This window comes from Dietzia cinnamea NBRC 102147 (genome assembly GCF_001571065.1).
GTDB classification, from domain to species: Bacteria; Actinomycetota; Actinomycetes; order Mycobacteriales; family Mycobacteriaceae; genus Dietzia; species Dietzia cinnamea.
This window is the reverse complement of sequence record NZ_BCSW01000016.1, coordinates 1-56786: the sequence shown is the minus strand read 5'-3', so window position 1 is coordinate 56786 and position 56786 is coordinate 1. Positions and strand designations below refer to the sequence as shown.

50 protein-coding genes and 1 tRNA gene (1 of these 51 running past the window's edge) are annotated in these 56786 nt (G+C 71.7%); 17 read left to right on the top strand and 34 right to left on the bottom strand.

What is annotated here, in order from left to right; genetic code table 11:
* Positions 1 to 1730, bottom strand: the 5' portion of a protein-coding gene (locus tag DCI01S_RS08050) for an alpha/beta hydrolase (protein ID WP_244881683.1). 1 nt of this gene lie to the left of the window's left edge; only the first 1730 of its 1731 coding nucleotides appear in the window; the start codon lies at positions 1728 to 1730; its stop codon straddles the left edge of the window (only 2 of its three bases are visible, at positions 1 to 2).
* Positions 1727 to 2143, bottom strand: coding sequence for a hypothetical protein (locus DCI01S_RS08045; protein ID WP_311200563.1), 417 nt, complete (start codon positions 2141 to 2143; stop codon positions 1727 to 1729). The genes DCI01S_RS08050 and DCI01S_RS08045 overlap by 4 nt, the downstream gene beginning before the upstream one ends.
* Before the next feature lie 128 nt (positions 2144 to 2271).
* Here DCI01S_RS08045 and DCI01S_RS08040 point away from each other — a divergent pair, with 128 nt between their 5' ends.
* The gene (locus tag DCI01S_RS08040; protein WP_061228740.1) at positions 2272 to 2616 is read left to right on the top strand and encodes an RNA polymerase-binding protein RbpA; all 345 of its coding nucleotides are present in this window, start codon (positions 2272 to 2274) and stop codon (positions 2614 to 2616) included.
* Positions 2617 to 2706: 90 nt separating this feature from the next.
* On the opposite strand, the gene DCI01S_RS08035 is transcribed toward DCI01S_RS08040, so the two are convergent.
* From DCI01S_RS08035 to DCI01S_RS08025, 3 genes are read right to left on the bottom strand one after another with little or no spacing between them, the layout of a single operon-like run.
* Positions 2707 to 3486, bottom strand: coding sequence for a polyprenol monophosphomannose synthase (locus DCI01S_RS08035; protein WP_061228739.1), 780 nt, complete (start codon positions 3484 to 3486; stop codon positions 2707 to 2709).
* Entirely contained in the window at positions 3487 to 5142 is a 1656-nt protein-coding gene (lnt, locus tag DCI01S_RS08030; RefSeq protein WP_244881682.1) for an apolipoprotein N-acyltransferase, read from the bottom strand. It abuts the gene before it with no gap.
* Between the two features lie 8 nt (positions 5143 to 5150).
* The gene (locus DCI01S_RS08025; RefSeq protein WP_061228737.1) at positions 5151 to 6080 is read right to left on the bottom strand and encodes a hypothetical protein; all 930 of its coding nucleotides are present in this window, start codon (positions 6078 to 6080) and stop codon (positions 5151 to 5153) included.
* Between the two features lie 137 nt (positions 6081 to 6217).
* On the opposite strand from DCI01S_RS08025, the gene DCI01S_RS08020 reads away from it, so the two are divergent.
* Positions 6218 to 7240 carry a ferredoxin-like domain-containing protein gene (locus tag DCI01S_RS08020; RefSeq protein ID WP_061228736.1) on the top strand — a complete coding sequence of 341 codons (1023 nt, stop codon included), beginning with the start codon at positions 6218 to 6220 and terminating at the stop codon, positions 7238 to 7240.
* Here the strand turns inward: DCI01S_RS08020 and DCI01S_RS16780 are convergent.
* Both DCI01S_RS16780 and DCI01S_RS08010 read right to left on the bottom strand, forming a co-directional pair.
* Positions 7232 to 8443 carry a cobalt-precorrin-6A reductase gene (locus DCI01S_RS16780; protein WP_244881681.1) on the bottom strand — a complete coding sequence of 404 codons (1212 nt, stop codon included), beginning with the start codon at positions 8441 to 8443 and terminating at the stop codon, positions 7232 to 7234. The two genes, DCI01S_RS08020 and DCI01S_RS16780, sit on opposite strands and share 9 nt — an antisense overlap.
* Positions 8440 to 9219, bottom strand: coding sequence for an SDR family NAD(P)-dependent oxidoreductase (locus tag DCI01S_RS08010; RefSeq protein WP_061228735.1), 780 nt, complete (start codon positions 9217 to 9219; stop codon positions 8440 to 8442). Before DCI01S_RS08010 ends, DCI01S_RS16780 begins: the two co-directional genes overlap by 4 nt.
* Before the next feature lie 63 nt (positions 9220 to 9282).
* Between DCI01S_RS08010 and DCI01S_RS08005 the strand changes: the two genes are divergently transcribed.
* Entirely contained in the window at positions 9283 to 9690 is a 408-nt protein-coding gene (locus DCI01S_RS08005; RefSeq protein ID WP_061228734.1) for a pyridoxamine 5'-phosphate oxidase family protein, read from the top strand.
* A 248-nt stretch (positions 9691 to 9938) separates the two neighbouring features.
* Here the strand turns inward: DCI01S_RS08005 and DCI01S_RS08000 are convergent, their stop codons facing one another.
* On the bottom strand, positions 9939 to 11045 hold the full coding sequence (locus DCI01S_RS08000) for a M24 family metallopeptidase (protein ID WP_061228733.1): 1107 nt from the start codon (positions 11043 to 11045) through the stop codon (positions 9939 to 9941).
* Between the two features lie 211 nt (positions 11046 to 11256).
* On the opposite strand from DCI01S_RS08000, the gene DCI01S_RS07995 reads away from it, so the two are divergent.
* Positions 11257 to 12186: a 5'-3' exonuclease gene (locus tag DCI01S_RS07995; protein WP_061228732.1), complete on the top strand. Its 930-nt coding sequence runs from the start codon at positions 11257 to 11259 to the stop codon at positions 12184 to 12186.
* 216 nt (positions 12187 to 12402) lie between these two features.
* Here the strand turns inward: DCI01S_RS07995 and DCI01S_RS07990 are convergent, their stop codons facing one another.
* The 10 genes from DCI01S_RS07990 to DCI01S_RS07945 form a co-directional block, all read right to left on the bottom strand.
* Positions 12403 to 15063: a DEAD/DEAH box helicase gene (locus DCI01S_RS07990; RefSeq protein ID WP_061228731.1), complete on the bottom strand. Its 2661-nt coding sequence runs from the start codon at positions 15061 to 15063 to the stop codon at positions 12403 to 12405.
* Positions 15047 to 16129, bottom strand: coding sequence for a twin-arginine translocase subunit TatC (gene tatC, locus DCI01S_RS07985; RefSeq protein ID WP_061228730.1), 1083 nt, complete (start codon positions 16127 to 16129; stop codon positions 15047 to 15049). The genes DCI01S_RS07990 and tatC overlap by 17 nt, the downstream gene beginning before the upstream one ends.
* Positions 16130 to 16141: 12 nt before the next feature.
* Positions 16142 to 16582, bottom strand: a complete 441-nt coding sequence (tatA, locus tag DCI01S_RS07980; RefSeq protein ID WP_061228729.1) for a Sec-independent protein translocase subunit TatA — start codon at positions 16580 to 16582, stop codon at positions 16142 to 16144.
* A 97-nt stretch (positions 16583 to 16679) separates the two neighbouring features.
* Positions 16680 to 17654 (bottom strand): helix-turn-helix transcriptional regulator, encoded by a 975-nt coding sequence (locus DCI01S_RS07975; protein WP_061228728.1) that lies wholly within the window; start codon positions 17652 to 17654, stop codon positions 16680 to 16682.
* Positions 17651 to 18619, bottom strand: a complete 969-nt coding sequence (locus DCI01S_RS07970) for a helix-turn-helix transcriptional regulator (protein WP_061228727.1) — start codon at positions 18617 to 18619, stop codon at positions 17651 to 17653. Before DCI01S_RS07970 ends, DCI01S_RS07975 begins: the two co-directional genes overlap by 4 nt.
* Before the next feature lie 10 nt (positions 18620 to 18629).
* On the bottom strand, positions 18630 to 20036 hold the full coding sequence (gene pafA / locus DCI01S_RS07965; RefSeq protein ID WP_061228726.1) for a Pup--protein ligase: 1407 nt from the start codon (positions 20034 to 20036) through the stop codon (positions 18630 to 18632).
* A gap of 6 nt (positions 20037 to 20042) precedes the next feature.
* Positions 20043 to 20219, bottom strand: a complete 177-nt coding sequence (locus DCI01S_RS07960) for a ubiquitin-like protein Pup (RefSeq protein ID WP_061228725.1) — start codon at positions 20217 to 20219, stop codon at positions 20043 to 20045.
* 44 nt (positions 20220 to 20263) lie between these two features.
* Entirely contained in the window at positions 20264 to 21757 is a 1494-nt protein-coding gene (gene dop / locus DCI01S_RS07955) for a depupylase/deamidase Dop (protein WP_061228724.1), read from the bottom strand.
* Positions 21754 to 23454, bottom strand: coding sequence for a proteasome ATPase (gene arc / locus DCI01S_RS07950; RefSeq protein ID WP_061228723.1), 1701 nt, complete (start codon positions 23452 to 23454; stop codon positions 21754 to 21756). The genes dop and arc overlap by 4 nt, the downstream gene beginning before the upstream one ends.
* 94 nt (positions 23455 to 23548) lie before the next feature.
* Positions 23549 to 24388 carry a tRNA (adenine-N1)-methyltransferase gene (locus DCI01S_RS07945; RefSeq protein WP_061228722.1) on the bottom strand — a complete coding sequence of 280 codons (840 nt, stop codon included), beginning with the start codon at positions 24386 to 24388 and terminating at the stop codon, positions 23549 to 23551.
* Positions 24389 to 24444: 56 nt separating this feature from the next.
* Here DCI01S_RS07945 and DCI01S_RS07940 point away from each other — a divergent pair, with 56 nt between their 5' ends.
* Both DCI01S_RS07940 and DCI01S_RS07935 read left to right on the top strand, forming a co-directional pair.
* Complete coding sequence (locus tag DCI01S_RS07940) at positions 24445 to 25356, top strand: RecB family exonuclease (RefSeq protein ID WP_061228721.1); 912 nt, start codon at positions 24445 to 24447, stop codon at positions 25354 to 25356.
* Positions 25356 to 26123, top strand: coding sequence for a thioesterase family protein (locus DCI01S_RS07935; RefSeq protein WP_061228720.1), 768 nt, complete (start codon positions 25356 to 25358; stop codon positions 26121 to 26123). The genes DCI01S_RS07940 and DCI01S_RS07935 overlap by 1 nt, the downstream gene beginning before the upstream one ends.
* A 62-nt stretch (positions 26124 to 26185) precedes the next feature.
* Here the strand turns inward: DCI01S_RS07935 and DCI01S_RS07930 are convergent, their stop codons facing one another.
* The 5 genes from DCI01S_RS07930 to metH all read right to left on the bottom strand — a co-directional run bounded on the left by DCI01S_RS07930 (position 26186) and on the right by metH (position 34125).
* Positions 26186 to 28348, bottom strand: a complete 2163-nt coding sequence (locus DCI01S_RS07930; protein WP_061228719.1) for a DUF262 domain-containing protein — start codon at positions 28346 to 28348, stop codon at positions 26186 to 26188.
* Positions 28349 to 28449: 101 nt separating this feature from the next.
* Positions 28450 to 29301, bottom strand: a complete 852-nt coding sequence (hisG, locus tag DCI01S_RS07925) for an ATP phosphoribosyltransferase (protein ID WP_061228718.1) — start codon at positions 29299 to 29301, stop codon at positions 28450 to 28452.
* Positions 29302 to 29364: 63 nt separating this feature from the next.
* Complete coding sequence (locus DCI01S_RS07920; RefSeq protein WP_061228717.1) at positions 29365 to 29628, bottom strand: phosphoribosyl-ATP diphosphatase; 264 nt, start codon at positions 29626 to 29628, stop codon at positions 29365 to 29367.
* A 5-nt stretch (positions 29629 to 29633) separates the two neighbouring features.
* Entirely contained in the window at positions 29634 to 30341 is a 708-nt protein-coding gene (locus DCI01S_RS07915) for an HAD family hydrolase (protein ID WP_061228716.1), read from the bottom strand.
* Positions 30342 to 30564: 223 nt separating this feature from the next.
* A complete protein-coding gene (gene metH / locus DCI01S_RS07910; RefSeq protein ID WP_061228715.1) occupies positions 30565 to 34125 on the bottom strand; it encodes a methionine synthase in 3561 nt (1186 codons plus the stop codon).
* Positions 34126 to 34175: 50 nt separating this feature from the next.
* Between metH and DCI01S_RS07905 the strand changes: the two genes are divergently transcribed.
* Complete coding sequence (locus tag DCI01S_RS07905; RefSeq protein WP_061228714.1) at positions 34176 to 35102, top strand: PAC2 family protein; 927 nt, start codon at positions 34176 to 34178, stop codon at positions 35100 to 35102.
* Positions 35103 to 35108: 6 nt separating this feature from the next.
* Here the strand turns inward: DCI01S_RS07905 and mshC are convergent, their stop codons facing one another.
* From mshC to DCI01S_RS07880, 5 genes are read right to left on the bottom strand one after another with little or no spacing between them, the layout of a single operon-like run.
* Positions 35109 to 36362 carry a cysteine--1-D-myo-inosityl 2-amino-2-deoxy-alpha-D-glucopyranoside ligase gene (mshC, locus tag DCI01S_RS07900; protein WP_061228713.1) on the bottom strand — a complete coding sequence of 418 codons (1254 nt, stop codon included), beginning with the start codon at positions 36360 to 36362 and terminating at the stop codon, positions 35109 to 35111.
* Between the two features lie 25 nt (positions 36363 to 36387).
* Positions 36388 to 37170, bottom strand: a complete 783-nt coding sequence (locus DCI01S_RS07895) for an Rv2133c family protein (protein WP_061228712.1) — start codon at positions 37168 to 37170, stop codon at positions 36388 to 36390.
* Complete coding sequence (locus DCI01S_RS07890; protein ID WP_061228711.1) at positions 37167 to 37754, bottom strand: Rv2134c family protein; 588 nt, start codon at positions 37752 to 37754, stop codon at positions 37167 to 37169. Before DCI01S_RS07890 ends, DCI01S_RS07895 begins: the two co-directional genes overlap by 4 nt.
* Before the next feature lie 40 nt (positions 37755 to 37794).
* On the bottom strand, positions 37795 to 38499 hold the full coding sequence (locus DCI01S_RS07885) for a histidine phosphatase family protein (RefSeq protein WP_061228710.1): 705 nt from the start codon (positions 38497 to 38499) through the stop codon (positions 37795 to 37797).
* Positions 38500 to 38532: 33 nt separating this feature from the next.
* Positions 38533 to 39378, bottom strand: coding sequence for an undecaprenyl-diphosphate phosphatase (locus DCI01S_RS07880; protein ID WP_061228752.1), 846 nt, complete (start codon positions 39376 to 39378; stop codon positions 38533 to 38535).
* A gap of 171 nt (positions 39379 to 39549) precedes the next feature.
* Here DCI01S_RS07880 and DCI01S_RS07875 point away from each other — a divergent pair, with 171 nt between their 5' ends.
* Both DCI01S_RS07875 and DCI01S_RS07870 read left to right on the top strand, forming a co-directional pair.
* Positions 39550 to 40581 (top strand): YncE family protein, encoded by a 1032-nt coding sequence (locus DCI01S_RS07875; RefSeq protein WP_061228709.1) that lies wholly within the window; start codon positions 39550 to 39552, stop codon positions 40579 to 40581.
* Between the two features lie 35 nt (positions 40582 to 40616).
* Positions 40617 to 41684 carry a quinone-dependent dihydroorotate dehydrogenase gene (locus DCI01S_RS07870; RefSeq protein WP_061228708.1) on the top strand — a complete coding sequence of 356 codons (1068 nt, stop codon included), beginning with the start codon at positions 40617 to 40619 and terminating at the stop codon, positions 41682 to 41684.
* A gap of 46 nt (positions 41685 to 41730) precedes the next feature.
* Here DCI01S_RS07870 and DCI01S_RS07865 read toward each other — a convergent pair whose 3' ends face one another.
* Positions 41731 to 42273, bottom strand: coding sequence for a YbhB/YbcL family Raf kinase inhibitor-like protein (locus tag DCI01S_RS07865; RefSeq protein ID WP_061228707.1), 543 nt, complete (start codon positions 42271 to 42273; stop codon positions 41731 to 41733).
* A 187-nt stretch (positions 42274 to 42460) separates the two neighbouring features.
* On the opposite strand from DCI01S_RS07865, the gene DCI01S_RS07860 reads away from it, so the two are divergent.
* The 5 genes from DCI01S_RS07860 to DCI01S_RS07840 all read left to right on the top strand — a co-directional run bounded on the left by DCI01S_RS07860 (position 42461) and on the right by DCI01S_RS07840 (position 46393).
* Positions 42461 to 42546: transfer RNA gene (locus DCI01S_RS07860), tRNA-Leu, on the top strand.
* 80 nt (positions 42547 to 42626) lie between these two features.
* Positions 42627 to 43349 carry a hypothetical protein gene (locus DCI01S_RS07855; RefSeq protein ID WP_061228706.1) on the top strand — a complete coding sequence of 241 codons (723 nt, stop codon included), beginning with the start codon at positions 42627 to 42629 and terminating at the stop codon, positions 43347 to 43349.
* Between the two features lie 34 nt (positions 43350 to 43383).
* Positions 43384 to 44862, top strand: coding sequence for an SDR family NAD(P)-dependent oxidoreductase (locus DCI01S_RS07850; protein ID WP_061228705.1), 1479 nt, complete (start codon positions 43384 to 43386; stop codon positions 44860 to 44862).
* Positions 44856 to 45365 carry a mycothiol transferase gene (locus DCI01S_RS07845; RefSeq protein ID WP_061228704.1) on the top strand — a complete coding sequence of 170 codons (510 nt, stop codon included), beginning with the start codon at positions 44856 to 44858 and terminating at the stop codon, positions 45363 to 45365. The genes DCI01S_RS07850 and DCI01S_RS07845 overlap by 7 nt, the downstream gene beginning before the upstream one ends.
* Positions 45362 to 46393, top strand: coding sequence for a nucleoside hydrolase (locus DCI01S_RS07840; RefSeq protein WP_061228703.1), 1032 nt, complete (start codon positions 45362 to 45364; stop codon positions 46391 to 46393). Before DCI01S_RS07845 ends, DCI01S_RS07840 begins: the two co-directional genes overlap by 4 nt.
* Here the strand turns inward: DCI01S_RS07840 and DCI01S_RS07835 are convergent.
* Positions 46390 to 47436, bottom strand: coding sequence for an NAD(P)/FAD-dependent oxidoreductase (locus DCI01S_RS07835; RefSeq protein ID WP_061228702.1), 1047 nt, complete (start codon positions 47434 to 47436; stop codon positions 46390 to 46392). The two genes, DCI01S_RS07840 and DCI01S_RS07835, sit on opposite strands and share 4 nt — an antisense overlap.
* Before the next feature lie 170 nt (positions 47437 to 47606).
* Here DCI01S_RS07835 and DCI01S_RS07830 point away from each other — a divergent pair, with 170 nt between their 5' ends.
* Positions 47607 to 48974 carry an acyltransferase family protein gene (locus DCI01S_RS07830; protein ID WP_061228701.1) on the top strand — a complete coding sequence of 456 codons (1368 nt, stop codon included), beginning with the start codon at positions 47607 to 47609 and terminating at the stop codon, positions 48972 to 48974.
* 12 nt (positions 48975 to 48986) lie between these two features.
* Here DCI01S_RS07830 and meaB read toward each other — a convergent pair whose 3' ends face one another.
* The 3 genes from meaB to DCI01S_RS07815 all read right to left on the bottom strand — a co-directional run bounded on the left by meaB (position 48987) and on the right by DCI01S_RS07815 (position 54117).
* Positions 48987 to 50033 (bottom strand): methylmalonyl Co-A mutase-associated GTPase MeaB, encoded by a 1047-nt coding sequence (meaB, locus tag DCI01S_RS07825; RefSeq protein ID WP_239550205.1) that lies wholly within the window; start codon positions 50031 to 50033, stop codon positions 48987 to 48989.
* Between the two features lie 63 nt (positions 50034 to 50096).
* Complete coding sequence (gene scpA, locus DCI01S_RS07820; RefSeq protein ID WP_061228700.1) at positions 50097 to 52370, bottom strand: methylmalonyl-CoA mutase; 2274 nt, start codon at positions 52368 to 52370, stop codon at positions 50097 to 50099.
* Between the two features lies 1 nt (position 52371).
* Entirely contained in the window at positions 52372 to 54117 is a 1746-nt protein-coding gene (locus DCI01S_RS07815) for a methylmalonyl-CoA mutase family protein (RefSeq protein WP_244881684.1), read from the bottom strand.
* A 256-nt stretch (positions 54118 to 54373) separates the two neighbouring features.
* Here DCI01S_RS07815 and DCI01S_RS07810 point away from each other — a divergent pair, with 256 nt between their 5' ends.
* Positions 54374 to 55009, top strand: coding sequence for a TVP38/TMEM64 family protein (locus DCI01S_RS07810; RefSeq protein WP_244881680.1), 636 nt, complete (start codon positions 54374 to 54376; stop codon positions 55007 to 55009).
* On the opposite strand, the gene DCI01S_RS07805 is transcribed toward DCI01S_RS07810, so the two are convergent.
* Complete coding sequence (locus DCI01S_RS07805) at positions 54993 to 55805, bottom strand: DUF3097 domain-containing protein (protein ID WP_061228697.1); 813 nt, start codon at positions 55803 to 55805, stop codon at positions 54993 to 54995. The genes DCI01S_RS07810 and DCI01S_RS07805 overlap by 17 nt on opposite strands.
* Positions 55806 to 55881: 76 nt before the next feature.
* On the opposite strand from DCI01S_RS07805, the gene DCI01S_RS07800 reads away from it, so the two are divergent.
* Positions 55882 to 56694 carry an Rv1486c family protein gene (locus tag DCI01S_RS07800; protein ID WP_061228696.1) on the top strand — a complete coding sequence of 271 codons (813 nt, stop codon included), beginning with the start codon at positions 55882 to 55884 and terminating at the stop codon, positions 56692 to 56694.
* The last annotated feature ends 92 nt before the right edge of the window (positions 56695 to 56786 follow it).

Below are 56786 nucleotides of genomic sequence, written 5' to 3'. Positions count from 1 at the left end.
CAGCCGCGGTCCTGATTGAGCATGGCGACGGCGTGCAGCTCCGCGAACCGCTGGAACTCGTCGTCGTCCCACCCCTCGCGGCCCGTCGCGGCCGCCCACCCGTCGAGGATCTGATGATCGTAGAGGTGGCCGTAGCCCTGGGACCCGCCGACCGCGTTGCCGAGATCGGCCGTCACCTGGAAAAACGTGAGCACGGGCATGTAGAACATGCCGGGGTGGCGGCCCTTACCCGGGGGTTCGGCCAGCCACGCCGGACGGTCGAACAGCAGATCCGGCGTCCACCACACGACCGGGTCGGTCGCGTGCTGGACGTAGAGCACGTGCGGCGGGATCCACGGGCTGTCGTCGTCGCGGAGCTCGGCCGGGTCCTCGGAGAAGCGCACCAGCAGGCCGTCGGCGTACACCGGCTCGGTGACCGGCGTGCCCGGGTCGCGGCGCTCGACCAGCGAGTGCCAGATGTGGTTGGAGTTGGGCGGGCCCATCCACAGCACGCCGTCCACGGTGGCGCGGATGTCCCGGATCCCCGAGAACGCCGCCTCCCCGGCCTGGGTGCCGAGACTCTCGCCATAGACGTAGAGTGCCGGCCGCGGCAGGTCAGGGGGCAGCGAGTCGCGCCACTCCACCACCGACTCGACGAGCGAGCGCCCGGCGGCCTCCGCCTTCTCGCGGTCGGCGAGGAATGAGATCCAGCTGGGCAGGAACGAGTACTGGGTGCCCACCGTCGCGGCGTCACCGCCGGAGAGCAGTTCGATCGCCTGGGCGGCGTGCGGGTTGATCCACCCGGTGCCGGTGGTCGGCACGATCACGACGGACTCCCGCTCCCAGGCCCGCGTCCGGTCGAGCTCGGCCACCACGAGGTCGGAGCGCTCGTCGTCCGTGGGCGCGGACTCCAGGCCCGCGTAGGCCCGGATCGGCTCCTTCGCCTCCTCGCCGAGCAGGTCGCTCAGCGTCTCCCGGTCGACGCCGCCGCTGACGAACCGCCGACCCTGCAGGCCCAGGTCCTCGAAGTCCACGAGCGAACCCGGGCCGCCTGACTTCTCGGGTTCGCGCGGCGGGCGCGCGTCGGGCAGGTCCTCGTTGTTCTGGGCGCTGAAGATCTGGTTGGCGGCCTCGAAGAACAGGCGCGGCACCACGCCCTGGACCATGCCCAGCAGCAGCGCGGCGGCCACCACGACCCCCGCGAGCCGCGCGGTGTACTCCCCGATCCCGAACCGGCGGCGCACCGCGCGGACGAACGCCCGGTACGCCGCCCGCAGACCCCGGGCGGCGATCAGCAGCGCGACGAAGAGCCCCAGCGCGACCCACGGGATGCGCATGTAGTCCGCCCACGGCGGGCGCGGCGACTCGACGAGGTCGGAGACCTGGTCCTGCCAGCGGATCGCCGTGGCGGTGGCCGTGATGAGGTAGACGACCAGCACGTACGGAGCGGACAACCGCGCGAACGCCAGCAGGCGGTCCCCCAACGCGGTGAGGTCGGGGTGCAGGCTGATGCGGGGGGCGACGACGCGCCGCCACAGGGTCCGGAGCGCCACGCCGACGCCGTAGCCGACCAGCATCGACACCCCCGTGACGATGCCCTGGTAGTGCCACGCCCGCGGCAGCAGCGACGGCATGAGTGAGACCCACGCCGCGAGCGCGGCGACGATGAGACCCGTGACGGAGGGCCGCCACCGATCCCACCACGTCCGCAGGACCTCGCCGACACTGCGCACCGCAGCTGTTCGGTTCACCGCAGCCGCTCGGCCCGGCGCGCTGCGGCCACGAGGTCCTCCGACATGCGCGCCAGTTCCGCCGGGTCCTCGCCCTCGGCGATCGCGGTCCGCAGGTCCTCGCACGCGCAGCGCAGCTGGAACATCCGGTCCATGAGGTCGGTGGACTCGGCCTCGGACAGCACGACCGTCCCCTCGGGCAGATCCTGCATCCGCAGCGACCGGCGCTGTTCGTAGGCGCGCTGGCGACACGAGCGACGGCAGTACCGCCGCCGCCGCCCGGTGCCGCCCTCGTCGACGGGGCGACCGCACCACGCGCAGGACGCCTCGCCCCGCCGGGGGGCGGGGGACTCTGCCCGGACGTCGGAATCCACGGAGGAAAGGGTACCCAGGTCGCCCCCGGGGTGGCCCGCGGCGTCGGGCCGTGGGAACATTTGGGGGTTCCTCTGGCGTTGATACGAGCAGGAACCACGCAGCGTCGTGTCGATCCGCAGAATTGACCGCAGCGCGGTGACGTGACCGCAGTGCTTTGACGCAGACGAACACGGCAGAAGGAGTTCGCATGGCAGATCGAGTCCTCAGGGGCAGCCGCCTCGGAGCGGTGAGCTACGAGACCGACCGGGACCACGACCTCGCGCCCCGCCGCATGGCCCGGTACCAGACGCCGAACGGCGAGGTCTACGAGGTGCCGTTCGCCGATGACGCCGAGATCCCCGGCACCTGGTTGTGTAAGAACGGCCAGGAGGGCCAGCTCATCGACGGCCCCGCGGTCGAGGTGAAGAAGGGCAAGCCGCCGCGCACCCACTGGGACATGCTGCTCGAGCGGCGTTCTCTGGAGGAGCTCGAGGAGCTCCTCAAGGAGCGGATGGACCTGCTCAAGAAGCGGCGCCGCGCCGGCGCGCGCTGAGCCACCGGACGGCATGACGCCCCGGTCCCCTTTTCGAGGGGGCCGGGGCGTTCCGCGTCGGCGGGGCGCACCGCCCGGCCGACGGGGGACTCAGCGCCCGACGAGCGCTCGCAGCTGCGCGCGGCGCTTCTCCCAGCCCCAGCGGGCGACGTTGACCGCGGCCTCGCGGAAGATCGACTCGCTCATCTTGGAGTGCCCCACGGTGCGCTCGGTGAAGGTGATGGGCACCTCCACCACACGCCGCCCGTTGTTCAGCAGCCGCCAGGTCATGTCGATCTGGAAGCAGTAGCCCTTGGACTCGATGGCGTCGAGGTCGAGTTCGGCCAGCGCGTCGGCGCGGTAGGCGCGGTAGCCGGCGGTGATGTCCTTGATGCCGACACCCAGCACGACGCGGGAGTAGATGTTGCCGCCGCGGGAGATGACGTGGCGCTGCCACGGCCAGTTGACCACCGAGCCGCCGGGGACGTAGCGGGACCCGATCGCCAGGTCGGCGCCGCCGTCCACGGCCTCGAGCATGGCGGGCAGGCGCTCGGGCGGATGGCTGCCGTCGGCGTCCATCTCCACCAGCACCGTGTACCCGCGCTCGAGCCCCCAGCGGAACCCGGCGATGTAGGCCGCGCCGAGACCCTGCTTCCCGGCGCGGTGCAGGACCGAGATCCGGCCGCGCGGGTCGTCGGCGGCGAGCCGGTCGGCGACCTCCCCGGTGCCGTCCGGGCTGTTGTCGTCGGCGATGAGGACCGACACGTCGGGGGCCGAGGCGAGCAGGCGCTCCACGACGCCGGGCAGGTTGTCCCGCTCGTCGTAGGTGGGGATGATCACCAGCGTGCGCGCGGAGGGCGCGCTGCCGCCCGGCGTCGTCGGTTCGGTCACTTACGTCTCCTCGTGTCGGGTCACGGGCCGTCGGCGGGTGTGGACCAGCGCCCAGGCCAGTGCGACGAACCCGACGAGGCAGCTCACCGCCTGCGGGACGCCGCCCAGTCGGGTTGCCACTGTACCGGCCCCGCCGACCTCGACCCGAGCCGCCAGCACCGCGGGCTCGAAGATGCCGGTCTCCTGCCGCACGTCCCCGTCGGGGCCGATGACGGCGCTCACGCCGCTGGTCGCGGCGATGAGGACGGGCACGTTGTGCTCGACTGCGCGCACCCGGGACATGGCCAGTTGCTGGTACGTCATGGCCGAGTGGCCGAAGGTGGCGTTGTTGGTGGGCACGGTGAGGATCTGGGCGCCGCGCGAGAGGGGTTCGCGGGCGGCGGCGTCGAACGCGATCTCGAAGCAGATCGCCACGCCCAGCTCGACCCCGTTCGCGGTGACGAGCCCGTCGCCGTCCCCGGGGACGAAGTGGCCGGCGGCCTGTGCGATCGGGAAGAGAGCCTCGAACAGGCCCCGCATCGGCAGCCACTCGCCGAAGGGCTGGATGTACTTCTTGTCGTGCCGGTCGGCGACCGGGTCGGAGCCGGCCGCGTCACCGGTCTCCTCACCGTCACCGGCACCGGCACCGGCACCGTCACCGGCGCCCTCGCCGGCGCGGGCGTCCCAGACGAGGGTGGAGTTGGTGGCCTCGCGCCCCTGCCCCGTGGGCAGGACGGTGCCCACGAGGATCGGCGCGTCGAGGCGCCGGGACAGGGCACTGATCTGCGCCCCGGCGAGGCGGTCGCCGAGCGGCGAGATGTCGGAGGCGTTCTCCGGCCACAGCACGAGGTCGGGGCGCGGGAGGGTGCCGGCCTCGACGTCGTCGGCGTACCCGGCCGTGACGTCGAGGTGGTTGTCGAGGACCGCGCGGCGCTGCGCGTTGAAGTCCAGGCCGAGGCGAGGGACGTTGCCCTGGATCACCGCGACCTCGACGGTGTCGGTGTGCTCGCCGCTCGGGGTGAGGGCGGCGCCGGCGACCAGGCCCACCGCGACGAGCGGGACCGCCAGGAGGCCGGCGGCCGCGCGGGCCCCTCGCCGTCCGCTGTCGGCGTCGCGGCGCAGCAGGAGGACGACGGCCACCCCGAGGGCGGCGCCGACCGCGGAGACGACGAACCCGAGCAGCGGCGTCCCGCCGAGCGAGGCCAGCGGCAGCAGGGGGCCGTCGGCCTGCCCGAACGCCAACCGGCCCCACGGGAAGCCTCCCCACGGCCAGGACGACCGGACCCACTCCCACACCGACCACCAGCCGGCCACGCCGAGCACCGCGCTGAGCGCGCGTGCGGCGGACCGCGGGCCGGGGTCGAGTCCGGCGCGCAGGATGACCACGGCGCCCGCGCCGAACGCGGCGAGGTAGAGGGCCTCGACCAGCGACAGGCCCCAGGAGGCGTAGGCGCCGACGTACATACCGACCCACGGGACCAACAGGAGGAAGAACGCCAGGCCGGAGACGAGGCCGAGGAGCGCGCCGGTGCGTGCCCGGGGCGGGTGGTCGCCGGAGGGGGCCAGGACGACGACGAGGAGCGCGATCGCGAGAACAGCGGTCCACCACAGACCGACCGGGGGGAACGAGGCGGCCAGTAGCGCGCCGGAGGCGGCCGCGAAGGCCAGCCTGGTCATGAGGGGCATCAGACCGCGGGGCCGGCGGGCAGGCCGTCCACGACGAGCGCGCGGAGGACGGGGTCCGGGCCGGTGAGGTCGGGCATGGGCGGCACCCCCGACCGCGGGTCGGTGGACCAGCGCTGGACGGCGTCGTCGGCCGCGACCACGACCAGCTCGCCCGTCTCCCAGCGCGCGAAGGTGGCGGGCGTACCCGGGGTGAGGGTGCCGGCCGCGCCGTCGCGGGCCCCGGAGGCGCGGCGGGCGCCCCGGGTGGTGGCGGTGAAGGCGGCGCGCGGGGACAGCCCCCGGCCGCCCTCGACGGTGGTCAGGGCGCGCAGGGCGTCCCACGGACGGACCTCGTCACCGGCCCGCGTCGACGCCGCCAGCGCGACGCCGGAGGCGGCGATGCGCACGAGATCGGTGCCCGTGAGGTCGTCGACGAGCGGACGCAGGAGGAGGACCGTACCGACGGCGGCGAGGGCGGCGAGGGTGTCGTCATCCGGGGCCGCCGCGCCGCCCGCCACCCCGCCGACGAGGACGGGGGTGCACCGGGCGACCGCGGGCCCGCCGAGTTCGTCGGCCAGGCGGGTGAGTTCCGCGGCGAGGTGCCTCGGGTCGGCGTCGGCCCCGAGGACCACCCGCTCCCCCGCGCGCACCCTCTCCTCGAGCACGGCAGGGTCGTCGAGAGCGTCCGGCCCGGGGCCCTCCGTCAGTACGGCGGGGACCACCCCGCGGGCGGCGGCGGCCGCGAGGTCGAGCCCGTCGGCGAGGCACTCGACGAACGCCGGGGCGACCCAGTCCCCCGCCAGGTCGACCCGCTCCGCGTCAGGGAAGAGGGCCGGACCCGGGGCGTCGGAACCGGCCCACACGATGAGGCCGTTCTCGTGCGCCAGCGCGGTGGCGTCTCGGGAGGCGGGCGTGAGGACGCGGCCCCCGGTGGCCAGGAATGCGGTCATGCGTCCGATTATCCCCGAGCGCGCCGGGGCGCCGGGCCCGCCCACCCCCCGTCACGCCACGGACCGCCGTCGGACCGCCGCCGTGCCCCCGAGCGCCGGTCCCCCTGCGACCGGGCCGGCCGATACTGTGGTCCGCCATGGACGACTCCGCCGCTGACCACCACCCCGGCCCCCGGGGCGTCTCCGCGACCACCGACGGCGACAGGGCCCGCCTGCACTTCCCCGGCGGCCGCCTGCGCCCCGCCGACTGGACCGCTCTGGCGGCCCTCGCGGCCGACCACGGCGGCGCCGTCCACACGGTCGCCGGCGGCGGACTCGAGCTCCGCGGGATCGCACCCGAACCGCCGGGAAGCGACCAGCGGGACGGCGACGGTCCCACCGTGCGCAGGCTCTGGGAGCGCGCCACGGATTCCGGCCTCCTGCCCCCGGGCGGTCCGCGCCGCCTGCCCGTCGTCCTGGCCTCGCCGCTGGCCGGCCTGCTCGACGGCCACCACGGCCTCGCCGACCTGCCCGACCGGCTCTCCGCGGCGCTGGCCGGTCACGCTGGGATCGACGCCCTCGCCGGCCGACTCCTGTTGGGGCTCGACGACGGCTCGGGAGACGTCCTGGCGCACTCCCCCGACCTGGCCGCCGTCGTCGACAGCACAGACGGCACCGCGCGGATCCACGTCGCCGGCCGGGAGGTCGCCGTCCGGGTCCGGCTCGACCACGCGGCGGTCGTCCTCGCGGACGTGGCAGCCCACCTCGCGCGCTCCGCGGGCCCGGCCGACGTGCCCGCGTCCGGGGAGGTGCACGACCTCGTCGTCGTCGCCCTGGACTCCCACCCGCTCACCACCACGGTCACCAGGGACGCCGGCGCGCGGGTCACGTCCCCCTCTACCCAGGTAGAGGGGCGGCTTGCGGCCGCTCCTCCGACGGTCGGGTGGGTCGACACCTCCGACGGGCTCGTCAGCCTCCTCGCCGTGGTCGCCGAGGGCGTCATCCCCGCGCGGCTCGCCGAGTTCCTCGGCGCCGTGGAGCGGCCAGGCACCGTCTCGGCGGACGGGGTGATCGGACTGCACGGGCTCACCGAGGGGATGGCCGAGCAGGTCGTGCGGGTGCTGGCGCCCATGGGGATGATCTTCGACGCGACCTCGCCCTGGGTGCCCGGCTCAGCGTGAACCGAACCGCCCCACCAGCCAGCGGGCGGCCTCGTCGACCGAGTGCACCGTCTCGGGGGCGGGCGGCGCCTCCGGCCGGTCGACCATCACCACCGGGATACGGAGGTCCCGGGCGGCCGCCAGCTTCGCCGCCGAACTGTCGCCGCCACTGTTGCGCGTGACGAGGACGTCGATCCGGTGCCGCGACATCAACGTCCGCTCGGAGTCCTCCCCGAACGGCCCGCGGTCGAGTACCAGCAGGTAGCGGTGCGGCAACGGTCCGGGCGGTGGCTCCGAGCAGCGGATGAGGTAGGAGCCGCGGGTGTCGCCGGCGAACTCGGACGCGCCCTGCTTGCCGACGGTGAGCATCGGGCGGCGGAACCGCTCGGCCACCACCTGCGCGGCGGCCCGCGTGTCGGGGACGCGGATCCACTCGTCGCCGGGGCGTTCGGCCCACGGCGGGCGGTGCAGCCGCAGCAGCGGAGTCCCCGTCTCCGTGGCGGCGTGGACCGCGTCGGTCGAGATCTCGTCGGCGAACGGGTCGGTCGCGTCGATCACCGCGCTCACCGCGTTCTCCCGCAGCCAGTGCGCCAGGCCCTCGGCGCCGCCGAACCCGCCGATACGGACCTCACCGCGGGGCAGCCGCGGGCGCGTGACCTTTCCGGCCAGCGCGGTCACCACGTCCAGACCGGCGGTCACCAGGAGATCGGCCAGCCGCCGCGCCTCGCCGGTGCCGCCGAGGACGAGGATGAGGCCCGGCTCGCCGGACGGCCCGCCGCTCGGCTCGCCGGACGGGGGCGTCGTCTGCGCCGTGACCGGGCTGTCGACGGTCGTGGGCGCGGTCGGCGCTGCGTGGCCGGCCACCGGGATCCCGGGCACGAGCTCCCACTCGATCTCCGCGGCGTCGAGAGCGCGCGTGTGCGCGGCCAGTGCGGAGTGCTGCGCCGGGTCCCCGGCGTAGAGCCGCACGACCCGGTCTCCGCGTTCCACCGCCTCGCGGATCCGCGCCGCAGCGTCTTCCGGCGGGAGATCGGTGGCGTCGACGACCCGGGCCGTCGGCGGGCACAACGACAACGCCGCGCCCACGTCGGAGTCGCACAGGCAGGTGCCGCTCATGGCGATCAGCCGGGACGCGCGGACAGTGAGCAGATCGACCGGTCCGGGGCCCGTGCCGACGAGGTGGACGGCCGCCGGGTCGGGACCCGGCCGTGGCGGAGCGCTCACCGCGGCATCCGCCTCCACACGGGCTGCGGTACGAGCCGCGCCACGGCGAACATGACCCGCAGCTGCCACGGGATCCACACGACCCCGGCCCGCCGCTCGAGCACCCGCTCGACCACCGCGTCCGCCACCTGGTCCGGTGTCGAGGAGAACGGCGCAGGGTCCATGCCCTCGGTCATCCGGCCGATGACGAACCCGGGGCGGGGGATCACCAGGGTGACGCCCGTGCCGTGCAGCGCATCGGCCATCCCGGAGGCGAAACCGTCCAGCCCCGCCTTCGCGGAACCGTAGACGTAATTGGCGCGCCTGACCCGCTGCCCCGCCACCGACGAGAACGCCACCAGCACACCGGCCCTGCGCGGCTTCATCCGCTCGGCCAGCACCGTGAGCAACGCGGCCTGCGCCACGAAGTCGGTGTGCAGGATCCGGGCGGCGGCGCGGGAGTCGCGCTCGGCCACCTCCTGGTCGCCGAGGATCCCGAACGCCAGGACGGCGATGCCGATCGGCCCGACGCGGGACTCGATCCCGTCCACGACGGCCGCGTGCGCGTCGAGGTCGTCGGCGTCGAAGTCAACGAACTCCACGGCCGCCGCGCCGGCCTCGACGAGCGGGGCCTCGAGCGCGGACACGTCGCCCCCGGGGCGGCTCGCCAAGACGACCGTCCGGCCGGGTGCGAGGCGGTGGGCGACGGCGAGGCCGATCTCGCTGCGGCCACCGAAGACCACCACGACCTCTCCGCCGGACGCGGGCCGGGGCGACGGGGTTGCAGGTGTGGGCATGCGCCCAGTCTCCCACGCACGCCTGCGCGCCCTGCGCCGAGTCGCTGTGGCAGGCTCGGCTGCATGGCGCACACCCTGGCAGAGCTCTCCGACGAGGCGCACCGGTTCCTGTCCGAGTACCACCTGGGATCGCTCACGACGCTACGGCGCGACGGGTCCCCTCACGTCGTGGCGGTGGGCTTCACCGTGGACGTCGAGGGCGGGCTGGCGCGCGTGATCACCCGGCGCGGCTCCCAGAAGGCCCGCAACGCCGCCCGGGGCGGACGCGCCGCCGTCTCACACGTCGACCGCGGTCGGTGGCTCACCTTCGAGGGCACCGCCCGGCTGCTCGACGACCCCGACGCCGTCCGTGAGGGAGAGCGCCGGTACGCACTGCGCTACCGCGAGCCGACGCCGAACCCCGAGCGGGTGGTCGTGGCCATCGAAGTGGACCGCGTCCTGGGCTCGGCCCAGATGTTCACCGGCGCCTGACCTCGGTCGCTCGGAGGCTCGGTCGCTCTGGCTCGATCTCCGGGGGATCGTGTACGGGGCGGGCGGCGATGCTGGGCGGCTGCAGGGCGGCCTCCGGGCGCAGCCGCACGCGAACATGGCGTCTCGCGCGCACCGCGGGGTGGGCGAGGCGCCAAGTTGAGGAGCGGCTGCGGTTCTCGCGTGCATCGACGGGAGCGAGACGCCAGGCCGGGGAGCGGATCCGGGAGCGGCTGGGCGGGCGTCAGCGGTCAGAGCACCCGCAGGCCGCGTTCCCCGGTGTTGAGGTCGCGCCGGCCGTCGGCGGTCACCGCGACGATGTCCTCAAGCCGTGCGCCCCACTGCCCGGGCCGGTAGATGCCCGGCTCCACCGAGAACGTCATCCCCTCCTCGAGCACGGTGTCGGCCCCGGGCATGACGAACGGCGGCTCGTGCAGCCCCAGCCCGATTCCGTGGCCGGTGCGGTGGATGAACAGCTCGCCCAGGCCGGCGGCGGCGAGGTGCTCGCGGGCTGCTGCGTCGACCTCGCCGATCGCGACGCCCGGCCGCACGGCCTCGCGCGCCAACCGCTGCGCCTCCTGCAGTACCTCGTAGTTCTCGGCGACCTCGGCGGAGGGCTCCCCCATCGAGTACGTTCGCGTGCAGTCCGAGTGATACCCGCTGGGCAGCGGGCCGCCGATGTCCACCACCACGATGTCGCCGGACTCGATCACCCGGTCCGACACGCCGTGGTGCGGGTCGGCGCCGTGCGGGCCCGATCCCACTATCACGAACTCCGCGTGCGTGAGCCCCTCGGCCTCGATGGCCGCCGTGATGAGTTCGCCCGCCTGATCCTCCGTCCGGCCCACCCGGAGGAACTCCCCCATGCGCGCGTGCACGGCGTCGATACGGCGGGCCGCTTCGGCGAGCTGCTCCACCTCGTCCGGGGTCTTCACGGCCCGCACGTGGTCGATCACCTCCGAGGCGAGCACCACCTCGCCGTCGACGCCGTCACGGAGCGGCACCAGGTGCAGTGCCGGTAGCGCGCTGGAGACCGCCACCCGCCCGGCGACCTTCCCCGCCACGAGCGGCACCGGGTCGGTCCCGTCGGACCACGGGTGGATCTCCGCTCCCACGCGCTCGGCGGCGCGACGGGTGACGTCGGTGAGCTCGAGCGCGGGCAGCACGAGCAGCGGCTCGCCGCCGGCGACTGGCACGACCAGCGCGGTGAGTCGCTCGTGGGAGTCCATGCGCTCGCCCGTGAGGTAGGACATGTCCTCGCCGGAGTACACCACCACGTGGTCGATCCCGAGTGCGCCGGCGCGGTCGCGGACGGCGGTCAGGCGGGTGGAGTGGAGCTGCGGGTCGGGAGTCGGCATGCCTCCACACTATGCGCGGCGGAGCGGGCGACGCGGGCGGACGCGCGCGGCGGGGGTCGGCGCTGGTGGCCGAGGGCGACTAGCCTGACGGGCGGTGGTCGTCCGCGACCCCCGACCTGCATGACCGGCGATCTGCATGACTCCCGGCCGGCATGACCCCTGACCGGCATGATCCCCGACCGGCATGAACCCCGACCCATAAGGAGGCGCGGTGTCCCAGGGCCCGCTCATGGTTCTCGACAGCGCCGGCCTGTGGTTCCGCGCGTTCCACTCCGTGCCCGAGAAGATCACCGGGCCCGACGGCGCCCCGGCCAACGCGGTGCGCGGGTTCTGCGACATGGTCGCCGTGCTGGTCGAGGAGTACTCGCCGACGGGCCTGGTGGCCGCCCTGGACCGTCAGTGGCGTCCGGACTGGCGGGTGGAGTTGTTGCCGTCGTACAAGGCGCACCGGGTGGGTGACGACGGCGAGGAGGACGCCCCCGCATCCCTGGGCCCGCAGGTCGGCGCGATCCGCGAGGTCCTCGGCGGCGCGGGCCTCACCCAGGCCTGGGCGGAGGACGCGGAGGCCGATGACGTGCTGGCAGCGTTGTCCGCTCGTGATCGCGAGGTGCTGGTCGTCACGGGCGACCGCGACCTGTTCCAGCTCGCCTCGGCGACGACCACCGTCGTGTACGTGGGGGCGGGGATGAAGAAGCGGCTCGCGTACACCCCGCAGGTCGTGGCCGAACGCTTCGACCTGCCGGCGGGCGACGACGCGCGGGTGTACGCGGACTATGCCGTGCTGGTCGGGGACGCCTCGGACGGCCTGCCGGGCGTCGCGGGGATCGGCGCGAAGTCCGCCGCCACGCTGCTGCGCGAGTACGGCGACCTGGACGGGATCATCGCCGCCGCGGGCGACCCCGGTTCGGCGATGAGCGCCCGCCAGCAGAAGGCGATCACCGAGGGCGCCGACTACCTGACCGCGGCGCGCGGGGTGGTCCGGCTGGGCGGGCGTGCGTTCGACGTGCGGTTCGACGGCGACGTGGACGGCCGTCGCGGGCCGGTGGACTCCGGGCGGATCGAGTCGCTGGGCGAGTCGACGGGCCAGGCGCGCGCGATAGGCCGGCTGGTGGAGGCGACGGCGGTCCTCGACGAGGTCTGATCCGCGCCCGCCGGGGAAGCTCGTACGCGGGGATTGGTCGTAACGGTCGTGGTGAATTGCGCGATCCAGTCCGACCATTACGACCAGGACCACGCTGATCACGACCACTTTTGGTTCCGGGCGCGGCGCGGCGATGAGGGGGTGCGGCGCCGCGATGAGGGGGTGCGGCGCCGCGATGAGGGGCGCGGGATGCGAGGCGCGCCGGGGCGGGTGGGCTCAGGCCATGTGGTCGAGCACGACACCGCGGCGCAGCGACCCCACCGCCGAGCGGGCGGTGCGGGAGAGGTCCGGCTCGGCGACCTGGCCGACCTGCGCGAGCACGTCCACCACGAGTCGCGCGGACCGGACGAAGTCGCCGGCGGTGAGCTCGACGCCCTCCTGCCACGACGCGGCGAGGATCGAGGCCAGTGCGCCCCCCGAGACCCAGTGGTGCAGGACCGGCGCGAGCCCGGCGTCCAGGTCCGGGGTCGTGGGCAGCCGGTGGGCACGCTCCACCTCGGCGACGTCGGCCGCGACCCGCTCGGTCTCGGCGAGGGCCGACCGTAGGACCTCGTCCGAGGGCTCTCGGATCGCCGAGTCGGTGCGCGGGTGCGCGACGATGGTCGCGATCACGGCGGCGAGCCCGGCCGCGTCGAGCCCCCGCCACACGCCGCGGCGCAGGCACTCGGCCACGAAGAGGTCCTGCTCCGTGTGCACCCCGGCGAGCAGGCGGCCCGCGTCCGTGGCACGCAGGACACCGTCGATCTTCTCGAGGTAACCGAGATGGCGGAGCAGGTCGACGATCCGGCGGAAGCGTCGGGCCAACGAGTCCGCGTCGGCGTCGACCTCGGCGGTGAGGGCGGCCACGTCGGCGTCGGCGCGGGCCCACCGCTCGTGCAGGCGGGCGAGCTTGTCGATCCGGGGGTCGTCGTGCAGCGGATGCTGCCGCAGAGCCCGGCGGGCCGCCGCGATCCGCGGATCCTTGCGGACCGGCTTGCCGCCGGCGTTCTTCATGCGCCCCTTGGCCTTGCCCCGCAGGTGCTCCATACGCTGGACCAGCGCGCGCTTGGCCCGCCCGTCCAGCTTGCGGCGGCCCTTGGGCAGATCCACGCGCCCGACCGGCACGGGCGGTGCCGCGAAGTCGTGTTGGCGCAGCCAGCCGGTCCACCCGGTGTCGGTGAGGCAGAGTAACGCGGGGTCCGAGGGGATGTCGGTCCGCACCTGCAGCACGGTCGCGACCATGCCGAACCGCTTGCGACCCACCGTGATGACGGAGCCTGCGGTCTGCTTGAGCATGGCCGACCGCACGGAGTCGAGCCGGTCGTCGCGCGTGGCCTTCTCGGCCCTGCGCTCGAGCCTGCTCAGCTCGGCGCGCAGGCCCATGTACTCGTCGAGGTCCGCGTCGCCCCCGGCCTCCTCCAGCGAGGCGCGCATCCGGTCGCGCTCGTCGGCGCGGCGCTCGATGGCGCGAGACCGCGACACCAGCGTGCGGTCGGTCTGGAACTGGGCGAACGACCGTCCGATGAGGGTCGTGGCCTCCTCCACCCCGAGCTGCTCGACGAGGTTCACGGCCATCGAGTAGTCCGGCGTGAAGGCGCTGTACAGCGGGAACCGCGGAGTGTCGACGAGCGCGGCCAGCGCGTCCAGGTCCAGGTCGGGCTGGTCCAACACGACCGCCGTGCCCTTGGTGTCGATGCCGCGTCGGCCGGCGCGCCCCGTGATCTGCGAGTACTCGGCGGACGTGAGCATCATGTGCGTGTCGCCGTTGAACTTGGTCGTCTTCTCGAGCACCACGGCGCGGGCCGGCATGTGGATCCCCAGCGCCAGTGTCTCGGTGGCGAAGACCACCTTGATCAACCCGGCCGAGAACAACTCCTCGACGATCGTGCGGAACAGCGGCAGCATCCCCGCGTGGTGGGCGGCGAGCCCGTTGACCAGCCCGGCGCGGAACGCGGCGAAGTCGAGCGCGTCGAGGTCGGGCTGCGGGACCTGCGCGACCGCGGAGTCGACGTGCGAGGCGATGCGCCGGGCTTCCTCACCGGTCGTGAGACGCAGCCGGGCCCGGCGCATCTGCGCGACCGCGCCGTCGCAGCCCGCGCGGGAGAACACGAAGTAGATAGCGGGCAGGAGGTGCTCGTCGTCGAGCCGCTCGATGACGTCCTGACGGCGGGCCCACTGCGCGCGCGGGCGGGAGGCCATCCGTTCGTCGTGGTACCCGGACCGGGCCCGCCGGCGCTGGTCGGCGGCGGCGCGGACGGGTACGAGATCGCCGTCCGTGTAGAGCATGTGGGCCAGCGGCACGGGACGGTGCTCGGAGAGTACGACGGCGGTGTCGCCGCGGATCTCGGTGATCCAGTCCCCCAGCTCGTCGGTGTTGCTCAGCGTCGCGGACAACCCGACGAGCAGGACGGCCGGGTCGAGGGTGAGGATGATCTCCTCCCACACCACGCCCCGCGAGCGGTCGCCGAGGTAGTGGATCTCGTCCATGACCACGCAGTCGAGGTCGTGCAGTGCCGACGAGGCGCTGTAGATCATGTTGCGCAGCACCTCGGTGGTCATCACCACGATGGGGGCGTCCGCGTCGATCGAGTGGTCACCGGTGAGCAGGCCGACGTTCTCGGGGCCGAAGCGCTCGCGGAACTGTCGGAACTTCTGGTTGCTCAGCGCCTTGACCGGCGTGGTGTAGAAGCACCGACCGCCGCCGGCGAGGGCGCGGTAGGCCGCGTACTCGCCGACGAGGGTCTTGCCGGAGCCCGTCGGTGCGGACACGAGCAGGTTCCGGCCGGCGTCCAGGGCCGCGAAGGCCTCGAGCTGGAACGGATCGGGCGCGAAGCCCTCGCCGGAGAGGAACCCCTCCAGCAGGTCGTCGGGGTAGGTCTCGTCAGGTGATGTCGTCATAGATCGAACCGCCGCCGGCCGGGGCCTGGAGCGGTCGGGTGTCGCCGGGCGCGCGGGTACCGGGTACACCGGTGCCGGCACCGGCGGAGGGGGTGGGTCGGGTCAGTGGTTCGGGTCGTTCGAGCGGGCCGGCACCGCCGAGGCCGTCGGCGGGGGCGAGCGGGGACGCGGACTCGTCGTCCACCTCGAGCCAGTCCTCGCGGGACTTCTTCTTGCGCTTGTCGTGCAGTCGGGCGAACTGGATGGCCGCCTCGACCAGGATGCACACGGCCACCGCGAGGGCGAGCATGGAGAACGGGTCCTGGCCGGGCGAGGCGACGGCGGCGAACACGAAGATGCCCATGATGATGCCGCGTCGCGACCGAGCGAGCGCCTCGTAGCTCACGACGCCCGCCACGTTGAGCATGGCGATGAGCAGAGGGATCTCGAAGCTCACACCGAAGATGAGGATGAGCTGGATGAGGAACGTGAAGTACTGCGTGCCGGACAGTGCCGTGGTCTGGACGTTGTCGCCGATCGAGAGCAGGAACTCCAACGCGTGGACGATCACGACGTACGCCAGGACCGCGCCGCCGATGAACAGGACGGCGGCCAGGATCGTGAAGACGATGCCGTAGCGCTTCTCGTTCTTGTGCAGGCCGGGCGTGATGAACGCCCACAGCTGGTACAGCCAGACCGGGCTGGCCAGGACGATGCCGGCGGTGGCGGCGACCTTGAGGCGGAGCATGAACTGCTCGAACGGCCCCGTCGCGAGCAGGCGGCACTCGTCGCCGGCGTCGCCCAGCTGGAGGCGGGCGCCGGGCGGGATGTCGCAATAGGGGCCGGTGAGGATGCCGCCGAGCGACGGCACGCCCAGGAACCCGGTGCCGTACCACCAGAAGCCGAAGCCGAGCGTCACCACGATCGCGGCCACCGAGATGAGCAGGCGGGTCCGCAGCTCGTAGATGTGATCGATGAGCGGCATGGTGCCGTCGGGGTTACGTGGCCTGCGGCGTCGCTTGGACAGCAGGCGACCGGCGCCGCCCTGACGGGTGGCGCCGGTGTCCGTGGTCCCGGTCTGTGTCATGGACGAGGCGGCCTACTGCCCCTGCTGGCCCTGGCCGCCGTGGTACGGGGCGGTGGGGTCGGTGAACTGCTGCTGACCCTGCTGGGGGGCCGGCTGCTGGTAGGGCTGCTGCGGAGCCTGCGGGTATCCCTGGGCCGGGGCCTGCCCCTGCTGCTGCCCCTGCGCCTGGTACTGCTGCGGAGGCTGCGCCTGTGACTGCTGCGGAGCCTGGGGCTGGTACTGGTTCGCCTGTGGCTGCGCGTACTGGGCGGGGTTCGGCTGACCCTGGGTGAGCGCCTGCGGCTCCTGGTCCTCGGCCGGCTTGTCGTCGTTCTGCATCTCCTTGATCTCGGACTTGAAGATGCGCATCGACCGTCCGAGGCCGCGGGCGGCGTCCGGGAGCTTCTTCGAACCGAAGAGCAGGAGCACCACCGCGAGGACGATGAGCCAGTGCCAGATGCTCAACGCACCCATGTCAACCTCCGTTTGTCTGACAACGTTTCCATGCTAGCGCACCCGCCGCCGGCGACGACACCTCGCAAACCCAGGAAACCCCCCGTGACCTCGTCGTTCACCGGGAATTCACGCGCTGGTCGCCAGAGTCGTCGCCCGTCTCGTAGACGGCCAGGCCCTCAGCGGCACGGCGGGCGACCTCGGCGGCGAGCCCGGGGTCCGCGGGACGCACGACATCGGCGTGCCCGAGCAGGAAGCGGAGCAGCCACGCACGGTCGTGATAGGCGATCTCGACGTCCAGATCGCCGTCGGGGCGGCGGACCACCGTGTGGAAGCGGAACTCGTCGAGGAACCACGCTGCGGCTGCCGGGACACGGGCGGCCTCCAGGCGGACGTCCCCCTCGCCGTCGTCCTGTGGCTCCGGGCCGAGCGCGCGGCGCGGTCCCACCTCCTCCACCCCGCTCATCCGATCCGTGCGGAAGGTCCGCCACTGACCGGACGAGCGGTCCACGCCGTGGAGGTAGGAGTGACCGTCGGCGACGGACAGGCGGGCCGGGTCCACGACGCGTGTGGTGGAGGTGTCAGAGCTCGCCGAGTGGTAGACGAAGCGCAGCGCCCGGCCGTCGTGCACCGCGGTCCGCACCACGTCCGCGTCGGAGTCCGCCGACTCGCGGCGCGTGTCATCCGCGGTGACGCGGGCGTCTTCGCCGGTGGCTGCGCGCAGCGTCGTGAGCAGGTCGCGTAGCGCGGTCTGGTCGATCACCTCGGGTTGGCCGAGGAACACGGCCAGCCCGGTCTCCAGGGTGACCGCCTCGGCGGCGGTGAGGCGCACGGGGCGGTCGATGCCGGCGGTGAACGTCACCTCGACCATCTCGGCGTCGTCGAGGTCCTCGGAGGAGAAGGCCAGGTCGATGAGATCACCGGGGCCGTAGCCGGGCAGGCCGCAGGACCACAGTTGCCACAGGGCGTCGCGGAGTTGCTTCTCGCTCATGCCGAGGTCGCGTGCGGCGTCGGTCACCCGGACGGGACCGCGGGTGTGGAAGTACGGGACAACGCTGAGCAGCGTCGCGAGCGGGACGGTGCGGGGACTCATCGGACGGCCTCCTCGGCGGCGCTGAGGATCGACACGACGCGCACCCGCAGCTCCGCCGGTCCCAGGGCGACGGCATCGGGACCCTGCGCGGCCACCAGCGCGGACAGTTCGCCCAGCGGCGCGGCGAGACCGAGATCGGCGCCCGTCCTGCCGAAGCGCTGTGCGGGCGTGGCTGACCGGGCCATCGCGCGCAGCTCGGCGGCGCGGCCGTCGGCCACCCACACGGTGGCCTCGAGCAGCGGGTTGAGGCGGGAGACGGCGTCGTCGAGCAGCGCCAGGACCTGCTCGGTGGGCGGCACGGGGACGGTCCGGGCGGCGCGCGTCGCCTTGACGTCGGAGATGCGCACGAGCCGGAAGGTGCGGGGCTCGCCGCGGTCGAGGTCGTGGCCGACGAGGTACCAGTGCCCGTGGCGGGAGCCTGTCCACCACGGTTCGACCCGGCGCGTCCGCGGGTCGGAGGCGCCTGCCGGGGTGTGCGAGAAGGTGAGGCCGGTGCCCTCGGCGACCGCCTCGGCCACCAGGGCGGCCGTGGCGAGCTCGGCGGGGTCGGCCACGGAGACGGTGGCGCCGGCGTCGTGGACGGGGTCGATCCCGGCGGCGGTGAGCTTGGCCAGCGCCCCGCCGGCGCGGGCGGCCCTCTCCCCCTCGCGCCACACCTCGGCGGCCACGGCGAGCACGCCGGCCTGCTCCGGCGTCAGCGTGATCTCGGGCAGCTCGTATCCGTGGGCGGGGATGCGGTACCCGGCGGGCGAGCCGGGCGCGAGCGACGCGCCCTGTTCGAGCGGCACGCCGACGTCACGCAGCTCCCGTTTGTCGCGTTCGAACATCCGCAGGAAGGCGTTCTCGGACTCGCAGTCGTCGTAACCCTGGACCATCCGGCGGATCTCGTCGGCCGACAGGAACGCGTTGGTCGACCTCAGACAGATGACGAGGTTGACCAGGCGTTGCGACTTCGAGGTGGACACTGCTGGAACGCTATCGTCCGAGCGCGGCGATGAGATCGTCGACACGCGGGTCGACCTCGGCGAACGGGTCGGTCAGTGCGACGGTGGGTACCGAGCCGTCGGAGAGCTTGAGGTGCACCCAGTCCACGGTGAAGTCGCGCCCGGCCTGCCGTGCGGCGGTGATGAATCGACCGCGCAGCGCGGCGCGGGTGGTCTCGGGGGCGACGCTGCGGGCGCGTTCGACGGCGGCGTCGTCGACGACGCGCGAGACCATCCCCCGGCGTTCGAGCACGGAGTGCAGCCCCCGCCCGGGCCGGATGTCGTGGTAGGTGAGGTCGATCTGCGCGAGGCGCGGGTGGTCGAGGTCGGCGCCCGTCCTGGCCTGCACCTGCCGGATGAGGCGCAGTTTGGCGGCCCAGTCGACGTCGGCGGCGATCGAGTCGTGGTCCCCGGACTCCACGGCGTCGAGGATGCGCTCCCACAGGGCCACGCAGTGTTCGACGTCCGGGCGGTCGTCGCGCTCCCATCCGCCGGCGTCGAGGTAGCGCCGGACCGCGCCCAGGAACTCGCGCTGGATCTCGAGCGCGGACATGGTTGTGCCGTCGGTGAGGGCGACGGGGCGGGTGCCGGTGAGGTCGCGGCTGATCTCGCGGATCGCGCGTATGGGGTGCGCGACGGCCATCGGCCGCAGCTCGACGCCGGCCTCGATCATCTCCAGCACGAGCCGGGTGCTGGCGATCTTGAGCAGCGTCGTGGTCTCGATCATGTTGGAGTCGCCGACGATCACGTGCATGCGCCGGAACCGCGTCGAGTCGGCGTGCGGTTCGTCGCGGGTGTTGATGAGCGGTCGCGAGCGGGTGGTCGCCGAGGACACGCCGTCCCACATGTGCTCGGCGCGCTGGGAGAAGCAGTACACCGGCTCGGAGGTCTCCCCCAGGCCCACGCCGGCTGGGATGCCGGGCAGGATCTTGCCGGCGCCGCAGATGAGCTGCCGGCTGACGAGGAACGGGAGCAGGGTGTTGGCGAGGCCCCGCACCTGGGTGCTGCGGTCGAGCAGGTAGTTCTCGTGGCATCCGTAGGAGTTGCCCACGGAGTCGGTGTTGTTCTTGAACAGGTAGACGCGGGCGTCGATGCCCTCGTCCGCGAGGGACTGTTCGGCGGCCAGGGCGAGGTCGTCGACGATCCGCTCCCCCGCCCTGTCGTGGGCGACGATCTGTCGCAGCCCGTCACATTCGGCGGTCGCGTACTCGGGGTGGGAGCCCACGTCGAGGTAGAGGCGCGCGCCGTTGTCGAGGAAGACGTTCGAGCTGCGCCAGCGCTCCACGACGGGGCGGAACAGATAGCGGGCGATCTCGTCGGCGCCGAGCCCACGAGCGCCTTCACCGCTGACGCTGGTGATTCCGAACTCGGTCTCGATCCCGACGATGCGACGGATCATGGGGGTCTACTGCCCGCCTTTCTGGACGTAGGACTTCACGAACTCCTCGGCGTTGGTCTCGAGGATGTCGTCGATCTCGTCGAGCAGCGAGTCGGCGGTGGTGGTGTCGGCGGACTTGACGAGCTGGCCGGCCTCGTCGTCCGGGTCGGCGGGTCCGCCGGCGTTCTTCTGGATCTGGGACATGGTGTCTCCTCGTGTGTCTGAGCGGGACGGGCCTGTGCGGGCCGTCAGTACGGGTACTGGTCGGGCCCGTCGGGCCCGAGGAAGTCGGGATGGGCCTCGCAGTACTCGCGGGACCCGACGTAGGGGTCGGTGAGGTCGACGTGGCGTTCGTGGCCGCGGGAGTCGACGACGACGACGTGGTCCCACCCGGCGGCGCGGATGCGGTCGCCGAGTTCGGCGAGGAAGCGTCCCCTGGCCCAGGCCCGCGTTCGTGCGGGCGGGGTCGTGACCGCGGCCTCGACCTCGTCGTCGGTGACCAGTCGGCGCATGGCGCCCTTGGCGACCAGACGGTTGTAGAGTCCACGCCGCGGGTCGATGTCGTGGTACTGGACGTCGATGAGGGCGAGCCGGGCGTGGTCCCAGTCCAGGCCGTCGCGGGTGCGGAAGCCCTCCAGCAGCCGGAGCTTGGCGGGCCAGTCCAGTCGGTCGGCGCACGACATCGGGTTCTCCTCGAGCGCGTCGAGGATCCCGCGCCACTCGCCCAGGACCTCGAGCGCCCAGCCCGGGCGGCCCGTGCCGTCGCCGATGACGCCCGCGACCCGCTCGAGGATCTCGCGCTGGAGAGCGAGGCCGGTGACGTTCCGGCCGTCGGGCAGTCCCACGGTCGCCCGGAGCGTGGGGTCGTGGCTGATGATGTGGACCGCCTCGACGGGATCGACGGGCAACAGGTCGGAGAAGTCGCCCCCCGCCTCGATCGCGTCCAGCACGAGGCAGGTGGTGCCGATCTTGAGGTAGGTGGCCAACTCGGACATGTTCGCGTCGCCGATGATGACGTGCAGGCGGCGCCACGTCTCGTCCGGGGCGTGGGGCTCGTCGCGGGTGTTGATGATCCCCCGCCGCAGGGTGGTCTCGAGCCCGGTGAGGACCTCGATGTAGTCGGCGCGCTGGGCGAGCTGGTAGCCGGCCGTCTCTCCGGACTGGCCGATCCCGACGCGGCCGGCACCGCTGAACACCTGGCGGGACAGTAGGTGCGGGGCCAGGCTCACGGTGAGCCCGTCGAAGTCGACGTCGCGGCGCACGAGGTAGTTCTCGTGGGCGCCGTAGGAGGCGCCCTTGCCGTCGACGTTGTTCTTGTAGAGCTTGAGCTCGGCGTTGCCCTCGGTGGCCGTCGACTCGACGCCCGCGCGGTGCATGATCACCTCGCCGGCCTTGTCCCAGATCACCGCGTCGCGTGGGGAGTCGACCTCGGGAGCCGAGTACTCGGGGTGTGCGTGGTCGACGTAGAAGCGGGCCCCGTTGGTCAGCACCCGGTTGGTCACCCCGAACTCGCTGGGATCGTAGGCACGTGCCGCGCCCAGGTCGAAGCCGCGGGCGTCGCGCAGGGGCGACTCCGAGCCGTAGTCCCAGCGGGCCTCGTCGGCTCCCCCGGCGGCCTCGCCCGGGTCGGTGTAGGCCTTGATCACCTGGGTCGAGGTGACCACCGAGCTGAGCAGCGGCTGCCCGACGGCGACGATCCCGAACTCGATCTCCGTGCCGATGACGCGCCCGCGCGGGTTCACCGCCCGTCTCCCCGGTTGGGGACGGAGACCTCGATGACGCGCTCACCTCGGACGCCGGTCAGGCGTGCCCACTCCTGGGGGTTGGACGTGTTGGGAAGGTCCGTGTTCTCGGCGAATTCGGCGTCGACCGCGTCGAGGAAGTCGTCGGTGGTCAGTCCCCGGCCGGTGCCGTGGACGATGTCTTTGATCGCCAGCTTCTTGGCGCGGTCGACGATGTTGCGCAGCATCGCCCCGGAGGTCAGGTCGGCGAGGTAGAGCGACGACCGGCGGCCGGAGGCGTACACGAGGTGCACGTAGGTGGTGGAGGCGTCACGGGTGTAGAGCCGGTCGACGATGCGCTCGATGAGTTCGCGGACATGGGTCTCACGGTCCGTGTCTCCGACCTCGACCGGGTCGAAGCGAAGGTCCGGGGTGATGTACTTGGCGAGGATGTCCGCAGCCGCGTTCCGGTCGGGCCGGTCGATGCGGATCTTCAGATCCAGGCGGCCGGGCCGGAGGATGGCGGGATCGATCATGTCCTCACGGTTGGAGGCGCCGATCACGATGACGTTGCGCAGGTCCTCCACGCCGTCGATCTCGGCGAGCAGCTGCGGAACGATCGTCGTCTCCATGTCCGAGGACACGCCGGACCCGCGGGTGCGGAAGATGGAGTCCATCTCGTCGAAGAAGACGATCACCGGGTTGCCCTCGGTGGCCTTCTCCCGCGCGCGTTCGAAGATCGACCGGATGTGCCGCTCGGTCTCGCCGACGTACTTGTTGAGCAGCTCGGGGCCCTTGATCGAGAGGAAGTACGAGTTCGGGTACCGGCCGTCGCTGACGTCGTCACCCCGGGCCACCGCGGCCGCACGCGCCAGCGAGTGCGCCACGGCCTTGGCGATGAGGGTCTTGCCGCATCCGGGAGGGCCGTAGAGCAGGACACCCTTCGGCGGGGCCAGGTGGAACTCGCGGTACAGGTCGTGGTGGACGAAAGGCAGCTCTATCGCGTCGCGGATCTGCTCGATCTGCGGACCCAGACCGCCGATGTCGGAGTACTCGACCGTCGGGATCTCCTCGAGGAGGAGCTCGTCGACCTCCGCCTTGGGCACCACCTCGTAGGCCACGCCGGCCTTGGGATCGACGAGGACCGCGTCGCCGGGGCGGACGGGTGCGGGGTGCTCGGCCGTGCGCGCACCGCGCAGGGCGGCGGCGAGGACCACGATGTGCTCCTCGTCGTTGCCCATGACCACCCGCGCGCGCACGCCGTCGGCGAGCACGTCCCGCAGGACGGCGGTCACGCCGGTGACCGGGAGCTCGCTCGAGACCTCCAGAACGGTCATGGCCTCGTTGAGGCGCACGGTCACGCCCGGGGTCAGGTCCGCGGCGTCCACGCCGGGGGCGATCGCCAGGCGCATGCGGCGACCGGCGGCCATGACCTCGACGGTGTCCGCGCCGGCGGGACGGGTGAGGACCACGCCGTAGGTGCTGGGCGGGGTACCGAGCCGCTCGACCTCGCCCTTGAGGGCCTCGAGCTGGTCGCGTGAGTCCTTGAGCAGTTCCGCGAGCCGGACGTTGCGGGCGCCGAGGGCGTCGATCTTGATCGACTTCTCCCGATCCGATCGGGCCCCCTCGTCCACGGCCTTGCGCAGCCGCGCGAGTTCGGCGCGGTCGACCGCCACCCTGTCCTCGCCCTGGCCGGCCGGGGAACGTCCCTCGGTCACGCGATCACCTGCCCTCCTGGTCGTCGACGGGTCTCCTCGTCGTCGTCCCCTTCACCCTATCGCCGGGGTGGCACGCGGGTGGGCGCGCGCTCCCTCAGCCCTTACCGCTGCGACGCTTGGGCTTGAGGGTCGTCACCCCCTCGGCGAGGCGACGCGCGGTCACCAGGAACGCGGTGTGGCCCTGCATGCGGTGCTCGGGGCGCACGGCCAGGCCCACCACGTGCCACCCGCGGTTGATCGACTCCCACGCTCGGGGCTCGGTCCAGCACTGCTGGCGCCGCAGCGCCTCGACGACGTCCGACAGCTGCGTGGTCGTGGCCACGTAGGCCACCAGCACCCCACCCGGCACCAGGACCTCGCTCACCGTCGGCAGGCACTCCCACGGCGCGAGCATGTCCAGCACCACGCGGTCGACCTGACCGCCCAGCGCCTCGACCGAGGTCTCCGCCAGGTCCGCGACCCGGAGGTCCCAGTTCCCGGGGTGCTCACCGTAGAAGGTGCGGACGTTGCGCTCGGCGTGCTCGGCGTGGTCCTCGCGGATCTCGTAGGAGAACACCCTCCCCTCCGGGCCGACCGCCCGCAGCAGCGAGCACGTCAGGGCCCCCGACCCCGCGCCGGCCTCGAGGACACGGGCGCCGGGGAACACGTCGCCCTCGTGGACGATCTGCGCGGCGTCCTTGGGGTAGATCACCTGCGCGCCGCGCGGCATCGACAGCACATAGTCGGTGAGCAGCGGGCGCAGCGCGAGGTACTGCGCGTCCTTGGTCGAGGTGATGATCGATCCCTCGGGCGCACCGATGAGATCGTCGTGGCGCACCGCGCCGTGGTGGGTGAAGAACTCCGCACCCTCGACCAGCACGACGGTGTACTTGCGCCCCTTGGTGTCGGTGAGCTGGACGCGGTCACCCACGACGAACGGGCCGGATCGCTGCACGGGACCTCCAGAGGACGGGGGGTCGGTTGTCCGACCGGTTGTCTACCCTGCCAGGTGTGACGGATCCCCTCGAAATCGGTGCCATCCCGGCAGCGGGCGACGTACCCCTGCCGGAGCGCAAGCCCCTCGCCCTGTCGGCCTCTCGCGCGTCCGACTACCGGCAGTGCCCGCTGCTGTACCGGCTGCGCGCCGTGGACCGCATCCCGGAGCCCAAGACTCGCGCCCAGGTCCTCGGCACGGTCGTCCACTCCGTGCTCGAGGAGCTGTACGGACTCGAGCAGTCCGAGCGGGCGCCGCAGCGCGCCGCGGACCTCGTCCCCGCCGCCGTCGAGCGCTTCTACGCCGAGGAGGACGGCGCGACGGTGGTCCCGCTGTCCGACCGCGCCGACTTCCAGGCGCAGGTCGCGGCGCTGGTCGCGGCGCTCTACGGCGTCGAGGATCCGCAGCGCTTCTCCCCCGCCTCCTGCGAGCAGTACCTGGTCACCGCCACCGCGGCCGGCACCCCGCTGCACGGCTTCCTCGACAGGGTCGACGTCGCGCCCACCGGGGAGGTCCGGGTGGTCGACTACAAGACGGGTAAACCCCCGCACCCGCGCTTCCAGGACCAGGCGATGTTCCAGATGCGGTTCTACGCCCTGATGTACCAGCGCATCCATGGTGTGCTGCCCGCGCAGCTGAAACTCATCTATCTCAAGAACGGCAGCTGGCTCACCTTCACCCCGGACCACGCGTCGCTCGTCGAGACCGAGGCGTCCCTGGACGCGCTGTGGTCGGAGATCGAGCGGGCCGGGCAGACCGGTGACTTCCGCCCCCGCACGTCCCGCCTGTGCGACTGGTGCAATCATCAGGCGCTGTGCCCGGCGTTCGGCGGCACCCCGCCCGAGTACCCGGGGTGGCCGGGGACCCGCGTGGTCCCCGCCGGCGCACGCGATCTGTTGACCGGGCGAGGAGAACCGAGGAGTTCATGATGACGGAGGCCTACTTCGAGCCGCTGGGATCCGACGACGGCTGGGAGGTCTTCCGCGCGACCCCGCACACCGTCAGCGCCTGGGGCCCGGACCTGCAGCACGGAGCGCCGCCCTCGGCCATCCTCACCCGCGCCATGGAGCGCCTCGACGCCGGCGGCGGCGCACGCATCGCCCGCGTGGCCGTCGATCTGCTGGGGCCCGTCCCGCTCGGTGAACTGCGGACCCGTGCCCGCGTGGTCCGACCGGGCCGCCGGATCCAGCTGCTGGAGTCGGAGCTCGTCGCCGGCGGACGGACCGTCGCGCGGGCGAGTGCGTGGCGACTCGCCACCGGCGACACCACCCACGTCGAGCAGGCGGCCGAGACGCCGCGCGTACTGCCGGACACCGATCACAACGGCGACTTCTTCACCCGCTGGACGAGTGGCTACATCGACTCGCTCGAGATCCGCGGCGCCGAGGACGGCACCGTCTGGGCCCGGCCCACTCTGCCGCTGGTCGCCGGGGAGGAGCCGACGCCCGTCCAGCACGTGATGTGCGTGGCCGACATCGCCAACGGGGTCGGCGCGGTCCTCGAGCCCGCCGAGTGGCGGTTTCTCAACACCGACCTCGTGACGCACCTGCACCGACCGCCCGTCGGCCGCTGGATCGGCGTGGCCGCCCGGGCGTCGATCGGACCGGACGGGGTCGGCGCGACCTCCGGGACACTGTTCGATGAGAAGGGCGCGATCGGCGACACCCTGCAGGCCCTGCTCGTCGAGCGGGTGTGAGCCCGAGAATGTACGGACGCGGCTGGTGGACTTCAGAGCCCCGGTGTGCTGCGGTAAGTGTGCTACCTCGTCCGGTAGACCGTGACGTTGCGCGCAGTTCGTTCGAGCCAGAACTCCGTGTGGTACCGCTCGTTCTCAGTCAGCCAGTCGTCGAGCCGGGCTCGCGTCAATCCCCGTCGTTTGAATGCCGACGACTCCATCGCACAGATCTGATTGGTGGTCAGGTAGCCGCCTGGGGCGACCCGCTGGAGGCATTCACGGAGATGTTCCTCGATCGACCCGCTGTAGCTCTTATGTAGCGGAGCCGGCGTGACAGTCGAGCCCCGCGCTGTATTCGAACGGGAGGCTCGCACAGGCCGAGTTGATCGAGGTGGCGATGACGAAGGAACGGAAGCAGTCCCGATACCGCTTATTGGTGCCTTGGGAGGCTCTGTCAGACCGGCGGCTGTCTCCGCAGGCCGTTGGCAGCCGAACCCACTGGTTTCGCCGTCCGGAACGCGGGGGCCCGGGGACACCCGGGCCGGCCGGGTATCTGAGGCGGACGCAGGTTGATTTCCTGCGACCGCCGGGCCGGCCCAGAGGGAGGCCACGCGATCTGCCAACTCCCTCGCGCGTTCGAGGATTTCCGCGCTCCCCCACTGGGGATGCGAGGCGATCTCGACGTTGAGGGCAAGCTTGCTGCTACGCAGAGTCTGGCGTTTGACAGAGAAAGTGTTATTTCCCATCTCACTGTTTAAACCGGTGAGCGTGAGGTTTCCCAAACAGTGCAGCTGCATCTCCGGATCGATCCCGTCGATCGTCAGGATGGGGGCCTCCCAAGATGACGGCGGCTTCTGCGGAAGGATGTGCTCGATAGAGAGCGACTCCGAGTTAATTAGGCCGAGCTCTTTGTGTCCGTAGGATTCCTCCAGGCCCAGCAGGACGTGACGGAGCGTCGGGTTCCTCGAGATGTTGTACAGCCGTTCGCGGACTGCGTTGTTCCGGAGCTCGTCGTCGTTCGGCCAGCGGTACTGGGGCCGCGACAGTATGAGGCGAATACGCGAAGGGACATGTTCCGCGAAGTCCAGCTCTTGAGGCAATCTAGTGAACAGCCGGTTCAGGCCAGCGGCAGTCAGCCCGGCCAGGGTCCGGCGGACCAAGAACGATTCCGCGTAGTGCAGCGCCAGCGCTACGTCGTCGTCGCTCATCTGGCCCTCCCCGCGGCCTTCGAGCAGAAACAATGCAAGTGGGTGGATGGTCTCGTTTCCGAGGCGCTTGATTCGTCGCAGTGCTGCGGCGACGGTGGGACTGTCTGACGTCTCCGGAGAGAGAATGTTCCGAAGGTAGGTACTCCGGCGACGAAGATCGCGCACGAAGTCGATCACGTCGTCCTCGTCCGCCGCTCGCCGCGTGAGCCTGTTCTTCTGGGCTTGGTAGGTGTTCTTCTTCGACAGTGTCGGAGTTCCTCGCAAGACCATATCCAGGTAAGCGAGATCCTCGATTCGATCGGAGCCAATGTTCCGCTCAATGTCCGCCCACATTGTCCTGTGGACGAGGTCTCCCTGCGTGGGCAGCATCATGAACACATGATTGCGGAGAAGGTCGCCCTGAGTCAGGGAAAGCCCCTTGTCATTCAGCGATTCGAATATTCGAAAAGTATTGTCCTCGGCCGACAGGGAGATTGCGATGATCTCCATTCGAGAGGTGATCACGTTCAGTAGCCTGGAAAGTCGGTCGTCGTCCATCGTGTCGACCAGAGCGCTGAACTCATCGAAAGCGTTGAGGATCTCAGAGGGGCCGTCCGGGCGAGTCGTGCCGTCGACCAAGTGCTCCAGCGCAGTACGGTCCAACTGTGTCGGAAGGAGCTTGAGCCGTGATTCCCCGGTCTCGTGCCGATTTATCAAGTAGACGTCGTTCGTCTTCTCGGCAGCGCCGTTCTGATCTCGCTCTCGCAACCTGTCGCGGATCGCCAGAACGAAGATGTAGAGACTGGTGAGCCTCTGCTGACCGTCCACGACTAGGAGGCGCTGGATCCCGAAGAAGCTAGAACCGGTTGCGGGCGCCAAGACGACAGATCCGAGGAAGTGGTTATCGGGCGTGTCAACATCTTCGAACTTCTCGAAGATGTCGTCGACGAGAATTGCACGTTGCTTTTTAGTCCAGCTGTAAGGGCGCTGGTACAGCGGGACAAGCAACTGCCGCTGTCCATCCACCAATTCGCTGAACGTGCGCTGCTCGGCCTTCACCCGTAGAAGTGTAACAGTGCGAACATTTCATCGAGTTGGGCCACGTTTCGGCTATCGCGGAGCGGCGCATTTCTCGCACACCTTCGGCAGCGGCGATAGTCCTATCCCATGCGGCAGGAGCGGATGTCGGTCGCGATGATCGACTTCGCGCCGGCGGCGGCCAACTCGTCCATGATCGAGTTGACCCGCTTGCGCGGCACCATCGACCGGACCGCGATCCACGCCGGGTCGGCCATCGGGGACACGGTGGGTGACTCGATCCCCGGCGTGATCGTCGAGACCTCGTCGAGGAGGCCCTTGGGGCAGTTGTAGTCCAGCATCATGTACTGCTGGGCGAAGACGACGCCCTGGAGTCGCGCGCGCATCTGCGACATCGCGGCCGTCACCTCGGCGTCCGCGCGCGAGATCAAGACGCCCGAGGAGTCACACAGCACGTCGCCGAACGCTTCGAGGCCGTGGACCTTCAGCGTCCGGCCGGACCCCACCACGTCGGCGATGCAATCGGCCACACCCAACTGGATGGAGATCTCCACGGCGCCGTCCAGGCGGATCACCTCCGCCTCGACCCCCCGCCGCTGGAGATCGCGGCGCACGATGTTCGGGTACGACGTCGCGATCCGGGCGCCGGCGAGTCGGTCGGTCGACCATCCCGCGCCGGCGGGTCCTGCGTACCGGAACGTGGAGTGGCCGAATTCGAGATCCAGGACCTCGTTCACCTCGGCCATCGAATCGGCGGCCAGGTCGCGGCCGGTGATCCCCAGGTCGAGTCGGCCGGAGCCGACGTAGACGGCGATGTCCTTGGGTCGAAGGAAGAAGAACTCGACGTCGTTGTCCGGGTCGATCAGGGTGAGGTCCTTGCTCCCCTCGTGGCGACGGCGGTAACCGGCCTCGGAGAGCATCTCGGAGGCGGACTCGGACAGTGCGCCCTTGTTGGGCAGTGCGACACGCAGCATGACGGGTCTCCGGGATCTGTGAGCGTGAGGATGGACATGGGTCGCGACCCGGACGGGCCAGACCTAGAGATGTCGGTAGACGTCCCCGAGGGTCAGTCCGCGCTTGAGCATCATGACCTGGGTCCAGTACAGGAGCTGGGAGATCTCCTCCGCCAACTCCTCGTCCGACTGGTACTCGGCCGCGATCCAGACCTCTCCGGCCTCCTCGATGACCTTCTTGCCCAGATGGTGGACGCCCTTGTCGAACGCGGCGACGGTGCCGGATCCCTCGGTGCGCGCGGTGATCCGCTCGGAGAGCTCGGCGAACAGGGAGTCGAAGGTCTTCACGCGGCCTATTGTCCCACAGCCGCGCCCACGGGTGACCCCGAGGTGAGCGCGTGGAGCCCCGCGACGTCGACCCCCTCGAGCGTCGAGTGCGTGTGGGCCCCCGCGACGTCGGGTTGACCGTCGGTGGACGGGATGTAGAGGACGCGGCACCCGGCCGCTACCGCCGCGGTGGCCCCGGTGACCGAGTCCTCGACCGCGACCGCCGACCCGGGCTGGACGCCCAGCTCAGCGCAGGCGAGCAGGTACGGGTCCGGCGCCGGTTTCCCCTCGGCCACCATGCAGCCGGTGACGACCACGTCGAACCGGGACCGGTCGATGAACTCCAGCGGCACCACGGCGACGTCGGCGGTCGTGTTGGTCACCAGGGCGACGGGGACCCCGGTCGCGGCGATGTCGGACAGCAGTTCCTCGGCACCCGGGCGCCACCGCATGTCGGTCCGCATGAGCTCCGTGACGCGCGAGTTGAGGCGATGCGCGAGACGGTCGAACTCCTCGCCCTCGATCCGGCGTCCGGTGTATTCGCCGAGGATCTCGAAGAACCCGTGCAGGGAGTTGCCCAGTGTCCGTTCGCGGGTCGCCTCGTCCAGCGGCCGTCCCATGTGCTCGGCGAGCTCGAAGACGGCGATGTCCCACAGTCGTTCGGTGTCGACGAGGGTGCCGTCCATGTCGAGACACACCGCGGCGGGGAGGTGGGCGGTAGAGGTGCTGGTCACGGCCTACTGTCTACCCGAAGCAGGTGAACCGGGGGTGACGCGCGGCAGGCCGCCGGCGGCCGCGACCGGTGACAGTGCGGCAGTCCGTGCGCCGCCCCCGGCGAGGACGGCACCCACCACGGCGAGGGCGGCGGACCCGCCGATGCTGAGCATGACGATCTCCTCAGGCCGGGTGAAGGTGATCTTACCCGCCCGGGATTCGGCCGACGCTCCGTCCGACGGCTCAGACGTTGAAGTACTTCGCCTCGGGGTGGTACAGCACGAACGCGTCCGTCGACTGCTCCGGGTGTAGCTGCAGTTCCTCGGACAGCACCACCCCGATGCGCTCGGGCTCGAGCAGGTCCACGACTACCTTGCGCGACTCCAGGTCCGGGCACGCGCCGTAGCCGAAGCTGTAGCGCGCTCCGCGGTACTTGAGGTTGAAGTAGTCCTGGATGCTGTCGGGGTCCTCGTCGGAGACCGATCCCTCGGGCAGGGTGAGCTCGTCGCGCACGCGTCGGTGCCAGAACTCCGCCAGTGCCTCCGTGAGCTGCACCGACAGTCCGTGCACCTCGAGGTAGTCCCGGTAGTTGTCCCCGGCGAACAGCTCGTTGGCGAAGTCCGCGATCGGGGTGCCCATCGTCACCAGCTGGAACGGCAGGACGTCCACCATGCCTTCCGCCTCGCAGCGCTCGCGGGAGGCCACGAAGTCCGGGATCGACAGGAAGCGGGGGCGCTGCTGGCGCGGGAACGCGATCTTGTGCAGCACCTCGGCGTCCGGACGCGGCTCGGCCAGGACCCAGATCTCGTCGCCGACCGAGTATGCCGGGAAGTAGCCGTAGACCACCGCAGAGTGCGACAGGAGGCCCTCGGTGGTGAGACGGTCGATCCAGGCGCGCATGCGCGGCCTGCCCTCGGTCTCCACCAGTTCGTCGTAGTCCGGCCCCTCCCCGCTGCGGGTGCCACGCAGGCCCCACTGCCCGAAGTACAGCGCGCGCTCGTCCAGGTGCCCGAGGTAGTCGGCCACCGGGATGCCCTTGGCGATGCGGGTGCCCCAGAACGGCGGGGTCGCTATCGGCTGGTCCGCGGCGACGTCCGAGCGCTCGGGAATGACCACGGGCTCGGCCTCGGCCGCGCGCTTGGCCGCGATCCGCTCACTGCGGGCACGGCGCTCGCGACGCTCGGCCGCCTTGGCCGCGGCCTCCGAGGACTGTGCCATCGGGACGCCGGTCCGCTTGGCCGTCATCACCTCGTCCATCAGCCGCAGGCCCTCGAACGCGTCGCGGGCGTAGAACACATCGCCCTGGTACATCCCGGCGAGGTCGACCTCGACATAGGAGCGGGTCAGGGCCGCGCCGCCGAGCAGGACGGGGAACTCACCGGCGATGCCCTCGGAGTTGAGCTCGGCGAGGTTGTCCTTCATCACCACGGTCGACTTCACCAGCAGACCGGACATGCCGATCACGTCGGCCTTGTGCTCGCGTGCCGCGGAGATGATCTCCGAGATCGGCTGCTTGATGCCGATGTTGACCACGTCGTAGCCGTTGTTGGACAGGATGATGTCAACGAGGTTCTTGCCGATGTCGTGCACGTCGCCCTTGACCGTGGCCAGGACGATCCGTCCCTTGCCGTCCTCATCGCTCGCCTCCATGTGGGGCTCGAGGTGGGCGACCGCCGCCTTCATCGTCTCGGCCGACTGCAGGACGAACGGCAGCTGCATCTGACCGGAGCCGAACAGCTCACCGACCGTCTTCATCCCACCGAGCAGGTGGGAGTTGATGATCTCCAACGGGGGGATCTCCGCCATCGCGGCGTCGAGATCCTCCTCGAGTCCCTTGCGCTCGCCGTCGACGATCCGCGCGGCCAGGCGCTCCATGAGCGGCATCGCCGCGAGCTCGGCGGCGCGGGCGTCCTTGGCGCCGGCCGCGGAGACGCCCTCGAAGAGCTCCATGAACACCTGCAGCGGGTCGTAGCCCTCGCGGCGACGGTCGTAGACCAGGTCCAGGGCCACCTCTCGCTGACGGTCGTCGATCTTGCTCATGGGCAGGATCTTGGAGCTGTGCGCGATCGCCGAATCGAGACCGGCCTGGACGCACTCGTGCAGGAACACCGAGTTGAGCACCTGGCGGGCGGCCGGGTTGAGGCCGAACGAAATGTTCGACAGACCCAGCGTGGTGTGGATACGCGGGTGGGCCCCGGTGAGCCGACGGATCGCCTCGATGGTCTCGATGCCGTCGCGGCGGACCTCCTCCTGCCCGGTCGAGATGGGGAAGGTCAGACAGTCGATGATGATGTCCTCCTCCGCCATCCCCCAGTTCCCGGTCAGGTCGGCGATGAGCCGCTCGGCGATCTCGACCTTGCGGTCGGCGGTGCGGGCCTGGCCCTCCTCGTCGATCGTCAGACCGACGACGGCCGCGCCGTGCCGGGACACCAGCCGCATGATCCGCTGGAACCGCGAGTCCGGCCCCGCGCCGTCCTCGTAGTTGACCGAGTTGACCGCGCAGCGACCGCCCAGCTTCTCCAGGCCCGCCCTGATGACCTCGGGCTCGGTCGAGTCGAGCATGATCGGCAGCGTCGAGGACGTGGCCATCCGGCCGGCCAGCTCTGCCATGTCCCCGGAGCCGTCGCGGCCGACGTAGTCGACGCAGAGGTCGACCATCTGGGCGCCGTCGCGCATCTGCTCCTTGGCGATGTCCATGCAGGTGTCCCAGTCGGAGGCCAGCATCGCCTCGCGGAACCGCTTGGAGCCGTTGGCGTTGGTGCGCTCACCGATCATGATGATGCCCGCGTCCGCGCGCAGCGGCGTGGAGCTGTACAGCGAGGCGACCGCGTTGACGGGCTCGACCGTGCGCTCGGCCCTCGTCCGTGTGCCCACCTGCTCCCGGAGCCGGGTGATGTGCTCCGGCGTGGTACCGCAGCAGCCGCCGACCATTGAGAGGCCGAACTCGGAGACGAAGTCGGCCACCTGGGGCGCGAACTCCTCGGCACCCAGCGGGTAGACGGCGCCGTGCTCCCCCAGCTCGGGCAGGCCGGCGTTGGGCATGACCGACACAGGGATCTCGGCGTGCCGCGACAGGTAGCGCAGGTGCTCGACCATCTCGGCCGGCCCCGTGGCGCAGTTCAGGCCGATCATGTCGATGCCCAGCGGCTGCAGCGCGGTCAGTGCCGCGCCGATGTCCGATCCCAGCAGCATCGTGCCGGTCGTCTCGATGGTGACGTGCGAGATGATCGGCAACCGCCGTCCCGCGGCCGCCATGCCGTCCTGGCACCCGAGGACCGCGGCTTTGACCTGCAGCAGGTCCTGGCTCGTCTCGATCAGGTACGCGTCCGCTCCCCCGCGGGCCAGCCCCTCGGCGGCCTTGGAGTACGCGTCTCGGATGTCCTCGAAGGTGGTCTGACCCAGTGAGGGCAATTTGGTCCCGGGCCCGAGCGAACCCAACACCATCCGCGGGGTCCCGTCCTCGGACGGGCCCATCTCGTCGGCGACCCCGCGCGCGATCGCCGCACCCTTCTCGGCGAGCTCGCCGATACGGTCGACGATGTCGTAGTCGCCCAGGTTGGACAGGTTGCACCCGAAGGTATTGGTCTCGACCAGGTCGGCTCCGGCCTCGAAGAAAGCACGGTGGATCCCCGACACCACGTCCGGCCGCGTCGCGTTGAGGATCTCGTTACAGCCCTCGAGACCCAGGAAGTCCTCGTCCACGTCGAGGTCGACCGCCTGCAGCATCGTGCCCATCGCCCCGTCACCGATCAGTACTCGCCGACGGGCGGCGTCCAACAAGGGCGAATCGAAATCGACAGACATGGGCCCCAGTGTATGGGTGCCTCCGGATCGGAGGTACGTAGGCTGTACTGATGACTGTCGAATGGAGTCCCGACGGGCATCTCGATCTCGAGAGCCCGGTGATGATCGTGGCCTTCGAGGGCTGGAACGACGCGGCGGACGTGGCGACCGGCACCATCGAACACCTCGCGCTCAACTGGGAGGCCCGCCAGATCGCCGAGGTCGGTGGTGACGAGTTCTTCGACTATCTCGAGCAGCGGCCCGTCGTCCGGTTCGCCGGCGGGGTCTCGCGCTCGGTGGAGTGGCCGCGCATCGTCGTCTCGGCGTGTCGGCCGGACGGCGTTGCCAACGACGTCCTGCTGGTGCGCGGGCCCGAGCCGGCCCTGAAGTGGCGGCGGTTCGCCTCCGAGTTCGTCGACCTCGTCGACACCCTGGGCGTCTCCCAGGTCGTGCTGCTGGGGGCCTACCTCGCCGACGTGCCGCACACCCGCCCGGTGCCGCTCACCGGTGCGGCGTTCAGCCGTCAGCGGATGACGACCATGGGCGTGGCCCCCTCGGACTACGAGGGGCCGACCGGGATGTCGGGCGTGCTGCAGCAGCTGCTCACCGAGGCGGGCGTGCCCACCCTGAGCCTGTTCGCGGGCGTGCCCCACTACGTGGCCTCCCCGCCCAACCCGCGCGGGACCGAGGCGATGTTGTCGTGGCTCGCCGAGAACCTCGGGATGGCCGTGCCGATGGACGCGCTCCGCGTCCAGGCCCGGACGTGGGCCGAGCGTGTCGACGCCGCGGCGAGCGAGGACGAGGACCTGCGCGACTACATCCGGTCCCTGGAGGACCGGCTGGACGAGGAGTCGGGGGTCACGCCGGGCGTGGACCCCGAGCCCGACCGCGGCCGCGCGTCCGGCGGGGAGGCGATGCCACTGGTCGACGGCGAGGCGATCGCCGCCGAGTTCGAGCGCTTCCTGCGGGGTGACCGGGACGAGCCCGACGCCGGCTGACCGGCGTCAGACGGCGATCGTCGGGATCCCCATCAGGGCGTCCAGCGCGGTCGCGATGCCGGCGCCGGCGGACGGGTCGGAGTCGTCGCCGTCCAACGTGGCGGACGCCCACGCGTCGATCACCGCGAGCGCGCCGGGCGTGTCGAGGTCGTCCGCGAGGCGCTCGCGCATCTCCGCGATCACGGGCGCCGCGTCCGCGCCGACCCCCCGGCCGATGGCCCGGCACCACAGGCCGTACCGGGCGTGTGCCCGCTCGAGCAGCTCATCGGACCACGAGCGGTCGACGCGGTAGTGCCCGGCGAACAGCCCGAGCCGGATGAGGGCGGGATCCACGCCCTGCTCGCGCAGCGCCTGCACGCGCACGAGGTTGCCGAGCGACTTGCTCATCTTGACGCCGTCGAGGCCGATCATCGCGGCGTGCACGTAGAACCGCGCGAACGGTCGCCGGCCCGCCGCGGCCTCCGCGTGCGCGGCGGAGAACTCGTGGTGGGGGAACGCCAGGTCGCTGCCGCCGCCCTGGATGTCGAACTCCATCCCGAGCCGGTTGCGGGCGATCGCCGAACACTCGATGTGCCAACCCGGTCGGCCCGCCCCCCAGGGGGACGGCCACGACGGCTCGCCGGGCCGTTCGACCCGCCACAGCAGGGCATCCAGCGGGTGTTCCTTGCCGGGCCGGTCCGGGTCGCCACCGCGCTCGGCGAACGCGACCGCCATCTCGTCGTCGTCGTACCCCGACTCGTATCCGAAGTCGGCGGTGGCTCTATGCCGGTAGTACACGTCGGAGTAGCCGTCGACGTCCGGGTCGATCCGGTAGGCGTGGCCGCGGTCGAGCAGCTCGCCGACCATCTCCACCACCTCGTCGATCGTCTCGGTGGCCGCGACGTAGTCGCGCGGCGGTAGCACCCGCAGCGCCTCCATGTCCTCGCGGAACAGGTCGGTCTCCCGGTCCCCCAGCTCGCGCCAGTCGACCCCGTCACGCTCTGCCCGCTCGAAAAGCGGGTCGTCGACGTCCGTGGTGTTCTGGACGTAGTGGACCTCGTGACCCGCGTCCAGCAGTTGCCGGTAGACGAGGTCGAACGTCAGGTAGGTCGCCGCGTGACCCAGGTGGGTGGTGTCGTAGGGGGTGATCCCGCAGACGTACATGCCCGCGACCGGGCCGGGCTCCACCTCGCGGACCTCACCCCCGGCGGTGTCGAACAACTTCAGGGGGACGCCGTCGCCGGGGACCGAGGGGACGACAGGCGAAGACCACGAGTGCATGGGGCCGAGTCTAGAGACCGCCCGGTCAGAAGAGCGGCCAGGGTAACGGGTAGCCCGGCCCCGGGACGGGGAACGTCCGACTCGCCAGCAAGGTGTCGACACGCTCGCACAGCGCCGCGATCTCGGCGTCGGACAGCAGGTCGGAGAGGGTGCGCCGCAGCTCCCCACCCGCCTCCAGGCCGCGACGGACGAGCTCGAGGCCCTCGACCTCGTCACCGTCCAGGGGCTGGCCCGCCCACCCCCACAGGACGGTGCGCAGCTTGGGATCGGTGTGGAACGACAGACCGTGATCGATCGCCCACACCACCCCCGCGGCGTCGACCAGGACGTGCCCGCCCTTGCGGTCGGCGTTGTTCACCATGTGGTCGAACACCGCGATCCGGCGCAGCCGGCCGTCGGTGACGTGGGCGACCACCACGTCCTCACCGCGGGAACCCTCGCCGCGCAGCACCACGGCACGGCCGTGCGGCACCGCGTCGGCCGGGTGGACGTCGACCGGGTCGTGACCGGGTGCGTGTTCCCGGTCGACCTCCTCGATCCACCGCTGCGCCATGCCCGGCCCGCCCGGGCCGTGAGCCGCGACCGTCTCCGGTACCAGGCCCCAGCCCGACGCCTCGGACACGGCGTAGGCGGCGATCTCCCGCGCCGCGAGACTGCCGTCGGGGAAGTCCATCAGCGGGCGCTCCCCCGCCGACGGCTTGTACACCCAGCTGTCGCCCCGCTCGTCGACGCAGTGGTAGACCGCGTTGCTTCCGGACGGGATCCGGGACAGGACGGTGAGCTCGGGGCCCGCCGGACGGTCGGTCACGGGTCGATGAGGTCGGTGAGCGCCTCCCCCGACCGCGGCAGGTACCCGTTGAGGCGGACACACAGGTGACCGGTGGTGTCGATCGGCTCGCCGCACAGCGGGCACGGCGCCCGGCCCGCGGAGACCACGCGCTCGCTGCGCAGGACGAACTGGCGGGCACGCTGCGGGGTGAGGAACACCCGCAGGGCGTCCGGGGCGTCCTCGGCGTCCGACAGCACCACCGACTCGTCCGTGGCCGACGGGTCCATCGCCAGCAGCTCCACGACGATCTGATTGCGCTCGCCGTCCCAGCCGAGGCCCATGGTGCCGACCTGGAACTCCGCGTCGACCGGCATCTCGAGCGGATCGAGGTCGTCGACGTCCCCTCCGGCCGGGGGCACGGGGATGTCGGACTTGGCCGCGATCTCGTCGAGCAGGTCGCCCATCCGCTCGGACAGGATCTGGGCCTGCTGCTTCTCGCAGCGGACGGAGATCGTCCGGCCCGCCTCGGTGGCCTGGACGAAGAAGACGCGTTCGCCCGGCTGGCCGACCGTGCCCACCACGAACCGGGCCGGATCGCGGAACTCGTGGACTGCCCTGCTCATGCCGGTCGTCTCCTCGGGTGCTCGATGGTGCTGCGGATCATCAGGGTACGTTCCCGCCGGGCACCGCGTCCGAGCTGGCGTGGCCGGGCGTCGGCTCACCGACCTGGCCGGCCGGCTCCCCCCGCAGGCTGGCCAGGTCGCCGCCGGTGTCGTTGACCCGGAGGACGAACGGTCGGTGGGGTGTGTAGCGCACGACCGACATCGAGGCGGGTTCGACGACGATCCGCTGGAACTGGTCCAGATGCATCCCGTACGCGTCGGCGAGCACGGCCTTGATGACGTCACCGTGGCTGCACGCGACCCACAGCACGTCGCGGCCGGCCCCTTCGGCGAGCCTCCGATCGTGTCCGCGGATGGCCGTCACCGATCTGCCGGCCATCCCGGCGAGCGACTCCCCCTCCGGGAAGACCGCGGACGACGGGTGCTGCTGCACCACGGACCACATGTGCTCGGAGGCCAGGTCCTTGAGGGGGCGGCCGGTCCAGGTCCCGTAGTCCACTTCCACGAGGTCCTCCTCGAGCTCCGGTTCCACCCCGAACTGTTCGGCGAGCGGCTCGACGGTCTGCCGGCACCGCATCAGCGGCGACCGGACGACGGCCTCGACGGGCAGGCCCTCCAGTCGACGGCAGAGATCCCGCGCCTGGGCGTGACCCGTCTCGTCGAGCCCGACGCCCGGGGTGCGGCCGGCCAGGGTGAGCGCGGTGTTGGCGGTGGAGCGGCCGTGCCGGAGCAGGATGACGGTCATACCGGCAGGTTACCGACGCCCCGGCCGGTGCGGTCAGGTCGCGGGGATGGTGCCGGTGCCGAGCAGGATCATCACCAGGGCGCCCAGGAGGATCCGGTAGCCGGCGAACCAGCCCAGCGAGTGGTTCTGGACGAACTTCAGGAACCAGGCGATGGCGGCGTAACCGATGACGAACGCGATGGCCGTGCCGATGAGGAGCTGCCACCCGGTCGCGGCCTGGCCGGTGCCGGGGTCGAACGCGTCGGGGAGGCTGAAGAGCCCGGAGGCGAGTACGGCGGGGATCGCCAGGAGGAAGGAGAACCGGGCCGCGGCCTCGCGCGACATGTTGAGGAAGAGACCGGCCGAGATGGTGCCCCCCGAGCGGCTGACGCCTGGGATGAGTGCCAGGCACTGGGCCAGGCCCATGACGATCGCGTCCTTCATCGACAGTCCCTCGAGCGACTTGGCGTCGACCGCCCGGTCCTGCCTGCCGAACCTCTCGGCGGCGAGGAACACGAACGAGAACACGATGAGTACGATCGCGGTGATCCACAGGTTGCGGGCGGCGTCCCGGATGAAGTCCTTGCCTACGAACCCGATGATCGCGATCGGGATCGACCCCACGATGACGAACCATCCGAGCCGGTAGTCCGGGTCGTCCCGCCGGGACGAGTCGACCACGCCGCGGAACCACGCCACCAGGATGCGGACGATGTCCTTGAAGAAGAAGACCAGGACGGCCAGCTCGGTGCCGAGCTGAACGACGGCGGTGAACGACGCGCCGGCGTCCTCACCGAAGAACCACGTCGAGAAGATCCTCAGGTGCCCGGACGAGGACACGGGCAGGAATTCGGTGAGTCCCTGGAGAACGGACAGGACGACGACCTGGAGCCAGGACATCCCCTCCACGCCCTGGGCGAGGACCGATGTGTTCACGTGTGCGGTTTCCTCTCGGCAGCCTGCGGCTCGGACGCGGTCGCGTCACGGCACGCCGCGAGAGTAGTCGCCCGGACCTGGACGGGGACCCCGGACCCGGGTGGTGGACAATGGCGGGCAGTCGAAAGGAACATCGTGCACCGACGTGTCCTCCGCCGTTCCGGCGTGCCCGCCGTCCTCATCGCTGTCGCGATCGGTCTGACCGCCTGCTCCTCGCCCACGAGCGAGCTCGAGGAGCAGGACCGTGTCGCCCAGGGCAACGCGGCCCCCGCCGAATCCCCACAGGTCTCCGACCCGGCAGGGGGTGAGACCATCCCGGTGCCCGGGTCGGTCCGCTCCCTGGTCGCCACGGGCGACCGGGTGGCCGCGCAGGTCGAGAACCCGCCGTCGCTCGAGCTGGGCCGGGTCGACGGCACCAGCTGGAGCGCGGAGGATTCCGTGCCCCTGCCGGCCGGGGCCGGGGTCGCCTCGGCCGCGCACGACGGGACCGTCGTGGTCCCGCACGGTGACGGGGTCGTGTTGGTCTCCCCCGACGGTGGCGTTCGTGAACTCTCGGGTCTCGGGCCGGTCTCGGCCGCCGCCCTCACCCTCGACGGGCGCCTGCTGACGGGAACCCCCGACGGCGAGATCGTCGTGCGCGACGCCGACGGCGCGGAACAGCACCGCATCGACGGGCTGACGTCGGTCGACGAGATCAGCGTCTCCGGCGACGGGTCCGTCACCGCCCTGAGTCGACCGGACACCGTGATCGCCAGCATCGACCTCGAGGCGGACCACGCCGGACCGCTCCTGCGCGCGGGCAAGGGCGCTGGGCTCCTCGACGAGCTGGGTGAAGGCTCCGTGATCGCCAGTGACACCGTCGGCGGCACGCTGCTGGTCTACTCCACCTCGCCCGTCCGGCTGCACCAACAGTTTCCCGTCGCCCCGGCCCCGTGGGCGGTGGCCGAGGACCCGACCAGGCAGGTCGTGTGGGTCGCCTCCACGGGAACGAACACCATCCAGGCGTACGATCTCGGCGACGGCGTGGGGATCCTGCGGGCGGACATCCCGACGGTCCGCCAGCCGGATTCCCTGGCGGTCACGGATTCCGGCACCGTGGTGGTCGGGTCCGCCGACGGCGCAGGGCTGCACCTCCTCCGTCCGACCCTCACCGAGCCGGTGAGCTGATCGCACCGACGACCCACGTCCCATCGAGGAGGACCGTGTACGCACTGCTCAAGAAGGTGCTGTTCCGCTTTCCCGCGGAGCGGATCCACCACCTCGTGTTCGGCCTGCTCAAGCTGCTGACCCTGGTGCCGCCCCTAGGCGCCGTCGTGCGGCGGGTGCTGGGGGTGCGCGACCCCGTGCTCGCCCAGGAGGTCCTCGGTCGCACCTTCCCCGGCCCGCTGGGGCTCGCGGCCGGGTTCGACAAGAACGCCGCCGCCGTCGACTCGTGGGGCGCCATCGGATTCGGTTTCAGCGAGGTCGGCACGGTGACCGCGTCGCCCCAGCCGGGCAACCCGACCCCGCGTCTGTTCCGGCTCGTCGAGGACCGGGCGATCCTCAACCGGATGGGCTTCAACAATCACGGCGCGGGCAACGCGGCCAACAACCTCCGGCGGCGCCGCAGTAGCGATCCGGTGGGGATCAACATCGGTAAGACCAAGGTGGTGCCCGCGGAGGACGCGGTCCGTGACTACGTGGCCTCGGCGACGATGCTCACCGGCCTTGCCGACTACCTCGTCGTCAACGTCAGTTCCCCCAACACCCCCGGCCTGCGTGACCTGCAGGCCGTCGAGTCGCTGCGCCCGATCCTCGCCGCCGTCCGCGACGTGGCGACGATCCCCGTCCTCGTCAAGATCGCCCCCGACCTGGACGACGCCGACATCGACGCGGTCACCGACCTGGTGCTCGACCTGGGGCTGGCCGGCATCGTCGCCACCAACACCACCATCTCCCGGCAGGGTCTGCGTACGCCCCCCGCGCACGTCGAGGCCCTGGGGGCGGGCGGCATCTCCGGCGCCCCGGTGGCCGCGCGCTCCCGTGAGGTTCTCTCCCGGATCCACGCGCGCGCGGGGGGACGCCTGGTAATCATCTCGGTCGGCGGCATCGAGACCCCCGAGGACGTGTGGGACCGCATCACCCACGGGGCGCACCTCGTGCAGACCTACACCGGGTTCATCTTCACCGGCCCCTCGCTCGTGCGCGGCACCAACCGCCTGGTGGCCAGGCGCCTCCGCCAGGGCGGGTTCGGCACGCTGGCGGAGGCGGTCGGCTCGGCGGTGCGCTGAGCCGCGGAGTCGACCTCCGGACCCCGGGCGCACCGCCCGGGGCCTTCTACTGCTCGTAGATGCCCGTCACGGTCCCGCGGGCCAGGCCCTGACCGAACAGGTTGAACCCGACGAACGCACACGAGGCGTCGTCGCCCAGGTCGATCTCGTCGCCCACCGCGTGGACGGCGAGGATGTAGCGGTGCGGGCCGTGCCCCTCCGGCGGGGCCGCGCCCACGAAGCCCTTGAAGCCCGCGTCGTTGCGCACCACGACGGCGCCCTCCGGCAGCCCCGAGGTGTCATCACCCGTGCACGCCCCCTCGGGCAGTGACGTGATGTCCGCGGGGATGTTGGCCACCGACCAGTGCCAGAAGCCCGACGCGGTGGGCGCGTCCGGATCGAACACGGTCACCACGTACGTCCTGGTGCCCTCCGGGCCGGCGCTCCAGCTCACCTGGGGCGACATGTCCTGGCCGCCCTCGACGCCCATCTTCCCGCCGAGCTGCGCGGCCGACAGCGTGGCGCCCTCGCCGAACGACTCGCTGGTCACCTCCAGGGCGGGTAGGTCCGGAAGGGCGGCATACGGGTCGGGCACGCGGAACTGGGTCATCGTTCTCCTCCTGGAATCGGACGGTGTGGAGTGATCCTCCATCCGGTCACGTCCCTGTTTACCAGCGATGACCGCGCCGCGCGCCCCGCGGCGGGACCGCGATTTGGTCCCGGGTCCGGGCATCGGCTAGTGTCATTCCTCGCACGGCCAAGCCGGACGAGAACCGGCGGAGGCAGCCAGTGTGCGAGCGCGAGTGGCGGAATGGCAGACGCGCTAGCTTGAGGTGCTAGTGTCCTATTAACGGACGTGGGGGTTCAAGTCCCCCCTCGCGCACACTGTGTCGAGACAGTAGAAGGGCCCCGGATCCGCGAGGAACCGGGGCCCGCTCTCGTTTCACGGGAAGGTTCCGTCAGATGTCCCGGACGCCGGTACCCGCCGCCCGGCAGGAACTCATCGACCGACTCCGCCAGCGCCTCGCGGCCGCCGCGATCGCGGACGCGCTGGGCCGTGCGCTGGGCGCCATCGCCCGTGCGGCCGACCGCCGGCTCGACGCCCTCGGACTGGCCCCGCCGCCGCTCGATCTGCCGCCCGCGGTCCGCGACGACCTCCGCGCGTTCTTCGCCGGAACCGTCGATCCCGCCGTCGTCACGATCCGGCGCGGGCACGTCCCCGGGATCCCGCACCCGCGTGCGTTCGCGCTCCCCGGGCTCATCTACCTCGGCGCCGATCCCGGTGTCGTCGGCATCGCGGGCCTCGACGGGTCCGTCCGCCCGCGGGCCACCCCGACCCTGGTGCACGAACTGGTCCACATCTGGCAGGGGCGTTTCCTCGGCCCCCGGTACGTCGTGCGGGCTCTAGGTGAGCAGATCCGGCTCGGGCGCCGCGCGTACGACTGGCGGGCCGCGCTCGACACGACGACGGCCGACTCGCCCGGTGGGGACGTCCACCCGGCGCAGCGGGACGCTCTGCCGGTGGAGGCCCACGCCCAGCTCGTGTCCGACGCCTACGCCGCCCGCTACGGCCCGCCCCGGCAGCCGGCGCTCTCCGTGCGAGACGAGCACCTGCGGGCGGTGGAGGACGTGTTGACCGGTCTGCGCGCCGGTGACGCGTGCACCCTGCGGGGGCGGACGGTTTAGGGGCTGACCACCTAGTCGTCGTACCGTATCTGTCGTGACCGGCACCAACCCAGAAGGTACTCCCGCGGACGGCATCGACCCCGACGACCTCGAGACGTGTCTGCGTGTCCTCGACCGGGCCGCGGAACTCGGCGAGGACCATCCCGACTCGATCCGGGTGCAGCGGTCGGTGGGCCACATGTTCAAGCTCCTCAAGAAGGCCCGCCGCGCCGAGGTGCGTCGCGCCCGCCAGGAGGCGGACAAGGCCGTCATCGAGGCCACCGCCACCGGCTCCCCCACGCGCATCGACGACGAGACCGCCGGTATCCGTCTGGTCTCCAACACGCCGGGCGCCGTCGCCGGCCACCTGCAGCGCGCGGTCGCCTGCTACGTGTGCAAGCAGCTCTACACCCAGGTCGACGCCTTCTACCACCAGCTGTGCCCGGCCTGTGCGGCAGTGAACCGCGCCAAGCGCGACCCGCACATGGACCTCACCGGACGTCGCGCCCTGCTCACAGGCGGCCGCGCCAAGATCGGTATGTACATCGCTCTCATGCTGCTGCGCGCGGGCGCCGACGTCACCATCACCACCCGCTTCCCGCGCGACGCCGTGCGCCGCTTCGCGTCGATGGACGACTACACCGACTGGGCGGACCGCGTCCACGTGATCGGCGTGGATCTGCGCGACCCCGCGCAGGTGGTGGCGCTGGCCGACGAGGTCGCCGCCGCCGGTCCGCTCGACATCCTCATCAACAATGCCGCCCAGACGGTGCGCCGCTCCCCCGGTTCCTACTCGGGCCTGGTGGACGGCGAGTCCGCCCCGATCACCGGCCGCGCCGCGAACATCCCCATGGTCACCATGGGCCGCACCTCCGAGCTGCACCCCGCCGCACTCATGGGTGGCGAGTCCGCCCTCATCGGGTCCGAGGAGGCCGAGCGCGAGGCCGACCACATCGCGACCCTCGCGCTACAGGCCGGGTCATCGTCCCTCGAGCGGATGGCCGCGGGCACGGCCATCGACGCCGGCGGGCTGCTGCCGGACGTGGTGGACCACAACAGCTGGGTGGCGACCGTCGAGCAGGTGGAGCCGATGGAGATGCTCGAGGTGCAGCTGTGCAACTCGGTGGCGCCGTTCATCCTCGTCTCCCGGCTTCGCCCCGCGATGGCGGCGTCGAACGCGCGGCGCAAGTACGTCGTCAACGTCTCGGCGATGGAGGGTCAGTTCTCGCGCCGCTACAAGGGCGCCGGGCACCCGCACACCAACATGGCCAAGGCGGGCCTCAACATGCTCACCCGCACCTCCGCGGAGGAGATGTTCACCGAGCACGGAATCCTCATGACGGCCGTGGACACCGGCTGGATCACCGACGAGCGCCCGCACGTGACCAAGGTCCGCCTCCACGAGGAGGGCTTTCACGCCCCGCTGGACCTGGTCGACGGCGCTGCCCGCGTGGTGGACCCGATCGTGCGCGGCGAGGCCGGCGAGGACATCTACGGTTGCTTCCTCAAGGACTTCGAGCCGAGCCCGTGGTGAGCGTCGACGCCGTCCACCTGATCCTGACCGAGGACCTGCTTCCGACTATCCGCGCTGCCGTGGCCGACCTCGGCGGTGACGGTCCGGACACCCTGGTGCACACCCGGCCGACGCCCGCGGGCTCCGGGTGGCCCACCAATTCCGCCGCCGCGCTCGTCCATCACGTGTGCGGGGTGGTGACCTCGTGGGGTGCGGCGTGCCTCGGCGGCGAGAGCATCTCCCGCGACCGCGAGGCGGAGTTCGATTTCGCCGGCCCGGTGGAGCCCGAACTCGACCGCCTCGCCGCGCTCATCGACCGGTTGCCCGGCTGGCTCGCCGCGGCGGTCGTTCGCGGGGACCTCGCCGATCCCGCCGGCACCACTGTCGACGTCGGCCGCGCTCGCGCGGCGGGGACCTTCACCCCGGACTGGGTGATGGCACACATCCTCCACGAGGTCGCCGCCCACACCGGCCAGCTGCAGGTGACGCGCGACGTGCTGGCCTCGCGGGGCCCCTCGCGGTGAGCCCCCTGCCGGTCCTGCTCGACTGCGACCCGGGCATAGACGACGCGCTGGCGATCGCCTACCTGGTGGCCGAGCACCGAGCCGGGCGGATCGACCTGACCGGCGTGGTGTGCACGGCCGGCAACGTGGGACTCGAGGACACCGTCGCCAACGCCCTGGCGTGGCTGGACCTCGCGGGCGCACCGGCGATCCCGGTTGCCGCCGGGGCGCCCGGCCCGATCGCCGTCCCCCACGTGCTGACCCCCGAGACGCACGGCCCCCGCGGGGCGGGGCACGCGGAACTGACGACGACGAGGGCGGTCGACGCCCGCGACGGCGCCCGCCTCTGGGTGGAGCTGGCGCGCGCACATCCGGGTGAGCTGGTGGGGATCGTGACCGGTCCCTCGTCCAGCCTGGCCCGGGCGGTGGCGCTCGACCCGGCGCTCCCCGGTCTGTTGGCGCGCCTGGTCGTGATGGGTGGGACGTTCCGCGGGCACCCGGGCAACACCACCCCGGTCAGCGAGTGGAATGTCGACGTGGACCCGGAGGCCGCCGATCGGATCTGCCGGGTGTGGGAGGATGCGCGGGCCGCCGACACCGCTGTCGTCGCCCCGCTGTGGTGCGGCCTGAACCTCACGGAGCGGGCCGTGTGGACGCCAGAGCGCTCGCGGGTGCTGCTCGCCGCCGCCGACACGCCGCTGACCCGCGCGCTGGTGGACGCGCTGCGGTTCTACTTCGAGTTCCATGAGTCCGTCGGCGAGGGTTACCTGGCGCAGGTGCACGATCCGCTGGTCGCCTGGCTCGCGCTGCACCCGGGATCCGAGGTGTCCGAGCCCGCGCACGTGCGGGTCGAGTGCACCGGTGAGTACACGCGCGGGATGACGGTCGCGGACGTGCGTGGTCAGCGCGGGAGGGTCGAGAACGCGGCGATCGCGATCGACGTCCTGGTGCCGGGCGGGCCGGACGCGATCCTGGACGAGATCTGCGCTGCCATAAGCTCGCTGGCGGCCTCCCCGGGCTGGCCTGACCGAGTCGGGCGTCCGGGCTAGTTCCCCGGCCGTGTGAAGTTGCGGGTCGGGGGCGCCGGGTCGGGGACGCACTCCTCGGTGGCGTGCCCGCGCAGCGAGGTCGCGCACGCCACCCCGGCCGCCGCGCCGGTGCCCACGGCGATCGGCACGAGCTGCAGGCCGGTCACGATGTCGCCGGCCGCGTACACCCCGCCCACGTTCGTCAGCTGCAGCGAGTTGACTATGAGGCCCCCGTGTTCGTCCATCTCGCAGCCCAGAGCCTCCGCGAGTTCGTTGGTCGGGTGGTGTGCGTAGGAGAAGAACACCTTCGACCCCTCGATCACCCTCCCGTCGTCGAGGCGCACGCCCTCCAGCGCGCCGGGGGCGCCGACCAGCTCGCGGGCGACGCCGTCGACCACCTCGATGTTGTGTTCGGCGCAGGCGGCGCGCTGGTCATCGTCGAAGGCGGGGTCGGCGTCGCTCTCGGTGACGATGACGACCTCGGACGCCCAGTCGAGTAGCTCCGAGGCGTACGCGGGCACGTGCGCGCCGACGCCCAGCACGATGATGCGCTGGTTCGCGGCGGTGAGGCCGTCGCAGGCCGGGCAGTGGTGCACGTCTTTCCCGTAGTGGTCGTCGATCCCGGCGAGCTCGGGCAGCCGGTCGCGTACGCCTGTGGCGAGGATGATCCGCTTGGCGATGACGGTGATCGTGTCGTCCGCGCGACCGTTCGAGGTTCTCGCCTGGGTGATGTGGGCGACGAACCTCTCGTCGGATTCCTTCTCCAGATCGGCGACGATGCCGTCGACCCGGCGGACGGTCGGATACCGTTCGAGGCCCTCGTGGATGTCTGCATAGAATTCTGCGGGCGTCGTGGGCCCGGTGCCGAGCATGCCGTGGATCTCCGTGGCGGCGAGGTTGCGCTGGTGGCCCGCGTCGACGAGCAGGGTCGATCGCTGGTATCGGCCCACCCACGTCGCGGCGGACAGCCCGGCTGGGCCTCCACCTATGACGAGGACGTCGACCGATTCGGGAACCGGCTCTCTCAGGGACGGGGGCAGGGTGCCGGTGTGGGCGTCGTTCATGGCTGTCCTCTCGCGGGCGTCCGGTGAAGCCACCCTACGGAAAACGGTGGGCGGCCCCCGCGTACGCGGCTGATGGGACTAGAACCGGTGCTAGGCTCCACCGGATGTCCGACGGCCCCGTAGGGCCCGGACACGTATCGTCGTCCCCTGTCACCGCTTTGGGAGAGTCCATGAGGTCTGTCGCTGCCGCCCTGATCGTCGCCGCGGGCGGAGCGGTGGCCGCTCGCGCCGCGGTGTGGGCGGCCGCGCGTCGTCGGGCGGGCCGGCCGGTGTTCACGATGGCGGGTCCGGGCGCCGCGACCCCTGGTTCCGTCCACCCGGCCGACACCACGACACCGGTCGCGGCCGCGGGGTCCGGCTCTGCGCGTGCGGGACGCACCCCGCGGACCCCGGGCCCGGGCGGCGCGATACGCCCTCCGGCTGGCGCCAAGGGCTTCGTCCCGGCCCTCGAGGGAATTCGCGGTCTCGCTGCCGTCGGCGTGCTCACCACGCACGTCGCGTTCGTCACGCGGTCGTCCACCGGCACGCCGATCAAGAGACTGTTCGGCCGTCTCGACCTGGCCGTCGCGGTCTTTTTCGCCAAGTCCGGTTTCCTGTTGTGGCGTGCGCACGCCGATCACGCCCGCCGGGACAGGCCGGGAACGGCGAGGCCCACACGCGAGTACCTGCGCTCGCGGCTCGTGCGGATCATGCCGGCCTACGCCGTGCTGGTCGCCGCCGCGATGCTGCTGCTCAAGCAGAACCACGTCAACGGGCCCGCCTCGTGGATCGCCAACCTGACCCTCACGCAGATCTACACGTCGAACTTCCTCGTCGCCGGCCTCACCCATGCATGGTCGCTCGCGGTGGAGATGGCGTACTACCTCGCGTTCCCGCTGCTGTGGACCGCGCTGAGGGGCCTGCGCGGCGACGCCGCGAAGTGGAGGATCCCGGCCATCGCCGCGTTCGGCGCGTCCGGTCTGGTATTCCCCGTGATCCCGTGGCACGCGCTCGGCCTCCTGCCGACCGATGTCAACGTGCAGATCCTCCCGCCGTCGTTCACCGCGTGGTTCGCCGCCGGGATGCTGCTGGCCGAGATCGTCACCGCGCCCGAGGGCACGCTCGTCCGGGCCTGCCGCGATCGACTCGCGCGCTGGGGCTGGTGGATCGCCGGTGGGGCGGCGCTGGTCGTCACCACCGTGCCGGCGTGGTTCTCCGAGGGCTTCGTCCATCCGGGGCCGCTCGAGTTCGCCGCCCGCACCGGGCTGGCGGGCACGATGGCGTTCCTCGTCCTGGCCCCTGTCGTCCTGGCGCCGGAGGGCACACGGTTCCCCGTGCTGGAATCGGCTCCGCTGCAGAAGGTCGGTACCTGGTCGTACGGGATCTTCCTGTGGCACCAACTCGTGCTGCACGCCGCGTTCCCCCTCACCCGCACTCCGCTGTGGGCGCCGCGCATGGCGGTCATCTGGCCGGTCACGGTTGCGGGTTCACTGGCGGCCGGTGCCGCGAGTCACCGTTTCCTGGAGGAGCCCGCGCGCAGGATCATCGAACGCCGCTAGGTGCGGGAGCGCTCAGGAATCGAAGGCGTCGATGATCGCCTGTGCGGCCAGTGCCGCCGTGAGCGTGCCGTCGCGGACCTGCTGCTCGACCTCGGGCGCCACCCTCTTGACGTCGGGATCCGCGGCCAGGCGTGCCATGAGCGTCTCGTGCACCATCGACCAGGTCCAGTCGACCTGCTGGCGGGCGCGACGCGCCTCGACCTCGCCGATCTCGGCCATCGTCTGCTGGTGCTTGCGGACCGCGTCCCAGAAGCCGTCGAGGCCCTCGCCCTCGAGGCCGGACATCGTCAGGACGGGCACCTTCCACACCGCATCGGCCGGCCTGACCAGGCGCAGCGCGGCCCCCAGCTCGCGGGCGGCCCGCTGGGCGTCCTTCACGTGCGGCCCGTCGGCCTTGTTCACGGCCACCACGTCCGCGAGCTCGAGGACGCCCTTCTTGATGCCCTGCAGCTGATCACCCGTCCGCGCGAGAGTGAGGAAGGTGAAGCAGTCGACCATGCCGGCCACGGTCACCTCGGACTGGCCCACGCCGACGGTCTCGACGAGGATGACGTCGAAACCGGCGGCTTCGAGCAGGACCATCGTCTCCCGCGTCGCCTTCGCGACGCCGCCGAGCGTGCCGGAGGTCGGCGAGGGCCGGATGTAGGCCCGCGGCTCGGTGGAGAGAGTGGCCATGCGGGTCTTGTCGCCGAGGATCGAGCCACCGGTACGCGTGGAGGAGGGGTCGACGGCGAGGACCGCCACCTTGTGGCCCTGCTCCACCAGATAGAGGCCGAGGGACTCGATGAACGTCGACTTGCCGACTCCCGGCACCCCGGTGATGCCGATCCGCAACGCCCCGCCGGCGTGCGGCAGGGCGCCGAGGAGCAGCTGCTGGGCCTTCTCCCGGTGGGCCGGATTGGTGGACTCGAGCAGGGTGATCGCGCGGGCCAGCACGGGCCGCCGGTCCTCCAGCACTCCCTCGAGCAGCGCGTCGACGTCGATCTCGCGGCGGGGGCGCGGCCCGGTCGACCTGGGCACCGGACCCCGCGGGGCGCCGGTGCCCGCCGTGGTGGACATGGCGCCCAGGGGGTTCCCCGAACCCGCCGGATCAGGTCCCGAGCCGAGCCGTGTCACGTCCGATCAGGCCTCCGTGGCGTCGGTGGCCGCCGACGACAGGTCGTAGCCGAGCTCGCCGGCGAGGGTGTCGAGCAGCCCGATCGCGGCCTCGGCGATGACCGTGCCGGGCGGGTAGATCGCGGCGGCACCGGCGTCGTAGAGCTCCTGGAAGTCGCCGGGAGGGATCACGCCGCCGACGGTGACCATGATGTCCTCGCGGCCCACCTCGGCCAGAGCCGAACGCAGCGCCGGCACGAGCGTGAGGTGCCCGGCCGCGAGCGAGGACACGCCCACCACGTGGACGTCGGCGTCGGCGGCCTGCTGGGCCACCTCCTCCGGCGTCTGGAACAGCGGACCCATGTCCACGTCGAAGCCGAGGTCGGCGAACGCGGTACCGACGACCTTCTGGCCGCGGTCGTGACCGTCCTGGCCCATCTTGGCCAGCAGGATCCGCGGGCGGCGCCCGTCCTGCTCGGCGAACGCATCGGCCATCCGCATGGCCCGGGTGACGTTGTCCACGGCGCCCTCCTTGGTGACCTCCTGCCGGTACACACCGGACAGGGTCTTGATCTCGGCCTTGTGACGACCGTAGACCTTCTCCAGCGCGTCGGAGATCTCACCGATGCTGGCGTGGGCCCGGGCGGCGTCGATGGCCAGCGCGAGGAGGTTGTTCTCCAGGTCGCTGCTGGGGCCACCGGAGGCGGCCTCCGTCAGTCGGGCGAGGGCGGCCTGGCAGGCGTCCTCGTCGCGCTCGGCCCGCAGCTTCTCCAGCTTGGCGAGCTGCTCGGAGCGCACGCGCGAGTTGTCGACCTTGAGGACCTCGATCTCCTGGTCCTCGGTGACGACGTACTTGTTCACGCCGATGACCGGCTGGCGGCCGGAGTCGATGCGCGCCTGCGTGCGGGCCGCGGCCTCCTCGATGCGCAGCTTGGGGATGCCCTCGCCGATGGCCTGCGCCATGCCGCCGGCCTCCTCGATCTCCAGCAGGTGGAGCCGGGCCTTGTCGGCGAGCTGCGCCGTGAGCCACTCGATGTAGTACGAACCTGCCCACGGGTCGATCGGGCGGGTGGTGCCCGACTCCTGCTGCAGCAGCAGCTGGGTGTTGCGGGCGATTCGCGCCGAGAAGTCGGTCGGCAGCGCGAGCGCCTCGTCGAGAGCGTTGGTGTGCAGCGACTGCGTGTGGCCCTGCGTGGATGCCATGGCCTCGATGCAGGTGCGGGCGACGTTGTTGAACACGTCCTGGGCCGTCAGCGACCAGCCCGAGGTCTGAGAGTGGGTCCGCAGCGACTTGGACTTGGGGTTCTTCGGACCGAACTTCTCGACGAGCTCACTCCACAGCAGACGTCCGGCGCGCAGCTTGGCGATCTCCATGGAGAAGTTCATGCCGATCGCCCAGAAGAACGACAACCGCGGTGCGAACTTGTCGATGTCCAGGCCCGCGTCCAGGCCGGCACGTAGGTACTCGACACCGTCGGCCAGCGTGTACGCCAACTCGAGATCGGCCGTCGCCCCCGCCTCCTGGATGTGGTACCCGGAGATCGAGATGGAGTTGAAGCGCGGCATCTTCTGGGAGGTGTAGGCGAAGATGTCCGAGATGATCCGCATGGACGGCTTGGGCGGGTAGATGTAGGTGTTGCGGACCATGAACTCCTTGAGGATGTCGTTCTGGATGGTCCCAGCGAGCTGCTCCGGCGTCACCCCCTGCTCCTCGGCCGCGACCACGTAGAACGCCAGGATCGGGAGGACCGCACCGTTCATGGTCATCGACACCGACACCGACGAGAGGTCGATGCCGTCGAACAGCTCCCGCATATCGAGGATGGAGTCGATCGCCACGCCGGCCATGCCCACGTCACCGGCCACGCGCGGGTGGTCGGAGTCGTAACCGCGGTGGGTGGCGAGGTCGAACGCCACGGACAGGCCCTTCTGCCCGGCGGCGAGGTTGCGGCGGTAGAAGGCGTTGGACTCGGCAGCGGTGGAGAAGCCGGCGTACTGGCGGATGGTCCACGGCTGGTTCACGTACATCGACGGGTACGGCCCGCGGAGGAACGGAGCCGCACCGGGCACGGTGTCCAACGGGAAGGGGGTGATCTTCTCGCCGTCGCCGGTCGGGGCGGTGCCGGCCTCGACGGCGTCACGGTCGGCCTTGGTGTAGACGCGCTTGACGTCGATACCCTCGGGCGTCTCCCAGTGCGCGTCGGAGGCGATGCCGTCCTCGACCGCCACGGAGGCGGCCCGGGCGTCGGGGCCGTCGGTGTCGCGGAGGGAGGCGGTGCTGAAATCGGGGAAGGTCGTCATATCACTTCACTCCCAGCTGGTCGAGGAGGGTGGTCAGGGCGGCGACGGCGTCGATGCCGAGCGCCAGGTAGCCGTCCGGGCGGTCGGTGGCGCCCACCGGGAAGCCCTTCTCGGCCCCGGCGAGGTAGACGGTCGACACGCCCGCGTCGCGGAGTGCGCGCACGGCGGCCTCCCCCTCGGTGGCGTAGCGCTTGTCGGCGCCGCAGAGCACGGCGATGTCCTCACCCTCGCGGGCGGTGGCGTACTGGCCGGCCTCGGTGACACCCGGGTTGCGCGCCTCGATGCCGCCGGCGGCGAGCAGGTTGGCCACGAACGTCACGCGCGGCGTCGTCTCGGCCTGCGGGCCCAGGCCCGCCAGGAGGACGGTCGGCCGGGATCCGGTCGCCTCCAGGTGCGCGTCGGAGCGGTCACGCAGATCCTCGAACGCGCGGCCGTACCGGTAGTCGTCGCCGCCACGGCGGGAGGCGTCGAGCGGCGGCTCGGCCAGGTTAGGGAACTCGGACACGCCAGTGATGGGCGCCGCGCGGCGCGCGATGTCGTTGTCGCGGGCCTCGCGGACCCGGGCGATGGCCGCCCGCACGGTCCCCGACTCGATCGCCGCGACCAGGCCGCCCTCGGCCTCCACGGTCTGGAGGGCCGACCACGCGGCGTCCGCGAGGGAGTCGGTGAGCGACTCGACGTACCAGGAGCCGCCCGCGGGGTCCACGACGTGGCCGAGGTGGGCCTCCTCGAGGAGCAGGAGCTGGGTGTTGCGGGCCATGCGCTCGGCGAACGAGCGGGAGGTGCTCTCGAGCCCGCCGGGCACGGAGGCGTCGAAGGGCAGGACCGTCACGGAGGTGGCGCCGCCGACGCCGGCGCCGAACGCGGCGAGCGTCGTGCGCAGCATGTTCACCCACGGGTCGCGGCGCGACATCATGGCGGCGGAGGTCACGGCGTGCTGCGGTGCGCCGCCCGACTCGGGGGCGTCCAGCAGTTCGGCGACGCGGGCCCACATGAGGCGGCCGGCGCGGAACTTGGCGATCGACGTGAACTGGTCGTCGGTCGCGGACAACCGGAACGAGATCTGGCGCAGCGCGGCCGCGGCGGGCACGCCCGCCGAGACGAGCGCGCGCACGTACTCGAGCCCGGCGGCCACCGCGTAGGCCAGCTCCTGGGCGTCGCCGGCACCCTTGTCGTGGAAGACCGTTCCGTCGGCGACGAAGGTCCGGATGGTCTCCTCGCGCTCGGACATCCGGGCGGCGAGTGCGACCGCGGCCTCGAGCCCGATCGAGTCGGTACCGGCGTAAGCGGCGGTGACCGGCGCGGCGCCCAGGTCGGCGATGACCGCGGCACGGTCGGCGACCCCGTCGCCGGCCGAACGGCGCTGGTCGAGCAGGTCCAGGAACGCGCCGGCGACCTCCTCGAGGCCGGCTCCCGAGTCGAAGGTGACCGGGGCCAGATCGAGGTAGACGTCCTTGAGGACCCTCGCGAGGTCGGCGGCGGGCACGGACAGCCAGAGCGCCGAGACCCCTTGGCCCAGCAGATCCAGGACCTCGTCGTTGACCTCGGAGGCCTCCCCCGTCGCCTCCACGCGGGCGCTGACGTGCCAGCCGCTGTCGGGCAGGCCCGACCGGTCCCCGCCGCGGACGAACGGGAACCGCCCCGGTGCGGGGCGTTCCGCGATCTCGTCGACCCGGGTGTAGAGCGGGTTGATCTCGATGCCGTCCCGGGTGGTGGCCACGAGGGCGCGCCACGCGTCCACCGGCATGTCGGCGGGATCCTTGCGGGCGGCCTTCGCGAGGACGGCTCCCACAGAGGCGTACCAGGAGTGAAGGTCAGGACCTGTGGTCGGACTGGTCACCGGTACCTCGTTCTCGTGTGGAGTGAAGGGGGTCACTGTCGGACTCTAGCCGAGCCCTGTTCGCAGAGGGAACGCGGCAATACCCGCTGGCCCGCACGCGGGGGAAGGCGTCCGCCCGCACGCCGGACGGGTTGGCCGGTACGCGTGGACTACAGTCGCCCGCGTGCGGGGACGGGTGATCGCGTGGGTGGGGGCCGTGGCGCTCGTCGTGCTGGTCGCTACCTTCGTGCCGACGCCGGGCCTCGAGCAACTGCGCGAGTGGGCCGCGCAGTTCGGGCCGTGGTTCGCCGCGGCGTTCTTCGCCGCCTACGCCGTCGTCACCGTCGCGCCGATCCCGCGTTCGACCTTCACCTATTCGGCGGCCGTGTTGTTCACCCCGGCCGTGGCGATCCCCTGTTCCCTGGTCGCCACCGGCGTCGCGGCGGCACTGGCGTTCGTCGCGGTGCGGCGGCTCGGTCACGAACGGACGGCCGCGCTGCGGGCGCACCCCCGCGTGGCCGCCGTGGACGCCCGACTCCGTCGACGCGGGTGGTTGTCCGTGGGGAGCCTGCGACTGGTGCCGGCCGCGCCGTTCTCGGTGGTGAACTACGCCGCCGCCCTCACCTCGATCCCCTACCCGCAGTTCATCGCGGCCACGGTGATCGGTAGCGCCCCGGGAACCGTCGCCGCGGTCCTGCTGGGCGACTCGCTCACGTCCGGCGATGGTGCGGCCGCACTGTGGGCCACGGTCGGGTTCGCCGCCGTCGGACTCGCCGGGATGGTGCTCGACGCCCGGTTGCCGGTCAGGCCGGCTCCGTGACGAAATCGACCAGCCGCTCCACCGCGCCGAGCAGCGCCGGCTCGACGTCACGGTAGGAACTTACCGCCGCCAGTACCCGACGGAATCCATCGGCGGGCTCGCCCCAGCCCAGTCGCCGGCAGATGCCCGTCTTCCAGTCCTCGCCGCGTGGCACCACCGGCCACTCGCGGATGCCCACCGCGGACGGCTTCACCGCCTGCCAGATGTCGACGTACGGGTGGCCGGTGACAAGAACGTTCTCGCCCAGGCCGGCGACGATCCTCGACTCCTTGCTGCCCTCGACCAGATGGTCCACGAGCACTCCGAGGCGCGCCGAGGGTGTGGGTCCGAACTCGGCGACCAGCGCGGCCAGGTCATCGATGCCGTGGAGCGGCTCCACGACGACACCCTCGACCCGGAGGTCGTGGCCCCAGATCTTCTCGACCAGAGCAGCGTCGTGGATGCCCTCCACCCAGATGCGGCCCGCCCGGGCCGTGCGGGCGCGCAGGCCTTCTACCTTCCGCGACCCGGAGGCCGTGACCGCGGGCCCGCGACGGGCGGCCGGGACCGGCTTGCGCAGGGTCACCGGTGAGCCGTCGATGAGGAAGGCCGAGGGCGTCATCGCGAAGAGGCGGACCCGACCGTGCCGGTCCTCGAGTTTGACGAACTCGCCGTCGTAACTCCGGTCGAAACCCACCACCGCGCCGCAGAACCCGGACTCGGCGTCCTCCACCACCAGGTCCCGCTCGGCGTCGACGACGGGGACCTCCGGGCGGCGGCGCCGCGCCGTCCCGGACAGGATGTCGGAGCCGTACATGTCTGCCATGGCCAGACACCGTAGCCGCAGTCGTGCCGGCGGTACCGGCGGCGCACCGTCGGTAAGATCGATCGTCATGTCCCGACCCCTCACCCGTGACTCCGTGCTGTCCCCGGCGTGGCCGTTGCCCCTCCACCTGCTCCGGACCGCGTGGGCGGATCAACCCTTCGACGAACTGGCCGGGTATGTCTCCGGTCTCGCCGGGTCCCATCTGCTCGACATCGTCGGCGAGCCGGTGCGGATGCTGGACGGGCTCTCCCCCGCCGGCGGTCCCACGGGCCTGCTGCCGGACCTGGTCACCACGCTGCGGCGCGCCGGCCGTGAGCACCCGGCACCCGAGGTCCTGTCCCTGCTCACGGCCGCGCCCGGTGACTCGTCCAGCCTGCCCCCGATCCCTTCGGTCCGGGCGGACGTGGCAGACGCCGGCTGGGGCGTGCTCATCCGCGACCCCGCCTCACGCGAGGCGGTGTGCCTGACTGGTGTCCAGCCCCATCCGGACGTGCTGCGCTGGCGGGCGCGCGGGGTGCTCGACTGTCCGGTGGCACCCCAACCGGCGGGCCCGTCGGAGGCGTTGGCCGAGCTCGGTCGCGCTGTCATGGACGCCGCCGAACTCATCGAACGGACCGCGCTGCGGACCGGACCGACAGCGCAGGTCGACATCCACGGCCACGTGACGCGGTTGCCCGCCGGGCTCCCCCCGCGGGTGGTGGAGCTCGTCGACCGGATCGACCGGGTCGAGGCCATTATCGCCGTCGCCCTGGACCAGCCGGACGTAGGCGCGGACCCGGCCGCGCGCGAACCGGTGCTCCGGCGCCTGATCGCGGTCAAGGACGCGGCGCGACGGTCCGCCGTGGCCGCGGCCGGCGACGCCGCTCTCCGGGCGCGCTAGTTGTACTGACCACGGACGTTGCGTCACCGGTCGGCATGGCGGGCTGACATGAGGAAGACCTCCGTGTGAGGTGTGAAAGCGACCAAGCAAAC

Excerpts from the sequence above, each read along its gene's own strand:
- DCI01S_RS07885 (WP_061228710.1), bottom strand. The coding sequence starts at position 38,499 with ATGACCGTCATCCTGCTCCGGCACGGCCGCTCCACCGCCAACACCGCG.
- DCI01S_RS07815 (WP_244881684.1), bottom strand. The coding sequence starts at position 54,117 with ATGCCGGTGGACGCGTGGCGCGCCCTCGTGGCCACCACCCGGGACGGC.
- tatC (WP_061228730.1), bottom strand. The coding sequence starts at position 16,129 with ATGACACAGACCGGGACCACGGACACCGGCGCCACCCGTCAGGGCGGC.
- metH (WP_061228715.1), bottom strand. The coding sequence starts at position 34,125 with ATGTCTGTCGATTTCGATTCGCCCTTGTTGGACGCCGCCCGTCGGCGA.
- DCI01S_RS08005 (WP_061228734.1), top strand. The coding sequence starts at position 9,283 with ATGGCGCACACCCTGGCAGAGCTCTCCGACGAGGCGCACCGGTTCCTG.
- hisG (WP_061228718.1), bottom strand. The coding sequence starts at position 29,301 with ATGCTGCGTGTCGCACTGCCCAACAAGGGCGCACTGTCCGAGTCCGCC.
- DCI01S_RS07890 (WP_061228711.1), bottom strand. The coding sequence starts at position 37,754 with ATGAGCAGGGCAGTCCACGAGTTCCGCGATCCGGCCCGGTTCGTGGTG.
- DCI01S_RS07935 (WP_061228720.1), top strand. The coding sequence starts at position 25,356 with ATGACGGAGGCCTACTTCGAGCCGCTGGGATCCGACGACGGCTGGGAG.
- DCI01S_RS07830 (WP_061228701.1), top strand. The coding sequence starts at position 47,607 with ATGAGGTCTGTCGCTGCCGCCCTGATCGTCGCCGCGGGCGGAGCGGTG.
- DCI01S_RS07960 (WP_061228725.1), bottom strand. The coding sequence starts at position 20,219 with ATGTCCCAGATCCAGAAGAACGCCGGCGGACCCGCCGACCCGGACGAC.
- lnt (WP_244881682.1), bottom strand. The coding sequence starts at position 5,142 with ATGACCAGGCTGGCCTTCGCGGCCGCCTCCGGCGCGCTACTGGCCGCC.
- DCI01S_RS07855 (WP_061228706.1), top strand. The coding sequence starts at position 42,627 with ATGTCCCGGACGCCGGTACCCGCCGCCCGGCAGGAACTCATCGACCGA.
- DCI01S_RS07880 (WP_061228752.1), bottom strand. The coding sequence starts at position 39,378 with ATGTCCTGGCTCCAGGTCGTCGTCCTGTCCGTTCTCCAGGGACTCACC.
- mshC (WP_061228713.1), bottom strand. The coding sequence starts at position 36,362 with ATGCACTCGTGGTCTTCGCCTGTCGTCCCCTCGGTCCCCGGCGACGGC.
- DCI01S_RS08000 (WP_061228733.1), bottom strand. The coding sequence starts at position 11,045 with ATGCCGACTCCCGACCCGCAGCTCCACTCCACCCGCCTGACCGCCGTC.
- DCI01S_RS08025 (WP_061228737.1), bottom strand. The coding sequence starts at position 6,080 with ATGACCGCATTCCTGGCCACCGGGGGCCGCGTCCTCACGCCCGCCTCC.
- DCI01S_RS07835 (WP_061228702.1), bottom strand. The coding sequence starts at position 47,436 with ATGAACGACGCCCACACCGGCACCCTGCCCCCGTCCCTGAGAGAGCCG.
- tatA (WP_061228729.1), bottom strand. The coding sequence starts at position 16,582 with ATGGGTGCGTTGAGCATCTGGCACTGGCTCATCGTCCTCGCGGTGGTG.
- pafA (WP_061228726.1), bottom strand. The coding sequence starts at position 20,036 with ATGATCCGTCGCATCGTCGGGATCGAGACCGAGTTCGGAATCACCAGC.
- DCI01S_RS08045 (WP_311200563.1), bottom strand. The coding sequence starts at position 2,143 with ATGTTCCCACGGCCCGACGCCGCGGGCCACCCCGGGGGCGACCTGGGT.
- DCI01S_RS07905 (WP_061228714.1), top strand. The coding sequence starts at position 34,176 with ATGACTGTCGAATGGAGTCCCGACGGGCATCTCGATCTCGAGAGCCCG.
- DCI01S_RS07865 (WP_061228707.1), bottom strand. The coding sequence starts at position 42,273 with ATGACCCAGTTCCGCGTGCCCGACCCGTATGCCGCCCTTCCGGACCTA.
- DCI01S_RS07805 (WP_061228697.1), bottom strand. The coding sequence starts at position 55,805 with ATGTACGGCTCCGACATCCTGTCCGGGACGGCGCGGCGCCGCCGCCCG.
- DCI01S_RS08010 (WP_061228735.1), bottom strand. The coding sequence starts at position 9,219 with ATGCCCACACCTGCAACCCCGTCGCCCCGGCCCGCGTCCGGCGGAGAG.
- DCI01S_RS07975 (WP_061228728.1), bottom strand. The coding sequence starts at position 17,654 with ATGAGTCCCCGCACCGTCCCGCTCGCGACGCTGCTCAGCGTTGTCCCG.
- meaB (WP_239550205.1), bottom strand. The coding sequence starts at position 50,033 with ATGTCCACCACGGCGGGCACCGGCGCCCCGCGGGGTCCGGTGCCCAGG.
- scpA (WP_061228700.1), bottom strand. The coding sequence starts at position 52,370 with ATGACGACCTTCCCCGATTTCAGCACCGCCTCCCTCCGCGACACCGAC.
- DCI01S_RS08020 (WP_061228736.1), top strand. The coding sequence starts at position 6,218 with ATGGACGACTCCGCCGCTGACCACCACCCCGGCCCCCGGGGCGTCTCC.
- DCI01S_RS07800 (WP_061228696.1), top strand. The coding sequence starts at position 55,882 with ATGTCCCGACCCCTCACCCGTGACTCCGTGCTGTCCCCGGCGTGGCCG.
- DCI01S_RS08040 (WP_061228740.1), top strand. The coding sequence starts at position 2,272 with ATGGCAGATCGAGTCCTCAGGGGCAGCCGCCTCGGAGCGGTGAGCTAC.
- DCI01S_RS07990 (WP_061228731.1), bottom strand. The coding sequence starts at position 15,063 with ATGACGACATCACCTGACGAGACCTACCCCGACGACCTGCTGGAGGGG.